Consider the following 56,574-nt stretch of genomic DNA (forward strand, 5'->3'; position numbering starts at 1 on the left):
CGCTGACTACGACGACCTCGGAGGCGACTACTTCCTCCGCCGCCACGACAGCCCCGACCGTCGCCGCGACCGCCACCTCAAGGCACTCCAAGACCTCGGATACGAGGTCACACTCGCCAAGGCCTCAATAGGCTGCGGTCGATTCTCCTGACAGCCACTTTCACGCAACCCGATGGCATGAAAGTGGCTTTGCTGCAATCCGGGGCGGTGTTCCCGGCGGTCGGGGTGCCTACGCGGGCTGCTCCTGCCGGGCCGCCGCGGCGATCCGGTCCAGGGTCTGCCGCATCCCACGGCGCAGGTCGCCGCGCCGGTCGTGACACCCGAAGAGCGTGCCGATGATGAACCAGCCCATGCGGGTCAGCGGCTCGATCACCTCGTAGGACTCGGTGAGGCGGGTGCCGTCGCCCTCGGGCTCCATCCGGTAGCGCCACTCGATCGTGCCGGCCCCCTTCTCGGTGCGCCGGAACGTGAACTCGCGGCCGGGGTCGGCCACGGTCACCACCGGGCGGTTCTTCCACGGTGGGCGCCGCGGCACCTTGTTGACCGCTTCGAACCGGGCGCCGACGGCCGGCCCGGTGGCCCCGTCGAGCCAGGTGCAGCGCAGGATCTCCGGGCTGAACTCCGGCGTGCGCGTGACGTCGGAGACGACGGCGTAGACGCGCTCGGGCGGGGCGTCGACGTGCACGGAGACCTCGTCATGGTCGAGCGTCTGCATGATCTCCTCCTGGATGACCTCTCGTGGGGCGGTAGCGGGCGAGGAACATGTCGAGGGCGTCGTCGGTGAGCCGCGTGAAGGCACCGGTGGCGAAGTCGGCACCGGGCTCGTTCGCCATCTGCTGCGAGATCAGGCCGCTGATCACCACGGTGAGCAGGCGCACCGCCTCGGGGCTGTCGGCGGCGGGGTCGAGCTCGCCGCGGCGGACGGCCTCGGCGAACTCGCCGCGCACCTCGGCCATGTCGTCCTGGCTGCTGCGGAACGCGGCGGCCGACGGCGCGAACCCGGGCACCGGCCGCCAGTACAGCAGCTGGGCGAGCGCCGGGTGGGCCACGCACCAGGCGACGGTCGCGACCGTGCCGGCGCGGATCCGGGCGACGCCGTGCGGGAGCCCGTCGACGGCGGCGCGGACGACGTCCTGGTTGGCGGCCGCGCCGCGGGCGAACAGCTCGTCGTACACGGCGTGCAAGGACGGGAAGTACTTGTAGAGCGACGGGGCGCGCACGCCCATCCGCCGGGCCATCTCGGAGACGGTCAGGGCGCCGACGCCCTCGGTGGCCATGATCGCGACGGCGTGCTCGAGCGCCTCGTCGATCGTCTGTTGCCGCCGCCGGGACCGACGATCCACGTGCGTCGAGCTATACCCCGTAACCATGGCTATATGGTGTAGCTCACGGCGCGCGGTGTCAACGGGCGCGGGGCCACGGCGCAGCGGCGACCAACCCCACCACGGCCAGGACGACGAGCAACAGCGCCCCGGGACGCAGGCCCCCGCCGGTCGTCCACACCAGCGCCGCGAGCGCCGGACCGAGGGTGAACCCGAACGTGCGGACCAGCGACTGCAGCCCGCTGCCCGCGCCCATCTGCGCCGCAGGCGTCGCGTCGAGGATGCGGGTGGCGTTCGGGCCGGCGATCAGGCCGTTCCCGATGCCGACGAGCACCAGCGGCCCGGCGAGGGCGAGCGGTTCGGCCGGGACCGCGAGCAGCCACCCGGCTCCGGCCAGCACCGCGATCGTGCCGGCGAGCACGACAGGCGCCGTGCCGTACCGGTCGGCGAGCAGGCCGGCGGGCGGTGAGGTCAGCGCCATCGCCGCGGACAGGACCAGCAGGACCAGGCCGATCGTGGTGGCGTCGACCGCGGCCGCGAGGACGTACGGGACGAGGAAGTTCACCGCGCCCACCCCGGCGACGGTGGCGAGCAGCGCGACCAGCCCGAGCGCGATCCGCGGCAGCCGCAGCAGCGCCAGCACCGGACGCGTGCCCGGGCGCCGCGCCCACGCGCCGATCGCCGCCGCAGCGGCGCAGGCGAGCAGCGCCGCACCGCCCGCGGCCCGCGGACCGGCGCCGAGCAGGTCGAGCGCGAGCACGAGCGCGGTCACGCCCACCCCGAGCAGGACGGCGTCGACCACCGCGGCCCGGTCCGGGCGGGGCAGCCCGGCCCGGCCGGGACGGCGGGCCGGGATCGTCCGCCCGCTGAGGGCGAGCGCGACGGCGACCACCGGCAGGTTGACGAGGAAGATCGTGCGCCATCCCGCGACGTCGGTGAGGACGCCGCCCAGCGCGGGCCCGGCCACCCCGCTCAGCGGGATCAGCGTGAGCACCAGGCTCATCGCCCGCGCCCGGTGCTCGGGCCGGACGGCGTCGGCCACCAGCGGTAGTCCCACCACGCTCACCAGAGCGCCGAACGCGCCCTGCAGCACGCGCGCCGTCACGAGCACCTCGATCGTCGGCGCCACCGTCAGCAGCGCGCTCGCCACGCCGAACCCGCCCACGGCGAGCCGGAACGCCGGCAACGGCCCGGCCCGGTCCAGCCAGCGTCCCGCGGGGAGGCTCAGCGCGACCAGCGGCAGCGAGTACCCGAGCAGCACCCACTGGGCCGTCGACGGCGGAGCGCCGAGGTCGGCGCCGATCGTGGGCAGCGCGACGGCCACGATGGTCATGTCCAGGGCCGTGAGCACGATGCCGAGCGCCACGACCGTCACCGCGCCCCACCGGCTGCGGCCGGCCACCGGTGCGGTCATGCCGCCGCCTCCGCTGCGACGGGGCCGCGCAGGTCCCCCAGCAGCGCGGCCAGCCCGGCACGCAGCGCGGGGTCGAGCAGCCTGCCGTGCTCGTCGAACGCGCGGAACGCCTCCGGCACCGGCAGCGGGCCGGCGACGACCTCGGCGCCGGCGCGGGTGAGCACCCGGCGCAGGTCGGCCTGTGCGTCGGCGGCGCCGTTCGGGCCGGGGCCGGCGCCGATGACCGCGGCGCGCCGCCCACTCAGGGCGGAGGCGCCGTAGGGCCGCGACGCCCAGTCGAGCGCGTTCTTCAGCGCCCCCGGGACCGAGCCGTTGTACTCCGGCGTCGCGACGAGCAGTGCGTCGGCGCCGGCGATCGCGGCCCGGAGCGCCGCGACGGCCGGTGGCACCGGCCCGTCCTCGGCGTCCTCGTCGAACGGCGGGACGCCGGCGAGCCCGTCCCAGGTGACCAGGCGTGCGCCGGAGGGCAGCTCGTGGCCCGCCGCCGTGAGCAGGGTGCGGTTGAAGGAGTTGCGGCGCAGGCTCCCGGCGATGCCGAGCAGGGTCGCGGTCATGGTGGTTCTCCGATCCCGGCGACCCCGGTGGCCGCCACGGGAACGACGATCGCCGTGAGACCCCCACCGGGCATGGGGCGCGCGCCCTATGTCCGCACCGCCGGCCCGTCTGAGCCCGGTGCCCGGGACCGGGGTTCACACGGGGAGGAGTCCGAGCCGGTGCGCGGCCGCCGCCGCCTCGACGCGGTTGGCGACCCCGAGCTTGCCGAGGATGTTGGAGACGTGGACGCTCGCGGTCTTCGGCGAGATGAACAGCCGCTCGCCGATGTCGGCGTTGCCGAGCCCGGCGGCGACCAGCCGCAGCACCTCGGCCTCCCGTGGGGTGAGGCCGATCCGGGTCGCCGGGTCGTCGGCCTGCGCGGCGGCCGCGGCGCGGTCCAGCGGCAGCCGGGCCCGGCGGGCGAGGTCGGCGATCTGCGCGTGCAGCGGCGCTGCGCCGAGCCCGGCGGCGATCTCGGCGGCCCGGCGCAGCGCCTCGGCCGCGGCCGGCCGGTCGCCGGACGCCAGCAGCGCGCCGCCGTGGCCGTGCAGGGCCTCGGCGAGCTCGAGCGGGTGTGCCAGCTCGTCCCAGGCGGCGACGGCGCGCGCCCACGCCTGCGGGGTGTCGTCGAGGTGCGCGGTGACGGTCGCGGCCGCGGCGGCCTGCGGTGGGGTCGGCGTGGGCACGGTTGCGGCCACGGCCCGCAGCGCGGCCGCGGGCGCGAGGTCGGGCGCCGCCGCGGCCACCCGGGCGCCGAGCACCAGCAGCGGCCACGTGAAACGCGAGGTCTCGGCGATCCGGTCACCGGCCAGGGCGCGGGCGGCGACGTCGGCCGCCTCGCGCAGCCTGCCTCGGGCGAGGTGCAGCCGGAGGCGCAGGCGTGGGAAGAGCAGCGGCTCCTGACACAGCGCGGTGTCGCCGCCGAGCAGCTCTGCGGCGTGGTCGAGCAGCTGCGCGGCGAGCCCCAGGCCGCCGCGGTGGATGGCGATCTCCGCGCGCTGGGCCAGCAGGTGGGCGTGGTCGTTGTGCGGCGGGACGAGGTCGAGGGCGTGCTCCACCGATTCGATCGCCTCGTCGAAGCGGCCCGCGCTGATCAACGCGGCGACCAGATTGATCGCGTGCGCCGGCCCGGCCGAACGGGCCAGGCCGGCCTCCGCGGCCGCGGCGATGCCCGCGAGGGCGACGCGTTCGGCGTCGTGGAGCCTGCCGTAGCCGTGCAGCAGGTGCGACTCCCGCTCGAGGGCGCGCAGCCGCAGCTGGTCGGCGCCGATCGACTCGGCGATCGCCCGGGCGCGCGCCAGCCGGGGAAGCTGGCCGTCCAGGTCGCCGACGCGGGCGTCGAGGGTCGCGAGCGTGATCAGCGCCCCGGCCTCGGCGGGGTCGTCGCCGGTGTCGCGCGCGGCGGCGAGGGCCTGCTCCGCGGCGTCGCGCGCGGCGTCCGGGTCGGGGACGTTCATCAGGTGCGCGGCGAGCGCGTTGAGCAGGTACGGGCGGATCGCGTGGCCCGCCGGGACCGCGGCCAGCGCCGCGCGCAGGTCGTCGCCGGTGCCCGGGCGGCCCGTGCGCGCCCGCAGCCTGGCCCGCAGCTCCAACAGCGCGGCCCTGCGGATCTGCTGGGCGCTCACGGCGGGATCCGCGAGCGCCGCGGTGACCAGCCGCTCGCCGCGGTCGTTCTCGCCGGCCCGGGCCGCCGCCTCGCCCGCGCGTTCGAGAACGGCGGCCCGGTCGGCGCCCACGAGACCGGCCGCGCCGGGAACGCGGTCCCACCAGCCGAGCACCCGTTCCAGCAGCTGCAGCTCCTCGGCGTAGGCGAGCGAGCGGCGGGCGAGTATCGCCGACTCCCATGCGGTGGTGACCGCGCCCGGCCGTCGCCGGCCCCGGTGAGGTGCTGCGACAGCTCGTTGCATGCACAGCCCGTGGCGCGCAGGGCGTCGGCGTAGCGGCGGTGCAGGGCCGCGCGCTCGCCGGGCAGGACACGGGCGAGCACCGCATCGCGGATCAGCGCGTGCCGGAACCGGTAGCCGTCACCGTCCACCACGAGCACCCCGGCGTCGACGGCCGCGCGCACCGGCTCGTCGACGGGCTCCGCGCAGACGGCGGCGAGCACCGCGTGCGGTGTCCGCATGCCGCCGACGGCGGCGGCCCGCACGACCGTCGCGGCCGAGCCCAGCCGGTCGACCCGCGTGCCCAGCAGGTCCTCGAGCGACCCCGGCAGGCCGTGCGGGTCGGCGAGCAGCGCCTCGACGAACAGCGGGTTGCCGTCGCTGCGGGAGTGCACCGTGCGGACGAGCTCGGGGTCGGCGGGCCTGCCGAGGATGGCGCCCGCCTGGGCCGCGACCTCGGGGCGCGAGAGCGGCGCGAGCGCCACCCGCTCCACCCACGCCAGCCTGCCCAGCCCGGCGAGCAGGGTGCGCAGCCCGCGCGCGGCCGGTTCGTCGGAGCGGTGCGTCACGACCAGCATCGCGCCCGGCGCGGCCCGGAGGTTGCGCACGAGGAAGTCGAGCAGGTCCAGGCTGGAGCGGTCGGCCCAGTGCGCGTCCTCCAGCACCAGCAGGGTGGGGCGTTCGGCTGCGAGCCGGGCCAGCAGCGCCAGCACACCCTCGAACAACCGCGGCCGGGCGTGCTCGTCGTCGGCGGTGGGTGCGGAGGGCAGGCCCGGCAGGAGCGGGGCCAGCCGCGCGCGCTCGGCGTCGTCGAGGCTCGGTGCGACGCCGCGCAGCGCGGCGACGAACGGGGCGAACGGGAGCACGTCGGCGCCGAGCTCCACGCAGCCACCGGTCAGCACCCGCGTACCGGACCGCGTTGCGAACTCCTCGACCAGCCGGGTCTTGCCGACGCCCGCCTCGCCGCCCACCAGCACGACGGCGACGTCGCCCTCGCCGGCGCGCCGGGCGGCGTCGTCCAGCAGGCGGGACTCGGCCGCCCGTCCGACGAGCAACGGGCTCGGCATGGGTGCGCTCATGACGGGCCGAGCGTAATGCGCCGGGCCCTACCCTGACCGGCGTGGCGACGCGGGATCGGGAGCGCTGGGACGAGCGGCACGCGGCCGCGGGGGAGACCGTCCCCGCGCCACCGGACGCCCTGCGGGGCCGGGAGGACCTGCTGCCCGCCGCCGGGTGCGCGCTCGACGTGGCCTGCGGGCGGGGCGCGGTGAGCGTGTGGCTGGCCGGGCGGGGGTTGCACGTGGACGCGGTGGACGCCTCGGCCGTCGCGATCGCGCACGGCAGCACCCTGGCCGGGCGGAACGGGGCGGCCGAGCGCGTGCGGTGGTGGCGCCACGACCTCGACGCCGGGCTGCCCGCGGCGTGCGCCGGGCCCTACGACGTCGTGGTGTGCCAGCGGTTCCGCGACCCGGCGCTGTACGCGCAGCTCGCCGACCGGCTGCGGCCCGGCGGGCTGCTCGTCGTCACCGTCCTGTCCGAGGTCGGCGCCCGCCCCGGGCCCTGGCGGGCCGCAGCGGGTGAGCTCGCGAGCGCGTTCGCGGCGCTCGAGGTGCTCGTCCAGGCGGAGGGCGACGGGGAGGCGAGCCTGGTGGCCCGCCGACCGGTCAGCGGGCCGGGCTCTGCGCCCGCAGCCCGTCGGTGAAGTCGGCGTCCTTCGTCTCCCGCAGCAGCGCGACGCTGACCAGACAGACCAGGGCGATGCCGATGACGTAGAGCGAGACCGCGGTGGTCGAGCCGGTGCGGGCGAGCAGGTCGGTGGCGACCAGCGGGCTGATCCCACCACCGACGATCCCGCTGGCGCTGTAAGCGAAGGAGGCGCCCGAGTAGCGGAACCGGACCCGGAACAGCTCGGGCAGGAACGCGCCCATCGGCCCGTAGAGCATCGCGAAGCACAGCAGCCCGCCAACCATCCCGAGCGCGATCAGCACCGGCTGGCGCGTGTTGATCAACCAGAACAGCGGGAACGCCCAGAGCGCGGCCAGTACCGCGGAGGCCAGGCAGACCCGCTTGCGGCCGACGCGGTCCGAGCGCACGGCGAAGTACAGCGTGGCCGCGCCCATCACGGCCACGGCCAGCATCGCGGCGAGCAGCATCGTGGTGCGGTCGATCCGCAGCGTCGTGGTGCCGTAGGACAGGGCGAACGTCGTCACCGTGTAGAAGAGGGTGTGCGCCAGCACGAACGACAACGTGGCCAGCAGCAGCACCTTCGGCTGGCTGCGCAGCAGGTCCACGAACGGCACCCGGGAGCGCTCCTGGCGTTCCATCGCGGCCTGGAAGACCGGCGTCTCGGCGATCTTCATGCGGATGTAGTAGCCGACCACGAGCAGCACGGCCGAGGCGAGGAACGGGATGCGCCAGCCGACCGTGCGGAACGTCTCGTCGGACATCGTGGCGTCGAGCAGGAGGAACATCGCGTTGCCGAGCACGAACCCGACGGCCGGGCCAAGCTGCGGGAACGCCGAGTAGAGCCCCCGCTTGCCCGGCGGGGCGTACTCCGTGGCGAGCAGCACCGCGCCGCCCCACTCCCCGCCCAGCCCGATGCCCTGCAGGAACCGCGCCGTGACGAGCAGCACCGGGGCGAGCACGCCGATCGTCTCGTAGGACGGGACGAGCCCGACCGCGACCCGTGGCGCCGCCCATCAGCACCAGCGAGACGATGAGCATCCGCTTGCGCCCGATCCGGTCGCCGAAGTGACCGAACAGGATCGCACCCAGCGGCCGCGCCACGAACCCGACGGCGAACGTCGCCAGTGCCGCCAGTGTGCCCGCGAGCGGCGAGAACGACGGGAAGAACACGCCGTTGAACACCAGCGCGGCCGCAGTGCCGTAGATGTAGAAGTCGTAGAACTCGATGGCGGTGCCGACGAAGCTGGCGAACGCGATGCGACGGCCGGACGGCGCGGCGGCGGGGGGGCGACATGCGCCGATCGTCGCCCGGCACCCGTCGCCCGCTGTCACCGACCCCCTGCTGAAGGCGTCGGCTCCCGGCTCGCCACGAGGGCGGCCAGCGCCGTCGTGATCGGTACCGAGGCGATCAGCCCGATGCTCCCGACCAGCGTGCGCACGACCTCGGTGGCCACGTCCTGCGTCGTCACGACCTCGCCCAGGCCGCGCCCGGACAGCGTGAACAGCAGCAGCAGCGGCAGCGCGGCGCCCGCGTAGGCCAGCACCAGGGTGTTGACCGCCGACGACACGTGGTCGCGCCCGATCCGCATGGCCGCCCCGAACAGTGCCCGGGCACCCAGCTCCGGGTTGGCGCGGCGCAGCTCCCACACGGCGCTGGTCTGCGTCACCGTCACGTCGTCGAGCACGCCCAGTGCGCCGATGACGACGCCGGCGAGCAGCAGGCCGCGGGCGTCGACGCCGGTGCCGAGCGTGGCGATGAGGTTCTTGGACTGCTCGTCGAGACCGGTGAGCCGGGCGGCCGCCGAGAACGCGGCCCCGAGCGCGCCGATCAGCGCCAGGGACAGCAGCGTGCCGAGCACGGCCGTGGACGTGCGCGCCGAGGGCCCGTGCGTCAAGTAGAGGACCGCGAACATGATCAGGCACGAGCCGACGATCGCGACGGCGAGCGGATCGCGCCCGGCGAGGATCGCGGGCAGCACGAACAGCAGCAGCACCGCGAAGCTCAGCCCCAGTGCCGCCAGCGCGGCGAGCCCCCGCCACCGCCCGAGCAGCAGTACCGCCCCCGCGAACAGCACGGCCAGCCAGAGCAGCGGGGTGTCGCGCTGGAAGTCGACGATCTGGTACGAGCCGGGGTCGTTCGGATCGGCCCCCGACCAGCTCAGCACCACCCGGTCGCCCACCGCGAACGCCGGCGTGCCCGGTTCCACGGGCACCACCTGCACGAGGTCCCGGCCGGGCAGCGGGCCGTCGGCCATGTGGACGACGACTGCCACGCACCCGCCGTCGCCCGAGCCCGGGCTGCAGTCGGTCGCGCGGGTTGCGGTCACCTCGGCCCGCACGGGCTCCTGCACCAGCGGCCGCGCCGTCGACGGCGGGCCGCCCGCGGGCCACAGCACCACCACCCCGACGAGCGTGGCCAGCGCGCACGGGACGAGCAGGGCGGCGATGAGCAGCCGCACCGCCCGGGCTGCCGGCCCGGCGGGCCCGTGCCCGTGCCCATGCCCATGCCCATGTCCGTGTCCCTGGCCGCTCGGAGCGGGCTCGGCCCGTCTGCGCCGGCGGCCCCCCGCAGGCCTGCCGGCGCCGGAGGCCGGCTGCTGCGGGCGCGGGGCGTCGCCCGCCGGGACGTCGGGGCGCGCGTGGCGCCCCGGGCCGGCGGACGGGGGCACCGGAAAGGGGCCGGTGGCAGGGGTGGCGGGCGCGGCGGACCCGGGCCGGTGCCGGCCCGCTACCGGACCCGCGCTGCCGGGCCGCTCCGGTCCGGGTCGGTTGCCCGGTTCGTGAGGCGGCACGTCCCCATCCTGTCAACGCCGCGTGACGGCCGCGGCGCGCGTCCACCCGGTGGGGCGCTCGGCCCGGTCTCAGTCCTGCCCCGTCCCGGCCTCGTCCGGCCGGTGGTCGGCCGGGAACTCCTCGCGGAGCAGTCGCAGGGCGCGCTCTGCGACGGTGGCCGGATCACCGCTGGTGTCGACGCCGACGCCGGGCTCGTCCGCACCGAGCGGCTGGAGGGTGTCGAGCTGGCTCTGCAGGAGCGAGGGCGGCATGTAGTGGCCGGTGCGGGCGTTCACCCGCTGCTCGATGAGGTCCGGCGGCGCGAGGAGGTGCACGAACCGCACGGACGGGTGCCCGTCGCGCAGGAGGTCGCGGTACGCGCGCTTGAGCGCCGAGCAGGTGACCACGCCGCTGCGCCCCGCCGCCTCGCGCTCGCCGATCCACTCCGCCACCCGGCGCAGCCACGGCCAGCGGTCGTCGTCGTCGAGGGGCGTGCCGGAGGTCATCTTGGCCCGGTTGCGCTCCGGGTGCAGGTCGTCGCCCTCCACGAACTCCCAGCCGGTCCGCTCGACGAGCTCCTCGGCCACCGAGGTCTTGCCGACCCCGGACACGCCCATGAGCACCAGCGTCACTGTCATACGGAGAGACTTTCACAGGGGCAGGCTCGCACCTTCCCCCGACAATCTCTTGCGCTTCGGCTCGAACGCGTGTTCGAATGTCGCAATGCGGTGGAGTGGGCAGCAGGTCCTCGACGAGGGAGTCGGGGCGGACGTCGCCCTGCCGGGCCTGCAGGGCGTCCTGCGGTCGGTGCGGACGCCGGAGTTCGCGGGCGCGGTGTTCCACGAGGTGGAGGCCAGGTCGGCGCTCAACAGGGTGCCCGGGAGCTCTCCGGTGCCGTTCCGGTGGACGGTCAACCCGTATCGCGGCTGCTCGCACGCGTGCGTGTACTGCCTCGCCGGGCACACCCGGGTGCTGCTGGCCGACGGGCGCAGCCGTCGGATCGCGGAGCTGAGGGTGGGCGACGCGGTGCTCGGCACCGAACGCGTCGGGGGCGTGCGGAGGTACGTGCCCACCACCGTGCTCGCGCACTGGTCCACCGTGAAGCCCGCGCTCCGGGTGCGGCTGGCCGCGGGCACGGAGCTGGTGGCGAGCGGGGAGCACCGGTTCCTCACCGACCGGGGCTGGCGGCACGTGAGCGGCGGCTGGTGCCGCTCCGGACGTCGGCCGCGGCTGCTGCCGGGCAGCGCCCTGCTCGGGCCCGGTGCGCTCCCGGCGCCGCGGCAGCACACCGCGGCCTACCGGCGGGGCTACCTGTGCGGCCTCGTCCGGGGCGACAGCCACCCGGGCGCGGGCCGCGCGTTCCCGTCCGGGCACCTGGAGCTCGAGGCGCTCGGCCGGGCCCACCACTTCCTCGCCGAGACCGCGGCCGTGCCCGCCCTGTCCGCACTAGCTGCTCCCGTCGCGCCTGCTCCCGTCGGGCCTGCCCCACGTGGCATCGCCCCGGTCGGTGCCGCCATCGCATGGCCGCGCGAGCCCGGGGTCGAGTGGTCGGCAGGCTTCCTCGCCGGCCTGGTCGACGCGTGCGGCGACGTGCACGCCGGGGAGCTGCGGATCACCCCGGCCGACGACGAGGTGCTCGCCCGGGCGGCCGACGCCCTGCGCAGGCTGCGGTTCCGGTTCGCCGTCGGGCCCGGTCGCGTGGTGCGGCTGCGCGGCGGGCCGTCGGAGCTCCTGCGGTTCCTGCAGGTGGCCGACCCGGCGGTGAGCGGGCGGCGCGACCTCGGCGGCGCGGCCGTCGCGGGCGGGCCCGACCTGACGGTCGCATCGGTCGAGCCGCTCGGGGCGGCGCTGCCGATGTACGACATCACCACCGGCACCGGCGACTTCGTGACCGAGGGCGTGGTGAGCCACAACTGCTTCGCCCGCAACACCCACACCTACCTGGACCTCGACGCCGGGGCCGACTTCGACGGCCAGATCGTGGTCAAGGTGAACATCGCGCGGGTGCTGGAGCGCGAGCTGCGGTCGCCGAAGTGGGCGCGGGAGCCCGTGGCCATGGGCACCAACACCGACCCCTACCAGCGCGCGGAGGGGCGGTACCGGCTCATGCCGGACGTGATCCGGGTGCTCGCGCATTCGGGCACTCCGTTCTCGCTGCTCACCAAGGGCACCGTGCTCGGCCGCGACCTGCCCGAGCTCACCGCGGCCGCAGCCGACGTCCCGGTGGGGCTCGGCGTGTCCGTGGCGCTGGTCGACCGCCACCTGCAGGCCCGGCTCGAACCGGGCACGCCGTCGCCCGCGGCCCGGCTCGACCTCGTCCGGCGCATCACCGACGCGGGGCTGCCGTGCGGGGTGATGGTGGCCCCGGTCCTCCCGATGCTCACCGACTCCACCGAGGCGCTCGACGCACTGCTCGAACGCGTCGCGGCGGCCGGGGCCACCGGCGCCACGGTGCTGGCGCTGCACCTGCGGCCCGGCACGCGGGAGTGGTTCCTGGCCTGGCTGCAGCGGGAGCACCCGCGGCTGGTCGAGCCCTACGGGCGGCTGTACCGGCGCGGCGCCTACGTCGATCCGGCCTACCGGAACGCGCTGGCGGAGCGGGTGGCACCGCTGCTGCGCCGGCACGGCCTCGGCCGCGCGGTCACCACCGTGCGCGGGCAGAACCCGCCGGGGGAGCAGGCGCCGGTGCCGGAGCCGGCGGGCCCGGCGTGCGGGGAACAGCTCAGCCTGCTCTGAGGCCCGGGCCTGGTGCCGGCGGGGAGGGGAAACCTGCCGGGCGCCGCGTCCGGGCGGCCGGATAGCCTCTCCGACCGTGATGCGCACCCACCCCACCGGCACGCTGCGTGCCGAGCACGCCGGACAGTCCGTGACCCTCGCCGGGTGGGTGGCGCGCCGCCGCGATCACGGCGGAGTGATCTTCATCGACCTGCGCGACGCCTCCGGTTCCGCCCAGGTGGTGTTCCGCGAGGGCGAGATGGCCGAGCGCGCGCACCGGCTGCGGGCCGAGTTCTGCATCCAGGTCGTCGGCGAGGTCGTCCGTCGGCCGGAGGGCAACGAGAACCCCGACCTGGCCACCGGCGAGATCGAGGTCACGGCGACCGAGCTCACCGTCCTGTCGGAGTCGGCGCCGCTGCCGTTCCCGCTCGACGAGCACACCGAGATCGGCGAGGAGATCCGCCTCAAGCACCGCTACCTCGACCTGCGGCGCAGCGGCCCGGCCGCCGCCCTGCGGCTGCGCAGCGAGGCCAACCGGATCGCGCGCACGGTGCTGCACGACCGCGACTTCGTCGAGGTGGAGACGCCCACGCTGACCCGGTCCACGCCCGAGGGCGCCCGCGACTTCCTCGTGCCCGCCCGGCTGCGCCCCGGCTCCTGGTACGCCCTGCCGCAAAGCCCGCAGCTGTTCAAGCAGCTGCTGATGGTGGCCGGGCTGGAGCGGTACTTCCAGATCGCCCGCTGCTACCGCGACGAGGACTTCCGCGCCGACCGGCAGCCGGAGTTCACCCAGCTCGACATCGAGATGAGCTTCGTCTCCCAGGACGACGTCATCGCACTCGGCGAGGAGATCACCGCGGCGCTGTGGTCGGGGCTCGCGGGCCACGAGATCCCGCGCCCGATCCCGCGGCTCACCTACGCCGACGCGATGGCCCGCTATGGCTCGGACAAGCCCGACCTGCGGTTCGAGATCGAGCTCACCGACCTCACCGAGTACTTCGCGGACACGCAGTTCCGGGTGTTCCAGAACCCCTACGTCGGCGCCGTCGTGATGCCGGGCGGGGCGAGTCAGCCGCGCAAGCAGCTCGACGCCTGGCAGGAGTGGGCCAAGCAGCGCGGCGCGCGCGGCCTGGCCTACGTGCTCGTCGGCGACGACGGCGCGGTCGACGAGCGCGGCCCGGTCGTCAAGAACCTCTCGTCGGCCGAGCGCGACGGGCTGGCCAAGGCCGTGGGCGCCGCGCCGGGCGACTGCATCTTCTTCGCCGCGGGGCATCCGTCGGACGCCCGCGCCCTGCTCGGCGCCGCCCGCGGGGAGATCGCCCGCCGGTGCGGCCTGGTCGACGAGAGCGCGTGGTCGTTCGTGTGGGTCGTCGACGCGCCGATGTTCGAGCGCATCCGTGACGACAAGGGCGACGAGCTCGGGTGGACGGCCGTGCACCACCCGTTCACCTCGCCCAACGACGAGTGGATCGACCGCTTCGAGTCCGCCCCGGACCAGGCGCTGGCGTTCGCCTACGACATCGTCTGCAACGGCAACGAGATCGGCGGCGGCTCCATCCGTATCCACCGCTCCGACGTGCAGGAGCGCGTGTTCGGCCTGCTCGGGATGGACGAGGACGAGCAGCGGGAGAAGTTCGGCTTCCTGCTCGACGCGTTCGCCTACGGGCCGCCGCCGCACGGCGGAATCGCGTTCGGCTGGGACCGCATCTGCATGCTGCTCGCCGGTGCCGACTCGCTGCGCGACGTGATCGCCTTCCCGAAGACGGGCGGCGGCTACGACCCGCTCACGGCAGCGCCTGCGCCGATCACGGCGGAGCAGCGCAAGGAGGCGGGCGTCGACGCCCAGCCGCCGAAGGCGCCGGCCGCGGCGTCCCCGGCTGCGGACGAACCGCCCACGAAGCTGTGACGCGGGCGCCCCTCGACGGGGGCGGGCCGGCACGGTGAGGAGCCTCCCGTGCTGCACATGAGGGTGATCACCCCCACCGGCACGACGTCGCAGGTCCGCGACCTGCTGCTCGCCGAGCCGGGCGCCACCCACGTCACGGTGCTGCCCGGCATCGCGCTGCAGCCCGCGGGCGACGTCGTCGAGGCCGACCTGGCCCGCGAGGCCGTCGACGGGCTGCTCAGCTCGCTGTGCGAGCTGGGCGTCGACCGGGCGGGCGGGGTCACGCTGGAGGCGATCGACACCGCGCTGTCCGACGCGGCGGACGCCGCCGAGGAGGCGGCGCCGGGCGACGCGAGCGACGCGGTGATCTGGGACGAGGTCGTGGCACGCACCGGCGAGGACTCCCGGCTGTCGGCGAGCTACCAGGCGTTCCTCACGATCGCCTGCCTGCTCGCGGCGATCGGGGCGATCACCGACTCGCCGGTGACGGTCGTGGGGGCGATGGTGCTGGGACCGGAGTTCGGGCCGCTCGCGGCGATGGCCGTCGGGGCGGCCCTGCGCCGCGGCGACCTCATCCGGCGTGGAGCGTTCGCGATCGCCGTCGGCTTCCTGCTGGCGATGGCCGTGACGGCCCTGGCGTCGCTCGCGTTCGACGCCACCGGGTGGCTGTCCACGGCCGACCTCGACGACCTCGACCAGGTCGACTTCATCTACGAGGTCGGGCCGTTCTCGTTCATCGTGGCGCTGCTCGCGGGTGCCGCCGGGATGCTCGCGCTGACCTCGGCCAAGTCGGCGTCGCTGGTCGGGGTGTTCATCTCCGTGACCACGGTGCCCGCCGCGGCGTTCGCGTCCGTGGCGCTGGTCGAGGGGCGGTACACGCAGGCGCTGCAGTCGGCCACGCAGCTCGCGATCAACCTGGTCGGCATCGTGCTCGCGGCCGTGGTGATGTTGCTCCTGTCGCGGGCCGCGGGCTCGCGCGGTCGGGGCCTGCGCAGGCTGTCGGCGGGGTAGGGTCGAGCGTGATGGATCACGACCTGGGTAGCTTCCCCAGGCCGGTGCTCGCCGCGCTGGCTGCCGCCGAGCGGCTGCTGACCCGCCGGTCGGGAGCAGGCGTGGTGCTGGCCGATCCCGAGGACCTCGGCGGGAGCGACCGGTCCGTGGTGGCGCGCGCCCGTGTGGCCCGCAACCCGTTCTCCCTGCCGCGCACGCTCGTCGTCAAGCACTACCTCGCCGAGCCGGACCCCGACCGGCCCGACCCGTTCCACTACGAGGTGGCCAGCTGCCAGCTGTTCACGGCGCTGCCCGAGGACTCCCGGCCGAGCCCCGTGCTGATCGCGCACGACCCGCAGAGCCGGCTGCTCGTGCTCGAGGACCTCGGGCGCAGCTCCACCCTGGCCGACAAGCTGTTCGGACCCGACCCGGCCGCAGCCCAGCGCTGCCTGCTCAGCTGGGCGCGCGCGCTCGGGCGGATGCAGGCTGCAACGGCGGGCCGGGAGAACGACTTCGGTGCCCTGCTGCGGCGGCTGGGAGAGCGGGCGTGGCGCGACCCGATGGCCGAGGAGGCGCGGGTCGCGCTGGCCAAGGTGCCCGGGCTGCTCGCGCAGGACCTCGGTGTCACGGTGCCCCCCGCGGCCGTCCTGGAGGCCCACGAGACCGCCCGGCTGCTCGGCGGCACCCGGTACCGCGCGTTCAGCCCGTCCGACACCTGCCCCGACAACAACCTCGTCACCAGCCGCGGGGTGCGGTTCGTCGACTTCGAGTGGGGCTGCTTCCGCGACATCGCCCTCGACGCCGCCTACTTCCGGGTGCCCTTCCCGGGGTGCGAGGCCAGCTTCTCGCTGCCGCAGGGGATGGCCGCCGCGATGCTCGAGGCCTGGCGCAACGAGATCGCCGCCGTGTGGCCGGACCTGGACGACCCGGACCGGCTCGAACACCGGCTGCTCCACGCCCAGCTGCTGTGGGTGTGGCTGTGCACCTGGTGGTTGCTGCCCCGGATCCGGGTGCGCGACATGCCGGTCGGCCCGGACGCCACGCGGTCCCCTCGGATCAGCACCGCGCTCGGCCACTACTGGCGGGAGATGGCCACCGCGGCGGCCGACGGCGGGCTGCCCGCCACCGCCGAGCTCGGCGAGGCGGTCGCCGCAGCCCTGGGCGAGCGGTTCCCGGACGCCCCCGGCACCCTGCCGGTCTACCCGGCGTTCCGGTCGGTGGCGTAGCCGCCGGCCACGACCGCAACGCTCGTGATCGTCGTGAAACCTCCGTTCCTGCTGTCGCGAGGACGGCGAGGGGCATCTCGCGGCGATCATCGCGGTGGTGATCGTCGTGAGAGTGCGGTTGTCGTCGTTGGGGTGCAGGGAGGGGTATCTCGCGGTAGCGATGAGACCCGTCGCCGGCGGCGGCCCCGGTGTCGCACTCCACCTCCCACCGCGGGCTCTTGCCGCAGCCGCTGGTCAGGGCACCGATCGTTCCCCGAGCTGCCCACGCCCCGTCACCCGTCGCACACCGCGGAGGAGCCGACGCAGGTGATCGTGGCGGGGTGACAGTGCAGCCCCTGCTCGCACCCACCGTTCCCTCCGCGCCCCGTCCGGTCCGCACCCTCGTCACGCTGGGCGACTCCACGCCCGTCGGGCTCGGCGACCCGCTGCCCGGCGGCGGCTGGCGCGGGTTCCCCGTGCTGCTGCGGGCCGCCCTCGGCGCCGGCACGCTGGTCAACACCGCGGTGAGCGGCGCCAGGACGGCCGACGTGCGCAGGTCCCAGCTGCCGGCGGCGCTCGCGGCCGGCCCGGACGTCGCGGTGCTGTGCGTCGGCATGAACGACACGCTGCGCTCCGACTTCGACCCCGTCGCGCTGGAGATCGACTGCGCGGCGGCCGTGCACGCGCTGTGCACCCGCGGCGTGCACGTGCTGATGCTGCGCTTCCACGACCACACGCGGGTGTTCCGGCTGCCCGGCCCGCTGCGGCGGGCCCTGCAGCGGCGCATCACGGCGCTCAACGCGGCGACCGATGCGGTGGCGGCCACCGACCCGGCCGGGATCTCCGTGCTGGACCTGGACCGGTTGCCGGGCGGGTACGACCCGGCGGCGTGGGCGGTCGACCGGCTGCACCCGTCCGAGCGCGGGCACCGGCTCCTCGCCGCGGCGTTCGCCGACCTGCTCGCCGAGGCGAGGTTCGCGGTGCCGCACCCGGTGAGACTCACGTGCGGGGGCGGGCGCGAGGTGACGGCGGCGCACCGGGCGGCGTGGCTCGTGGCGAAAGGCGTGCCGTGGTTGGTGCGCCGCGGGCGCGACCTCGGCCCGGTGATCGTCCAGGGACTGGTGACGGAGCTCCGCGGCGCGGTCGGCTGACCTCGGCCGCGAGCCGCGCTGCCGGATGTGCGCAACTCGTGCACCACTTCGTGCCGACTCGCCCGCCACTTCGTGCCGACTCGCGGGTGGACGGTCAGGCGGCGGGGCGCAGCGGGGTCGGCGGCGCCGGGGCGTCGGTCGAGGCCACGGCGAGCTGCGCCTCGATCCGCCACAGCTGCGCGGGTGCACGTCGGGCAGATCCACGTCACCGAGCCGTCCACCTCGTGCTGACTGCTCCAGGCGAGGCCGTGCGCGTCGGCGGGAGTGCGGGCGAGGGAACAGAGGGGGCAGGTGCCCATGTCCCCGAGCCTGGCCCACCCGCTTTGCCGCGCTGTGAACCCGGCGCAAACTTCCACGATGCGTGGGCGTCCGACTACCGGACGTCCGCGCGCAGGCCCCGCAGGAACCGGTCGATGCGCACCAGCGCCTCCTCCAACAGCGGCAGCGCAGTGGCGTAGGAGCAGCGCACGTGCCCCTCGCCGGACGGGCCGAACACGTTGCCCGGCACCACGGCGACCCGCTCGGCCTGCAGCAGCCGCTCGGCGAACGTCTCCGAGTCCAGCCCCGACGAGCGGATCGACGGGAACGCGTAGAACGCGCCACCGGGCTCCGGGCAGTCGAGCCCGATCTCGCGCAGCCCCTTCACGAACACCCGTCGGCGCCGGTCGTAGTCGGCGACCATCGCGTCCACGTCGTCGTCCGGCCCGGACAGCGCCTCCACGGCCGCGAGCTGCGACACGTGCGGGGCGCACAGCATCGTGTACTGGTGCACGCGCACCGCGAGCGCGGTGATGGGCTCCGGCGCGCAGATCCAGCCGACCCGCCACCCGGTCATCGCGTGCGCCTTGGAGAACCCGCCGAGCACGACGGTGCGGTCCCGGGCGCCGGGAAGCGAGCCGAGGCTGGTGTGCGAGCCGGTGTAGGTGAGCCGGTCGTAGATCTCGTCGGAGACGAGGTACAGGTCGTGCTGGTCGGCCAGCCGGACGAGGCCCTCGAGCGCGGCGCGCGGCTGCACGGCGCCCGTCGGGTTGGCGGGCGAGCCGATGAGGATCGCCTTGGTGCGGGGGGTGATCGCGGCGGCCACGACGTCGGGGTCGACGGCGAACCCGTCCTCCCACTGCGTGGGCACCCGGACCGGGGTGCCGCCGGCGAACGACACGCACGGCTCGTAGGCGACGTAGCAGGGCTCGGGGACGATCACCTCGTCGCCGGGGTTCAGCAGCACCCGCAGGGCGAGGTCGAGCCCCTCCGACACCCCGGTGGTGATCACGCACTCGGTGCCCGGGTCGTACGTGGCGCCGTAGCGGGCGGCCAGGTCGGCGCAGATCAGCTCCCGCAGCCGCGGCAGCCCGGCGTTGGAGGTGTAGGTGGTGTAGCCGTGCTCCAGCGCGTAGATGCCGGCCTCGCGGATCCGCCACGGCGTGACGAAGTCGGGCTCGCCGACACCGAGGGAGATGACGTCGTCCATCTCCGCGGCGATGTCGAAGAACCGCCGGATGCCCGACGGCGGGCACTCGGCGATGACGGTGTTGAGCTCCTTCACCGTGCCATCCTCATGGGGTCACCGGCAGCCGGTGGTCGGGCTCGGGGTCGATGAACGTGTCGCCGTCACGCTTGTAGGTCTTGAGCACGAAGTGCGTGGCCGTGGCCTGCACGCGGTCGATCGTCGACAGCTTCTGCGAGACGAAGTCCGACACCGCCCGGATGCTGCGCCCGATGACCGTGCAGCGCAGGTCATGGGTGCCGGAGACCAGGTGGACGCTGCGCACCTCGGCGAACCGCGCGATGCGCTCGGCGACGTCGTCGAAGCCGACTCCGCGGGCGGGTGAGAGCGACACGTCGATGAACGCCGTGACCTCCTCGAGGCTCGGGTCGTCGGTGACCCGGTCCCAGTCGACCACCGCCTTGTAGCGGCGGATCACCCCGGCCGCCTCCCAGGTCGCGATCGCCTCGCTGACCTCGGCGACCGGGAGGCCGGTCATCGTCGCGATGGTGTCGTGGGAGAGCTGGGCGTCGCGCTCCAGCAGTTCCAGGATCTGCCGCACGGCCCGACCCTACGACGCAGCGACGGGTGCCTCACACCAGGCCGCGGCGAGTCGGTGCACACCTTCGCGCAGTGCCGCCTCGGGGTTCGTGGCGAAGCTCAGGCGCGCGGCGGTATCCAGCGGCCGTCCGACGGCGAACGCCGCGCCCGGGACGAACCCGACCCCGTGCCGCAGTGCCCGCGGCAGCAGCTCCCCGGTCCGGGTGCCGTCGGTGAATTCCAGCCAGCAGAACATCCCGCCCTCGGGCTCGGAACAGTCGACGGCGTCGCCGAACGCCTCCCGGACGGCCGCGGTGACGGCCGCCGCCCGGTCCCGCAGCGCGGTGCGCAGCCGGTGTAGGTGGGCGTCGAACCACGCGGTGTCGGCGAACAGGTCGGCCGCGACGGTCTGGGTCAGCGTGGACGCGCACAGGTCCGTGCACTGCTTGAGGCGCTCCACACCCGCGCGCAGGTCGCCCGGCCCGACCAGCCAGCCCACCCGCAGGGCGGGTGCGAGGACCTTCGAGGCGCTGCCGAGCCGGACCACCCGGTCGCCGTGCGCCGCGACCGGCGGGGGCGGTGGGCCGGCGAACCCGATCAGCCCGTAGGGGTCGTCCTCGACCACGAGGAAGCCGTACCGGCCGGCGAGCGCGGCCAGCTGCGCGCGCCGGGCCGGGGCGAGCGTCGCGCCCCGCGGGTTCTGGAAGGTGCTGACGGTGTGCACGAGCCGCGGGCGCAGCCCCGCCGCGAGCCGCGCGGCCAGGGCGTCGACGTCCATGCCGTCGGTGTCCATCGGGATGCCGTGCACCGCGGCGCCCGCGGCCTGGAACACCTGCAGCGCCCCGACGTACACCGGGTCCTCGACGACCACGGCGTCACCGGGGTCCAGGACGGCACGGGCGAGGAGGTCCAGTGCCTGCTGGGAACCGCTGGTGACCAGGACGTCGTCGGCGGCGACGGGGCGGCCGACGCGCTCGGCCTCCAGCGCGGCGACGACCTCCCGGAGCCCGCGGAGCCCGGCCGTCTCGCCGTACTGCACGCTGTTCGGGTCGCGCAGTGCGGCGGAGGTGGCGGTGGCGATCCGCTCGTGGGGGAGCAGGTCGGTGGCGGGCAGCCCGCCCGCGAGGGAGATGACGTCCTCGCGCGCGGTGAGCGCGAGCAGGTCGCGGATCGCCGACCCGCGGACCTCGCGCAGCCGGGTGGACAGGGGGACGGTGACGGTCACGGGACACCTCTCGCAGGGTCGTTCCGGGGACGGGCCGGCACGGTGTGGCGCCGGCGCGTCGTCGTCCTGGGTCGACAGGGCGAGCGGGGCGGCGCCGCTCGGTTGCGGCGGCGCCGATGCGAGGAGTCTGCCGTGCGCGTCCTGCGATACGGAACCCGTTTCCCGGATCGTGAGAAGCGAGTCAGCGGGGCCTCAGCGGCGGGTCAGCGCATCGAGGTCCACGGCGACGAGGTGGCCTGCGACCTCGAGGGTCGCCCGCCCGGTGTGCTCACCCGACAGCTCGTACGCCTCGTCGACGAGGACGTGGGCGAGCAGGGTGGCGGGCTCGTCGAGGTCGACGATCCAGTAATGCGGGATGCCGGCCTCGGCGTACTCGGCGAACTTCAGAACCCGATCGATCTTGCGGCTGCCATCGGACAGGATCTCGACCGCGAGCAGGACGTCGGCCGCCGAGCAGCGGGCGGGGTCGTCGTCGAACAGGTCCGCCCGAGTCACGATCACATCGGGCACCCGGATCGTGAGCGGCGCCTCGGCGATGACGACCTCGACCTCGGTCACGGCTGCGAGTTCCGAAGGTAGTTGCTCGTCGAACCGGTACCCGAGTCGCATCCCTGCCCTCTGGTGCCGGAAGACGGGGCGGGGAGACATGACGAGGACCCCTTCTCCGATCTCGAGCCGGATCGCCGAATCCTCCGGTAGCGCCTCCCACTCCTCGAGCGTGAGCAGGTGGTTCGGCCACGACACGGTCATCGCCGTCTCCTTTCCGCAGACGCCGTCATCGTCGCACGGTGCACCGACGGTTCCGCGCCGACAGTTCCGCGCCACGCGGCCGCCGGGTGCTCCGTTAGGGTTCCCGGCCGTGGCGTCACCCGATCTTGCGACGGCCGTCGATCCCCTCGTTCCGACCGGGTTCCGGCAGTGGTTCGGCCGGCTGTTCGGCGTGCTCGCGCGGAGTGGTCCGGCGCTGGTGGTCGTCCAGCTGGTGGCGCTCGTGCCGGTGCTGCTGTTCGGCGCGGTCGTCACGGCGGGGCCGGCGGCCGCGGCGACCCCGGTGGTGGTCGTGCCCGCGATGCTGCTCTGCTCGGCGGCGTGGGTGCTCGCGCAGGCGGCGGCGGTCCACATGGCGATCCGGCAGGCGGCCGGCCGGGGCGTCGCGGTCGATGCCCTGGTGCGCGCCGTCGCCACCCGGGCGCTGTCGATCCTCGGCTCGACCGCCGTCGCGCTCGTCGTGGGGGTCGCCGCCGCGGTCACCGGGATCGGCGGGATCTACGCGAGCCTCGTGTTCGTCGGCGCGTTCGCCGGTGTGGTCGTCGTGGAGCGGGCGGGCATCCGGCGCGCGTTCGCGCTGGTCAACGTGGCCCTGTGGCCCACGGCGGCCCGGCTGCTGCTGCTCAAGGGGGCCGCCTTCGGCTACCTGCTCGTGGTGATCCTTGTGCTGCTGCCCGACGGACCGCAGTCGTTCGCGGGTGCAGTGGCGTACACCGTGCTCACCCTGCCGCCGACGCTCGTGTTCCTCGCGGCCGCCGTCGTCACCTACGCGGAGCTGCGCCACCACGAGAACCCGGCGGTCAGCACCATGAGCCTGGCGGCCGAGTTGGAGCGCTGACGCACGGGTTTGGCAGGCTGGTCGGTCATGGAGCCCGACGGACTGTTCGACGTCGACGAGCCGCCGCCCGCCGCGGAAGGTGAGCGCCCGTCGGCCACTGCCCCGCTGGCCGTGCGGATGCGGCCGCGCACGCTGGACGAGGTGGTCGGGCAGGCCCACCTGCTGCGCCCGGGCGCCCCGCTGCGGCGGCTGGTCGAGGGCGGCGCGGCGGCATCCGTGCTGCTCTACGGGCCGCCCGGCACCGGGAAGACGACGATCGCGCGGCTGCTCGCCGGCGTCGGTCACCGGCACTTCGTGGCGCTGTCGGCGCTGTCGTCGGGCGTGAAGGAGCTGCGCGCGGTCATCGACGACGCCCGTCGGCGCCGGGACCGGATGGACCAGCAGACGGTCCTGTTCATCGACGAGGTGCACCGGTTCTCCAAGACCCAGCAGGACGCCCTGCTCGGGGCCGTGGAGGACCGCCTCGTTCTGCTCGTGGCCGCGACCACGGAGAACCCGTCGTTCTCGGTGGTGTCGCCGCTGCTGTCGCGGTCGCTGGTGCTGCAGCTGAAGTCGCTGACCGACGACGACGTGCGCGAGCTGCTGCGCCGCGCGGTGGCCGACCCGCGCGGCCTCGGCGCCGCCGTGGAGCTCGCGCCCGACGCCGAGGACGCACTCGTGCGGCTCGCGGGCGGGGACGCGCGCCGGGCCCTCACCGCGCTCGAGGCCGCGGCGGACGGGGTGGTCGGCACCGGTGCCACGCGCATCGACGTGGCGGCCGTGGAGCGGGCGGTCACCGAGGCGACGGTGCGCTACGACCGGCAGGGCGACCAGCACTACGACGTCATCAGCGCGTTCATCAAGTCCATCCGCGGCTCCGACCCGGACGCCGCGCTGCACTACCTGGCCCGGATGCTCGTGGCGGGGGAGGACCCGCGGTTCATCGCCCGCCGGCTGATGGTGCACGCGAGCGAGGACATCGGCCTCGCCGACCCCACGGCCCTGCAGGCGGCGGTGGCCGCGGCGCAGGTGGTGCAGCTGGTCGGGCTGCCGGAGTGCCGGATCGCGCTGGCCCAGGCCACGGTGCACCTGGCGACGGCACCCAAGTCCAACGCGGTGATCGCCGGGATCGACGCGGCGATGGCCGACGTGCGTGCGGGTGCCACGGGCGCCGTGCCGCCGCACCTGCGCGACGGGCACTACGCCGGGGCGCAGAAGCTGGGCAACGCGGTCGGCTACCGGTACCCGCACGACAGCCCCGACGGGGTTCTGACCCAGCAGTACCCGCCGGACGCGCTGGTGGGCCGCGACTACTACCGGCCCACTGCGCGCGGGGCCGAGCGGACGCTGTCCGAGCGCCTGCCGAAGCTGCGGCGGGCGGTCCGCGGCCAGGGCTGAACACCGGGCGCCCGTTCGCGGCTCAGGCACCTCGTCGGGGCTCGCGCTCCCCGGGTGGGCTCGGGCGACCCGTCGGCGGGGTGCGTCGGCGGATACGGGGTGTGGGAGCGGGTGGGTCAGGGGCGCCAGGCCGGGTCGCGCCCGAGCAGGGCGAGCGTCCGCTCCCACGACCCGGCCTCCCGCAGCGGGACGGGCGGGGCGAACGGCGCACCCGGCGCCTCCCGGGCCGCGTCCGCGGGCACCTGCTCGGCCACGCGCAGGGCGGCCGCGACGAGATCGTCGTCGAACTCGACCGGCGCGCCGAGTGCCACGCCCACGTCCCAGCCGTGCACAAGCGTGTCGACGAGGTGGAAGCCGGCGACGTCGGCGAGCGGGAACCGGGCACCGAACTCCGCAAGCAGCACGGGGCGATCCGGGTCCGCGGCGGCGAAGGCGGCGACGACGGCGGCCGCGCCGGCGGCGTGCGCCGCGGCCGGGTCGCTGCCGACCGGGCGCGGCGCGAAGGCCTCCCGTCCCACGTCGGTACCGATGGCGGCCGCGAACCCGTGGTCCTGGCCGATCATGTGCTCGAGCAGGGCGCGCACGTCCCAGTCGGCGCAGGGGGTGGGCCTGGCCAGGTCCGGCGGGCGCACGCGACCCACGATCGGTCCGACGGCGGTGACGACGCGGCGGTGGAGCTCCAGAATCATCTGCATGCGCAGATCGTCTACCGCCGTTTACTATTTGTCGAGCGCTATCGTCCGCGCATGACCGGGCAGCAGTACGACCTCGGCGCGTCCTTCGCGCGGCTCGGCCGCGCGATGATCGAGGCGGAGACGCCCGTGCTCCGGGCCCACGGCCTCGAGATGTGGGACTACGCCGTGCTCGGCGCGCTCGAGCACGGCCCGGCCCCGACACAATCCGAGCTCGCCGCGACGGTCGGGCGGGACAAGACGCGGCTCATCCCGATCCTCGACCGACTCGAGGCCCGGGCGCTGCTGGCGCGGACTCCGGACCCCGCCGACCGCCGCAACCGTGTCGTCGCGCTCACCGCCGCCGGCCGTGCCGCCGTCGCGTCCTGCCGGACGGGCATCCGGGCGGTCGAGGCCGACCTGCTGGCCGGGTTCACCCCCGCGGAGCGCCGGACGTTCGTGGCCGTGCTCGAGCGACTCGTCGAGTCGGTGGGCTCCCGGGCGTAATCCGCGTTCCACCGCGAAACCCCCGGCGTGGTCGCGCGCCGCCGAAGCGCCTCGGAAGAGACCATTGACCCGGAATAACTTCTGCCGTAGAACTTAAGCGGCCGAGACCTGAGTCACTGCCGACCCACGGCGGCGACCACGACGACGTGAACCGGAGCCCCCATGTCCTCCTTCTCCGAGAGCCCCCTGCACCTGCGGGCCGCGGGCGTGAGCCTCGTCCTCACGACGGGCGGCCACCGCCTCCCCGCAGTGCTGCACTGGGGTGCCGACCTCGGTGAGCTGACCGACGGCGACCGCGCCGGGCTGGCCGCGGCGGCGGTCCCCGCCACGGCCCCGAACGACCCGGACGAGGTGCCCCGCGTCGGCGTGCTGCCCGAGCACGCCGACGGGTGGAACGGCAGGCCCGGTCTCGCCGGCCAGCGGGCCGGGCAGGCCTGGTCCCCGCGCTTCGTACTCACCGCGCTGGAGGTCGAGCGTTCCGCCGACGGCGGCGGCCTCGTCGACGCCACGGGCCGCGACGCCGACGCGGGGCTGGAGCTGCGCCTGGAGATCGAGCTGCTGCCGTCCGGGCTGCTGCGGCAGCGGGCCACGGTCACGGCGGCGGCCCCCGCCGAGGTCCCGTTCGTGGTCGACGCACTCGCGCTGGCACTGCCGGTGCCCGCCGTGGCCACCGAGGTGTTCGACCTGGCCGGGCGTTGGGGCCGCGAGCGGTCGCCACAGCGCCTGCCGTTCGTCGTGGGCGTGCATTCCCGGGAGAACCGGCGCGGCCGCACCGGCCCCGACGCGCCGCTGATCCTCGCCGCGGGCACCGCGGGCTTCGGCACCCGCTCGGGCGAGGTGTGGGCCGTGCACGTGGCCTGGAGCGGCAACCACGTCACCTACGCAGAGCGGGTGTCGTCCGGCGCGGCCCTGCTCGGCGGCGGCGAGCTGCTGCTGCCGGGTGAGGTCTCCCTCCGAGCGGGGGAGTCCTACGCCGGTCCCTGGGTGTACGCGGCGCACGGCACCGGCCTCGACGGCATCGCGGAGCGCTTCCACACCCACCTGCGGTCGCGGCCCCACCACCCGCGCCTGCCACGCCCGGTCGTGCTGAACACGTGGGAGGCGGTCTACTTCGACCACGACCTCGACCGCCTCGTCGAGCTCGCCCGCCTCGGCGCGGAGATCGGGGTCGAGCGCTACGTCCTCGACGACGGGTGGTTCCGCCAGCGGCGGGGCGACCACGCCGGGCTCGGGGACTGGTACGTCGACCCCGACGTGTGGTCGCGCGGGCTGCACCCGCTGATCGACGAGGTGCGCGCCCTGGGCATGGAGTTCGGGCTGTGGGTGGAGCCGGAGATGGTGAACCCCGACTCCGATCTCGCCCGCGCCCACCCCGAGTGGATCCTCGCCACCGGCAGCCGCATGCCGATCACCTCCCGCAACCAGCAGGTGCTCGACCTCGCCCACCCCGAGGCCTACGCCTACATCCTGGAACGGCTCGACGCGCTGCTCACCGAGTACGCGATCGCCTACCTCAAGTGGGACCACAACCGCGACCTTCTCGACGCGGGGCACGGCCCGCTGGGCACGCCCGGGGTGCACGCCCAGACGCGCGCGGTGTACCGGCTGCTCGACGAGCTGCGCCGCAGGCACCCCGGTGTCGAGATCGAGTCGTGCAGCTCGGGCGGCCTGCGCGTCGACCTCGAGATCCTCGAGCGCACCGACCGCGTGTGGGGCAGCGACGTCATCGACCCGTTGGAGCGCCAGCAGATCCAGCGCTGGACCGCGCAGCTGCTGCCGCCCGAGCTCGTCGGCTCGCACGTCGGCGCCCCGCGCTCGCACACCACGCACCGCACGCACGCGCTCGGGTTCCGGGCCGGCACCGCGCTGTTCGGCTCGTTCGGCATCGAGTGGAACATCGCCGACGCCACCGACGAGGAGCGCAAGGACCTCGCCGACTGGGTGCAGCTCTACAAGGAGGTCCGCGGCCTGCTGCACACCGGCACCATGGTGCGGGCCGAGCAGCACGACCCGTCGTTCGCGCTGCACGGCGCGGTGGCCGCCGACGGCGCCGCCGCGCTGTTCGCACTGGTCCAGCTCGCCACACCGTTGGCGGCGGTGCCCGGGGCGCTGCGGTTGCCCGGCCTCGACCCGGACCGGCGCTACCGCGTGACGGCACAGGCACCGGGCGACGCGCCGGCGACGCGCCACGCGACGCCGCCCGCATGGCTCGCCGACGGGGTCGTCGTGCCCGGCCGGGTGCTCGCCGAGGCCGGGGTGCGCGCGCCCGCCCTGCACCCCGAGCAGCTCCTGCTGCTGCGGGCGACGGCGACGGACGCGCTCAGTGCGGACGCGCTGAGTGACGACATCCGATGACCACCACCACCGTCCGCGCAACGGCCGCCACCGCGAGCAGCGCGCCGACCGCGGTGCCGCGCCGAAGGGTCACCCGCGACACCTGGGTGGCGTTGGGGTTCCTCGCCCCGACGCTGTTCGGGTTCGCCCTGTTCTACTTCTGGCCGTCGCTGCGCGGGCTCTGGCTGAGCCTCACCGACTACAGCTTCTTCGCCGAGAGCTCCTTCGTCGGGTTCGCCAACTACCAGCGGTTGCTGGCGGACGAGACGTTCTGGAACGCCATGCTGGTCACGGTCGAGTACGTCGCGCTGAACATCGGCTTCCAGACCGTCTTCGCGCTGGGCCTCGCGGTGCTGCTGCACCGGCTCACGCGCTCCGTCGTCATCCGCGGCCTGGTGCTGATGCCCTACCTCGTCGCGAACGTCGTCGTCGCGCTGCTGTGGTTCTGGATGCTCGACGCGCAGATCGGGGTCGTGAACCAGGTGCTGGCCGCGATCGGGCTCGACCCGGTGGCGTTCTTCGGCAGCGAGACCTGGGCGATCCCGACGATCGCGTTCGTCAACACCTGGCGCCACCTCGGCTACACCGCGTTGCTGATCTTCGCCGGGCTGGTGATGATCCCGAAGATCCTCTACGAGGCGGCCAAGGTCGACGGGGCCGGCGAGTTCCAGATGTTCCGGCGCATCACCCTGCCGCTGCTGCGCCCGGTGCTCGCCCTCGTGCTCGTGATCACGATCGTCGGCTCGTTCCAGGTGTTCGACACCGTCGCGGTCACCACCCAGGGCAAGCCGGGCGACGCCTCGCGGGTGATCCAGTACTACATCTTCGACCTCGCCTTCCAGCGCCTCGACTACGGCTACGCCTGCGCGGTGTCGGTGGTCCTGCTCGTGATCCTGGCCGTCATCGCCTTCGTGCAGCTGCGGCTGATGCGGGCGAACGAGTCGGACCTTTCCTGATCGGACCCTGAGGAGCGCCCTGCCATGACCACCGTCGACATGACCGCTCCCGCCCGCGAGGCCGGCCGCTTCTCCCCGGGCCCGATGCTCGCATGGGCCTGCCTGCTGGTGATCGTCGGGATCACGCTGTTCCCGTTCTACTGGATGCTGCGCACCGCGCTGTCCAACGGCACGACGCTCGCGACGGCGGGCACCTCGTGGCTGCCGGTGGACTTCACCTGGGGCGCGTTCCGGCGCGTGCTCGGCCTGGCCACGGTCGCCGAGGCGCAGGCCGAGGGCGGCACGGGGGCGTCCGTGGACTTCTGGGTCTACCTGCGCAACTCGGTGCTGGTGGCCGGACTGATCACGCTCGGGCAGGTGTTCTTCGGGGCGATGGCCGCCTACGCGTTCGCCCGGATGCGGTGGCCCGGGCGGGACGTGGTCTTCTTCGTCGTCCTCGTCGCGCTCATGGTGCCGCCGATCTTCACGCAGATGCCGAACTTCCTGCTGATGCGCGACCTCGGGATCCTCAACACCTACGCCGCGATCGTGCTGCCGTTCTTCTTCATGACGCCGTTCGCCGTGTTCTTCCTCCGCCAGTTCTTCCTCAACATCTCCCACGAGATCGAGGAGGCGGCCCGGCTGGACGGCGCGGGCCACATCCGCACCTTCTTCCGGATCATCGTGCCGATGAGCTGGGGCCCGATCACCACGCTTGCGCTGCTGCAGTACGTCCAGGCGTGGAACGAGTACTTCTGGCCGCTCCTGGTGGCCGGCGAGCGCAGCGTCCGCACGCTGACCGTCGCGCTCGGGGTGTTCCGGGCCCAGACCCCACAGGGCAACCCGGACTGGCCGGGGCTGATGGCGGCCACGCTGATCGCCGCGATCCCGGTGCTCCTGCTGTTCATCGCCTTCGGTCGCAAGATCGTCGACTCCATCGGCTTCTCGGGGATCAAGTGATGTCACCAACTCGACGCCGTCCGCTCGTCCGCCGCGTGACCGTCGCCGCCGCCGCCTGTCTCGCCGTCGCGCTCGTCCCGGTATGCGGCGGCGGGGACGTCACTGCCACCGCGGGCGGGTGGGACGAGACCGGTGAGGTCACCTACTGGATGTGGGACTCCGCCCAGCTGCCCGCCTACCAGCAGTGCGCCACCGACTTCGAGGCCACGCACCCCGACATCGACATCAGCACCGAGCAGCTCGGCTGGGACGACTACTGGGGCAGGCTGCTCACCGCGTTCGTCGCCGACGCGGCGCCGGACGTGTTCGTCAACCACACGTCCAAGACCGGCGACTTCATCACGCGCGGGCTGATCGAACCGATCGACCAGCTCGTGGCGCGCGACGGACCGGACCTGGCCCAGTACGTGCCGGGCACCGCGGAGCTGTGGATCGGGCCCGACGGGCAGCGCTACGGGCTGCCCAAGGACTTCGACACGATCGGCGCCTTCTACAACGTCGAGATGGCCGAGGCGGCGGGCATCTCGGCCGAGCAGATGCAGAACCTCACCTGGAACCCCGAGGACGGGGGCACCTACGAGGACGTCATCGCGCGGCTGAGCGTCGACGCCAACGGGGTGCGCGGCGACGAGCCGGGCTTCGACCCCGCCAACGTCGCCACCTACGGACTCGGGTTGAACAAGAACCCGTCCGGTGCGGGCCAGTCCGACTGGGCCAACTACGCCGCGACGCTCGGGTGGCGACACACCGACAAGGCGCCGTGGGGCACCCGATTCAACTACGACGACCCCCGATTCCAGGACACGACCGCCTGGTGGCGCGGCCTGATCGAGAAGGGCTACATGCCGCGCCTGGAGCTGACGGTGGGCGGGCAGACGTCGCAGCTGCTGCAGTCGGGCACGATCGCCATGGCCACCGAAGGGTCCTGGCAGATCAGCAACTTCGCCGGGCTCGGTGGGACCGAGCTGGCCACGGCGCCCATGCCGATCGGGCCCGCCGGCGAGCGCGCCTCGATGACCAACTCCCTCGCCGACTCCATCGCGGCGGGCTCGGACAACAAGGGTGCGGCCTGGCAGTGGGTGCGCTACCTCGCGTCGGAGGAGTGCCAGTCGGTGGTGGCGCAGGGCGGGGTGGTCGTCCCCGCGATCGAGAGCACGGTCGAGACCGCGGAGGCGGCGATCGGCGAGTCCGGGCTCGCCATCACCCCGTTCACCCGCAACTTCCGGGAGGGTACGACCTTCCCCTACCCTGCCACGCTGCACGCCGGCGAGATCGACGCGATCATGGGGACGGCGATGGAGCGGGTGATGGCCTGCCAGGCCGACCCGGCATCGTTCACCGAGGCCAACGCCGAGGTCAACGCCCTGTTCACGCAGGGGTGAACGCGTCCCCGAGTACGTGGGCCCGGATCGCGACCGCCGCGGCGCCCCGGGCCCACTCCGTGAACGGGAACGGCCGGACGTCGATCCGGGTGGGGGCCAGCGCCTCGGAGCGGTGCTCCTCGAGGGCATCGTCGAGCGCGGCGCGGGCGACCGCGACCAGGTCGATGCCGTCCCCGGTGAGGATCACCAGCTCGGGGTCGACGAGGTTGGCGATGTCGGCGACCAGCACCCCGAGCGCCCGGCCCGCGTCGTCGACCACCCGCCGGGCCGCGGGCTGCCCGGCCCCGGCGAGCTCGAGCGCCTCCGCGTAGCCGACCGGCCTGCCGAGCGCCTGCGTGACGGCGCCCGCGATCGCCCCGGACGAGATCATGCCCTGGGCACAACCGCGGTGCCCGTCCGCGCACACCGCTCCGCCGAGCAGCGGACGGTGCCCGATGGACCCGCCGCCGCCGTGTGCGCCCTCGATCAGCCGGTCGTGCACGACGATCCCGCAGCCGACGCCGACGCCGATCGTCACCACGACCAGCGAGTGGACGCCGCGTCCCGCGCCGAACCAGTGCTCGGCCGCGGTGAGCGCCCGCACGTCGTTGTCGACCACGGTGGGCAGCCCGGTCGCGGTGTGCACGAGGTCGGCGAGCGCAACGCGCTCGTGCCACCCGAGGAAGTGCGCCCTCGCGACCTCGCGGTGGTGCACGACCAGCCCGCCGATGCCGATCCCGAGCCCGACGGCGTCCCGGTCGTCCTCCCTCAGGAGCGCGGCGACCTCGGCGATCGTGGCGACGACGGTCTCGGGCTCCGGGCCGGGGAGCGGCACGGTGTGCTCGGCGAGGACGGTGGCCCGCAGGTCGGTGACCACGGCGAACAAGGTGTCACCGGTGATCTTCATGCCGAGGAACCGACGCGAGGCGGGTTGCACGTCGAGCGGGAGCGAGGGCCGCCCGGTCCGCAGGTGCACCTCCGTGGTGCCCTCGACGAGCAGCCCGGAGTCGACCAGCGGGCGGGTGAGCCGCGTGAGCGAACCCGGTGACAGGCCGAGCCTGCGGGCCAGCTCGGCGCGGGGGAGCGGACCGTGCCGCAGCACCTCCACCGCAACCCGCTGATGGCTGCCGTCGAGCGCCGACCAGTCCACCGGAATTAGTTGCATGACGGAACCCACGGCGGAGACAGTACCTGCGCTCCTCGTCGGATGCGCCGTGGTTCGCCCGTCCGGAGCGGAGGCAGCACTTCCGACCGCTACGCCCGGTCGCGCTGCACCGGGCAGCTCATGCACCGCGGGCCGCCGCGGCCGCGGCCGAGCTCGCCGCCCGGGATGTCGAGCACCTCGATCCCGTTGCGGCGCAGGTGGGTGTTCGTGGTGACGTTGCGCTCGTAGGTGACGACCACGCCGGGCGCCACGGCGAGGGTGTTGCAGCCGTCGTCCCACTGTTCGCGCTCGGCGGCGTGCACGTCCTGCTCGGGGGTGAGCACCCGGATGGCGGGCAGCCCGAGCGCGCCGGCGATCGCGGCGTGCATCTCCTCGGGGCGGTGGTCGGTGAGGTGCAGTTCCTTCTCGCTGTCGCCGGGCCGGATCGTGTACGCCGGGAGCATCCCCAGCCCCGCGTACTTGGTGAAGGTCTCCGGGTCGACCTGGGTGAGCACCGTGTCGAGGTGCATCAGCGCGCGGGTCTCGGGCATGCGCAGGGCGACGATCCGGTCCACCTCGCCGCCGGCGAACAACCGGCTGGCCAGCCGTTCCACGCCCTGGGGTGTGGTCCGCTCGCTCATCCCGATGAGCAGGGCGCCGTCGCCGAGCACGAGGACGTCGCCGCCCTCGGCGGTGGCCGGCCCGTTCACGGCGCCGTCGGACCAGATGTCGTAGTCCGCGTCGGCGAACAGCGGGTGCCAGCGGTAGACGGCCTCGTAGTGCACCGTCTCGCGCATCCGCGCCTTCTTCCGCATGCTGTTGATCGCGACGCCGCCGTGGATCCAGGCCGAGGTGTCGCGGGTGTAGAGGTGGTTGGGCAGCGGCTCGAGCACGAAGTCGTCGGCCTCAAGTACGTGGAAGGCGATGGAGCGGGGCTCCGGGATGCGGTCGAGCACCTCGCGCTTGGTGATGCCCCCGGCCAGGTGCTCGGTGAGCGTGCCGACGTCCATCGCGTCGAAGCAGTTGCGCAGCGCGTCGATGGCGAGCGGCCCGTAGATGCGGTCGTCGAAGATCCGGTCGAGGACGTACTTGCGCGCCTCCGGGATCTCGACGGTCGCGCGGAGCAGGTCGCCGAACAGGTGCACGGTGACGCCGCGCTCGCGCAGCAGCGCCGCGAACCGGTCGTGCTCGGCCTGGGCGCGGCTCACCCAGAGCACGTCGTCGAACAGCAGGCGGTCCTTGCTGCCCGGGGTGAGCCGCTTCAGCTCGAGGCCCGGGCGGTGGAGGATCACCTGACGGAGCTCGCCGACCTCGGAATCCACGCGGTACATGAAGGTCATCCTGCCCGCCGAGCGGAGCTTGCGTAGCGAGCAACGGCGGGAGCGGAGCTTGCGTAGCGAGCAACGGCGGGAGCGGAGCTTGCGTAGCGAGCACACGGCGCGAGCGGAGCGGGGCAGGATGGTCACGTGGAACTCGACCGGGTCGACCAGGAGATCATCGCGATGCTCGTGGACGACGCGCGCCGCAGCTACGCCGAGGTCGGCGCGAGCGTGGGGTTGTCGGCGTCGGCGGTGAAGCGGCGGGTCGACCGGCTGCGCGCCGGCGGCGCGATCACGGGGTTCACGGTGCGCCTGGACCCGGCGGCGCTGGGCTGGGCGGTGGAGGGCTACGTGGAGCTGTACTGCCGCAACAGCACCCCGCCGCGGACGATCCACGCGGCCGTCGACCGGTTTCCCGAGGTGGTCGACGCGAGCACGGTGTCGGGGGAGGCCGACGCGGTGCTGCGGATCGTCGCCGCCGACATGCGCCATTTCGAGCAGGTGCTCGAGCAGATCGGGGCGCAGCCGTTCGTGGCGCGGACGAAGTCGGTGCTGGTGCTCTCCCCGCTGCTGCGCCGCCCGGCGACGCCGCTGCCGCACTGACCCACGCAACATTGCACCGCCAATTGGGCGATCATCGCAACGATCGTGCGTGAACGGGCAAGGGATCGCGATTGTCCGCCGCCCCGGCTGTTCCTAGCGTGATGAGCACCCGGCCCCGACGCCGCGGCCCACCCCGCCACCTGTGGAGCGAGCCCGTGACCAGCGTCCTGTCCAGCCCCAGCCCCAGCCGCACGCCCGAGCGCACCGCCACCCGCAGGCACTACCTGATGTGCCCGCCCGAGCACTTCGCCGTCACCTACGCCATCAACCCCTGGATGCGCCCCGAGGTTCCGGTCGACCGCGACCTCGCGCTCGCCCAGTGGGACGCGCTGCGGCGCACCTACCTCGACCTCGGCCATCGCGTCGACCTGCTCGACCCCGTGCCCGGCCTGCCGGACATGGTCTACGCCGCCAACGGCGCCACGGTCGTCGACGGGATCGTGCTCGGCGCCCGGTTCCGGCACCCGGAACGGGCCGACGAGGCCCCGGCCCATCTCGAGTGGTTCCGGACGGCGGGGTTCCGCCGGCTGGTGGAGCCGGAGTTCGTCAACGAGGGGGAGGGCGACCTGCTGGTCGCCGGCCCCCCGGGCGACACCGTGATCCTCGCCGGCACCGGCTTCCGCACCGACCCGCGGGCACACTCCGAGGCCGCGACCGCGCTGGGCAGGCCGGTCGTCGCGCTGGAGCTGGTCGACCCCCGCTACTACCACCTCGACACCGCGGTCGCCGTGCTCGACGACACCACGATCGCCTGGCTGCCCGAGGCGTTCTCCCCCGCGTCGCAGGAGGTGCTGCGCGCGCGGTATCCCGACGCGCTCGTCGCCGACCCCGCCGACGCCGCCGTCCTCGGCCTCAACGCCGTGAGCGACGGCGAGCACGTCGTGCTGCCCGCGCAGGCCACCGGCCTGGCCGCCGCGCTGGCCGAGCGCGGGTTCACCCCGGTTCCGGTCGACCTGTCCGAGCTGCTGAAGGGCGGCGGCGGACCCAAGTGCTGCACGTTGGAGGTCCGCTCATGACGATCACCCACATCCCCGGCACCCCTGTCCCCGGCACCCACATCGTCGGCACCGAGACCGCAACCGCGCACCACGAGCGGTTGATGCATGAGCACTCGGCGCACAACTACCACCCGCTGCCGGTGGTGGTGGCGCACGCACTGGGCGCCTGGGTCACCGACGTGGAGGGCCGCCGCTACCTCGACTGCCTCGCCGGGTACTCCGCCCTCAACTTCGGCCACCGCCACCCCGCGCTCGTCGCCGCGGCGCATCGCCAGCTCGAGCGCGTCACGCTGACCAGCCGCGCGTTCGGCAGCGACCAGATCGGGCCGTTCTGTTCCGAGCTGGCCGCGCTGGTGGGCAAGCAGATGGTGCTGCCGATGAACACCGGGGCCGAAGCGGTCGAGAGCGGGCTGAAGGTCGCCCGCAAGTGGGGCTACGAGGTGAAGGGCGTGCCGGCGGACCGGGCGCGGATCGTCGTGGCCGCGGGCGGGTTCCACGGCCGGACGATCAGCGTCGTCGGCTTCTCCACCGACCCCGACGCCCGCGGCGGCTTCGGGCCGTTCACCCCGGGCTTCGAGGTCGTGCCCTACGGCGACGCCGACGCGCTGCGGGCCGCGATCACGCCCGACACCGTTGCGGTGCTCCTCGAGCCGGTGCAGGGCGAGGCCGGGGTGATCGTCCCGCCGGTGGGGTACCTGGCGGCCGTCCGGGAGATCTGCGACGCCGCGCGGGTGCTGTTCGTCGCCGACGAGGTGCAGTCCGGCCTCGGCCGCACGGGGCACGTGCTCGCCACCCGCGGTGCCGGCGTCGACGCCGACGTGTACCTGCTGGGCAAGGCGCTCGGCGGCGGGATCACCCCGCTGTCGGCGGTCGTGGCCGACGCCGAGGTCCTCGGCGTGCTGCGCCCCGGCCAGCACGGCAGCACGTTCGGGGGCAACCCGCTGGCGTGCGCGGTGGGGCGGGCGGTGCTGGAGCTGCTCGCCGACCCCGGGCCCGACGGGATGCTCGCCAGGGCCCGCCGGCTCGGCGACGTCCTGCACGGGCGGCTCGCCGGGCTCGTCGGTCGCGGCGTGGTGGCCGTGCGGGGCGTGGGGCTGTGGGCCGGGATCGACGTGGACCCGCGGCTGGGCACCGGCCGGGACGTCAGCGAGGCGCTCGCCCGCCGCGGGGTGCTCGTCAAGGACACCCACGGTGCGACGATCCGGCTCTCCCCGCCCCTGGTGATCACCGGCGAGGAGCTCGAGTTCGCGGTGCATGCACTGGCCGAGGTGCTGGGCGAGCGGCGCTGACGCGCGTGGTTAGGGTCCTGCGCGTGGTCGGACGATCGGGTGTGGTGCCGCAGCTCCTGCGGGTGAAGCCGGTGGACGCGGTCGTCGCCGCGGCCGGTTCCGGCGACGGCGGCGCGCTGCGGCGCACGATGGGCCTGGTGCCGCTCACCGCGCTGAGCATCGGCGCCACGCTCGGCACGGGGATCTTCGTGATCCTCGGCGAGGCGGTGCCCCTCGCCGGGCCGGGTGTGGTGCTGAGCTTTGTGCTCGCCGCGGTCACGGCGCTGTTCTCGGCGCTGTCGTATGCCGAGCTGGCCGGCACCATGCCGGTCGCCGGATCGTCGTACTCCTACGCCTACGCGACCATGGGCGAGCTCGTCGCGTGGGTGTGCGGCTGGTGCCTGATGCTCGAGTACGGCGTGTCGGTCTCCGCGGTGGCCGTCGGATGGGGCGCCTACCTCAACGAGTTCCTCGCGGCCACGGCAGGCGTGGAGATCCCCGCGGCGCTGGCGAACCCGCCGGGCGATGGCGGGCTGGTGAACGTGCCGGCCATCGCGGTCGTGCTGATCGCCACGCTGCTGCTGCTGCGCGGGGTGCGCGAGAGCGCCACGGCCAACACCGTCATGGTGCTCGTCAAGATCGTCGTGCTGGTGTTCTTCTGCGTGCTGGCGTTCAGCGCGTTCGACGCCGGCAACCTCGCCCCGTTCGTCCCGTTCGGGGCCGCGGGCGTCACGGCGGCGGCGTCGCTGGTCTTCTTCTCCTACATCGGCTTCGACGCCGCCTCGACCGCGGGCGACGAGGCGCGCAACCCGACGCGCGACCTGCCGCTGGCCATCCTGATCTCGTTGGTGGTGGTCACGGCCCTGTACTGCGCGGTGGCCCTCGCCGCCGTCGGGGCGCTGCCGTTCCCGGCGCTCGAGGGCTCCGACGCGGCGCTGGCGACCGTGCTCAGCGAGGCCGTCGGGCGGACGTGGCCCGCCGTGGTGCTGTCGATCGGCGCCGTCATCGCGATCGCGAGCGTGGTGCTCACCGTGCTCTACGGGCAGACGCGCATCCTCTTCGCGATGGCGCGCGACGGGCTGGTCCCCGCGGTCTTCGCCCGGGTCGAGCCGCGCAGGCGGGTGCCGGCCGCCAACACCGCCATCGCCGGGGTCTTCATCGCCCTGCTGGCCGGGCTCGTGCCGCTGGGCGAGCTCGCCAACGCCACGAGCATCGGCACGCTCTTCGCGTTCGGGCTGGTGAACATCGGCGTGCTCGTGCTGCGCCGGACCCGGCCGGACCTGCCCCGCAGCTTCCGCGCGCCGCTGTTCCCCGTCACCCCGGTGCTCGGCGTGCTGTTCTGCCTGCTGCTGATGGTCAACCTCGGCGCCGCGACGTGGCTGGTGTTCCTCGGCTGGATGGCGCTGGGGCTGGTGATCTACGCGGCGTACGGCTACCGGCGGTCCGCGCTGCGCGCCTGAGCGCGACTCGCGGGGCGAAAGCGGCCGACTCGCGCGGCGGGAACGGGCGACTCGCGGGTCGTCTCCCGCGAGTCGCCCGTTTTCCGCGGCCGAGTCGCCCCGGTCCGCGTCCGGAGGGCGTCAGCCGAGGGTGATCACCAGGTGCGGCACGTGCGGACTCTCCGCCGACGCGAAGCGCTTCCAGCCCAGCGGGTCGGTCTCGTCGGCCGCCCGCAGCTGCACGGTGCCGCTCGTGGCGCCCGCCGCGGCCCAGCTGCGCACGAGCTCGGTGAGGTCGACCTCCGCCCACCCCGGCGCGCACGCGGCGCCGTGGCCGAGGGTCTGCGTGCTCGTCGCCCAGCGCCGGTCGGCGGCGGGCTGCGTCGCCCAGCGCGTGGCGGGTCCGGCGGGCGGCGAGGTCCACACCTCCCACGCCCGGGCGGCGCACGACGACGACCAGTCCTGGTGCACCCGCAGCGCCGCGGCGGCGACCGGCCGCCCGGCGAGCTGGCCGAGGTCCCAGGTCAAGACGCTGCGGGCCACGGCCGTCCCGTCGTAGGTGCCCACCCGCAGGTCCGGCTCCCCGGACAGGTCGGTGTGCCGCACGGTGGTCTGCACGGTGGTGTCGAACGGGACGGGGAAGGCCTCGGTGGGCGGCGCGGCGGCGACCACCCTGCTGAAGGCGGACTCGGTCTCGGTCAGGGCACGGCGGTCGGCGGGGTCGGGCGCGGCCTCGGCGCTGCGGCGCAGCACGAGCTGGGGCACGGGCGCCGCGGCCGGGTCGACCCGGCGCAGCGAGGCGACGAACCCGGCGCGGGTCGCCTCGACGACGAGGTCGTAGCCGGGGTGGACCTGCGGGTAGGTCGCGCGGTTGCCCTCGAGGCGGGGTGCGGGCAGGCCGGCGGGCCGGTCCAGGGCGGCGGAGCCGCCGTGGGCGAAGTGCACGACCGGCCCGGTCGGGGTGAGCGCGAGGTCGTGCGCGATCGCGACCGGACGCACGACGCCGTCGGCCCCCGCGACGAGGGTGAGGTCCACGGGCTGCCACTCGGCGCCGCGCTGCAGCTGCACCGGGCCGGCGTACAGGGTGAGCGTGCGCGCCCCGTCCGGCGCGACGCTGGTCGTGCTGCTGTCGGTGCGGGCCTCGATCCGTTCCTCGCCGGCGATCGGATCGGCCCCCGCCCCCGGTGTCGCCGCCCCGGGTGCCGTCGCGATCAGGAGCGCCGCGCCGAGCGCGGCCGCCACCGTGGGTCTCCACATGATCTGTAGGAATAGGGGCGTTCCGGAGTGCTGACAAGATCAGTTGCAGACGACCCCCACTTGGTGGTGGCGAACCACCCGGACGAGGGGGTCGGCTACGCGCCGCCGGTGCCGATGGTGCTACCGGACCCGAGCGGGTGGTCTCCGTGGAGGTGCCGGAACGGACGTCCGTCGACTCCGGAGCCGACCAGCAGCTCGGGACGGAGCATGCCGAACAGCATGGTCAGCAACACCTCGGCGGTGGCGTCGGGCGGCTCGTCCGGCCGGTTGAGGCTGCGCAGCAGCAGCAGGCTCGCCGTCATGCCGCTCGCCTCCTCCGGCGACGGGAACGGTCGTAGCCGGCCGTCGCGCTGCCCGTGCTCCACGAGCAGGCGGATCGGCTCCGGCACCGGCGCGAGGATGCGCGGGTCGAACTCGTCCGCCGGGTCGGGCAGCCGGGCCACCCGGATCGTGTACTCCTGCACCGCGGCGTAGAAGGACGCGGTGAGCTTGCGGTAGCGGGAGCTGATCCGGGCGAGCGCCTCGACCTGGTCGCACAGCGCGGCGACGACCGGACGCTCCGCCGCGATGTCGCGCTCGGCCTGGGCGAGCAACGGCCGCACGAGCGGGCGGTAGATCTGGCCGACCAGCAGGTGCTTCGACGGGAAGTGGTTGTAGGCCGTGGCGGCGCTGACGCCGGCGGCCGCCGCGATGTCCTCCATGCGGGTCTCCGCCCACCCGCGGGAGCTGAAGCTCGCCTCGGCGGCATCGAGGAGCGCCCGGCGTGTGCGCTCACGCTTCGTGCGTGCCGCGCGCACCCGGGAGTCCTCCTGTCGAGCCTCATCCGAGGGGGGCATTGAGCACAGAGTAATGAATTTGCGGCCCAATTTCTCTTGACTCCAACTTGGGTGTCACCCAGACTGCCTACTTGAACGTAGAACAAGTTCGATCATCGCGGGGCACGGCGATGGACGGATGAACGAAAGGGGGCCCGGTCGGCGGCCTGACGTCGGGGGACCAACAGGCGGTCATCGAAGACCGGACCTCCCTGGGCACGACCGCAGTGCATGCTGCTGCGCCCTCGGGCGAGGCGGCATGCGTCCGCATCACACCGGCCGAGCCGGTGCAGGGGAGGGGAACCCGATGATGTTCAGGCACCTTGCCGTCCGCATGTCCGCCGCGAGCCGGGCGCCGCGGCGATGACCCCCCTGGCCGTGGCCCAGGAGTCGCTCGTCACCGCATCCCGCACCGACCCGCTCGCGGTCGAGGAGTCCGAACCGCCCGGGGCATCGCTCGACCGCCTGGTCGCGGCCGCGGCCACGGGCGACGACGGCGCCGGCAACCGGCTGCTCGCCGAGATCCAGCCGCTGGTCCTGCGCTACTGCCGCGCCCGCCTGGGGCGGCAGGAGACGGTCATCGGTTCGGCCGACGACGTCGCCCAGGAGGTGTGCCTGGCCGTCGTCAACGCGCTACCGGGCTACACGATCAAGGGGTTGTCGTTCCGCGCGTTCGTCTACGGCATCGCCGCGCACAAGGTCACCGACGCGTTCCGCGCCATCGGCCGCAACCGGTCCGACCCGGTCGCCGACATCCCGGACACCGCCGTGGTGCTCGACGGTCCCGAGCAGCGCCTGCTCGGCCGCGAGCTCGCCGAGCGCCTCGACGACCTGCTCCACCAGCTCACGCCGCGGCAGCGGGAGGTGCTGGTGCTGCGCATCGCGGTCGGGATGAGCGCCGAGGAGACGGCCCAGAGCGTCGGCTCCACCCCCGGCGCCGTGCGCGTCACCCAGCACCGCGCGCTCAACCGGCTGCGCGCGCTGCTCGTCGACCCGGCCATGGCAGGCGCGTCCGAACCGGAGCAGGGACGAAACGGGTGACGGGGCGGTGACCCGCAGACGCCGCTGACGCGCCGGGGAGTAGCCTGTCGGCGATCAACTTCCGGTCGAGCGTCAATCGAGGAGGCGTCGTGTCGGCTGGCCAGATCGCGGCACTGGTCGCGGCGGGGGCCTTCGTGGTCCTCGTGCTGTTGCTGGCCGTTCCGCTGCTGAAGCTCGGGCGCACGCTCGACGAGGCCACGGTCGCCATCCGCAAGGCGCACGAGGGCAGCGCTCCGCTGCTGGACAACGCGCAGACCACCCTGCACCAGGTGAACACCCAGCTGGAGCGGGTCGACGGCATCACCTCCAGCGCGCGCACCGTCACCAGCAACGTCTCGGTGCTCACGTCGCTGTTCACCGCTACGCTCGGCGGCCCGCTCGTCCGGGCCGCCGCGTTCACCTACGGGCTGAACAAGGCCGTCAAGGCCCGCCGCGCCGGCCGGGACGCCGGCGCCCACTCGCTGCGCACCCGGCCGGGGCGCGGTCGCAGGCGGGGCGGGCGGCGATGAGCGAGGTTGCGAGCGAATCATTGGCACAGCGCCTTGGACGCGAAGCGCTGCCCGAGCGTAGCGAGGGCATGCGATGAGGCGGCTGTTCTGGCTCGGTGTCGGAGTCGCGGTCGGGGTGTACGCCACCCGGCGGGCCACCGAGGCCGCCCACAGCCTGACCCCCGCGGGGGTGGGCGCCAACATCGCTGACGGGCTGCGTGAGCTGGGCGCGGGCCTCGGGGCGTTCGGCGCCGAGGTGCGCGCGGGGATGACCGAGCGTGAGCGGGAGCTCTCCCAGCTCGTGGAGCGCCGCACCGGCGAGCGCGTCCCGAGCCTGTCCGACGCCCTCACCGAGCCGGTGCCGGTCGTGCGGTCGGGGAACCGAGCGCGCCGGGCAGGGGCCTAGCACGGCCGTCGCGCCGTCCCCCTGCCGTTCCGCGTCCCCGCCCCTGAGGGAGACTGCTCGACGAGCCCGTCTCCCCGCACCACGCCGTCCAGGAAGCACACCGTGCAGACCCACGAGATCACCCGCCGCTTCACCGACCACTTCACCAACGCCGGGCACACGCGCGTGCCCAGCGCGTCGCTGATCCTCGACGACCCGAACCTGCTGTTCGTCAACGCGGGGATGGTGCAGTTCAAGCCGTACTTCCTCGGCGACGTGCCGCCGCCGTACCCGCGCGCCACATCGATCCAGAAGTGCGTGCGCACCGGCGACATCGACGAGGTCGGGCGCACCACCCGGCACAACACGTTCTTCCAGATGGCCGGCAACTTCTCCTTCGGCGACTACTTCAAGGCCGGGGCGATCGAGCACGCCTGGAACCTCGTCACGGGCGCCCAGGACGCCGGCGGCTACGGCTTCGACCCGGAGCGGATCTGGGTCACCGTCTACAACGACGACGACGAGGCGATCGGGCTGTGGCGGCGGATCGCCGGGCTGCCCGAGGAGCGCATCCAGCGCCGCGGCGGCGAGGACAACTACTGGGACATGGGCGTGCCCGGCCCGGGCGGGCCGTGCTCGGAGATCTACTACGACCGCGGCCCGGAGCACGGCCGCGACGGCGGCCCGGTCGTCGACGAGGACCGGTACCTGGAGATCTGGAACCTCGTCTTCATGCAGGACGAGCGCGGTGAGCTGTCCCCGAAGAAGGGCCACCCGCCGATCGGCACGCTGCCGCACAAGAACATCGACACCGGCATGGGCGTGGAGCGGGTGGCCTACCTGCTCCAGGGCGTGGACAACGTCTACGAGACCGACCTCGTCCGGCCGGTCATCGCCCGCGCGGAGGAGTTCTCCGGCCGCCGCTACGGCGCCGACGCGGGCGACGACGTCCGCTTCCGGGTGATCGCCGACCACGCGCGGTCCGGCGTCATGATCATCGGTGACGGTGTGACTCCGTCCAACGAGGGCCGCGGGTACGTGCTGCGCAGGCTGCTGCGGCGGATCGTGCGCTCGGCCCGGCTGCTCGGCGTGCACGAGCCCGTGCTGGGGTCGTTCGCCGAGGTCGTCCGCGACACGATGGCGCCCGCCTACCCGGAGCTGGAGACCGACTTCGAGCGCATCTCCGCGGTGGTGCGGGCCGAGGAGGAGGCCTTCCTCGCCACGCTGACCGCGGGCTCGCGGATCTTCGACACGGCCGTTGCGGCCACGAAGCAGTCCGGTGGCACGCAGCTGGCGGGCGACCAGGCGTTCCAGCTGCACGACACCTACGGCTTCCCGATCGACCTCACCCTGGAGATGGCGTCCGAGGCCGGCCTGTCGGTCGACGAGCAGGGCTTCCGCACGCTGATGGCCGAGCAGCGCGCCCGCGCGAAGGCCGACGCGGCCGCCCGCAGGACCGGCCACGGCGACGCCTCGGTCTACCGGGCGGTGCTCGACACGGCCGGTGGGAGCGCGTTCCTCGGCTACACCGACCTCACCGCGGAGGCCCGGGTCGTCGGGCTCGTCGTCGACGGCGCGGGCGTGCCGGCGGCGGGCGAGGGCAGCGCCGTCGAGGTGGTGCTCGACCGCACGCCGTTCTACGCCGAGGGCGGCGGCCAGCAGGCCGACACCGGCTGGATCCGCGGCGACGGGTTCACCGTCACCGTCTTGGACGTGCAGTCGCCGGTGGCCGGGCTGGTCGTGCACCGCGGCACGGTCAGCGACGGCGAGGTGCGCGTCGACACCACGGCGCACGCCGCGGTGGACACCAGCCGCCGTGCCGCGGTCTCCCGCTCGCACTCGGCCACGCACCTCGTGCACGCCGGGATGCGCAAGGCGCTCGGCGACGCCGCCGCCCAGGCCGGGTCGCTCAACGCCCCCGGGCGGCTGCGCTTCGACTTCACCTCGCCCGCGGGTGCCGTGCCGGCGTCGGTGCTCGCCGACGTCGAGGACGAGGTCAACGACGTCCTGCTGAACGACCACGAGGTGCGCGCGTTCGTCACCTCGCAGGAGGAGGCCCGCAAGCTCGGGGCACTCGCCCTGTTCGGCGAGAAGTACGGCGACGCGGTGCGCGTGGTCGAGATCGGCGACTATTCCCGCGAGCTGTGCGGCGGCACCCACGTGCACCGCTCCGGGCAGCTCGGCCTGGTGAAGCTGCTGTCGGAGGCCTCGATCGGCTCCGGCGTGCGCCGGGTCGAGGCCCTCGTCGGCCTCGACGCGTTCCGGTTCCTGGCCAAGGAGCACGTGCTGGTCTCCCAGCTCGCCGAGCAGTTCAAGGCACGCCCCGAAGAGCTGCCCGAGCGCATCGGCGGCGTCGTGGAGCGGCTGCGGCAGGCCGAGCGGGAGCTGGAGAAGGTGCGCGCCGACGCGGTGCTCTCCTCGGCGGGCGCGCTCGCCGACGCCGCGGAGGACGTCGACGGCGTCGCGCTGGTGGCGGTCGCCGCGCCCGACGGGGTCGGCGCCAACGACCTGCGGGCGCTGGCCTCGGACGTTCGCAGCCGGCTGGGGGCTCGGCCCGGTGTGGTGGCGCTGTTCTCCGCGGACGGGGAGAAGGTGTCCTTCGTGGTCGCCACCACCACCGCCGCCCGCGATCGCGGCCTGGCCGCCGGGAAGCTCATCCCGGCGTTCGCCCCGGCCGTCGGCGGGCGCGGTGGGGGCAAGCCCGACCTCGCCCAGGGCGGCGGCACGCAGCCCGCCGGCATCCCGGAGGCGGTGAACGCACTCCGCGCGGCGCTGCATGGCTGAGCTGGGCCGGGCGCGGGGACGGCGCCTGGGCGTCGACGTCGGGGCCGTCCGGGTCGGCGTGGCCGTGTCGGACCCGGACGGCGTGCTCGCCACGCCGCTGCGCACCGTGCCCCGCGACGTCGCGGGCGGCGCCGACCTGCGAACGATCGCCGAGCTCGTCTCCGAGCACGAGGCGGTCGGGGTCGTGGTCGGCCTGCCGCGCACGCTCGCGGGGCGCGAGGGCCCGGCGGCGGAGACGGCGCGCGCGTTCGCCGAGGCGCTGGAGCGCGTGGTCGACGTTCCCGTGGAGCTGTCCGACGAGCGGCTCACCACCGTCGTCGCCACCCAGCAGCTGCGGCAGCGCGGGGTGAAGGGGCGCAAGCAGCGGGCCGTGGTCGACCAGGCCGCGGCCGTCGCGATCCTGCAGGGCTGGCTGGACGCGGGCAGGCCGCGCTAGCCGGCGCGAAACGGTCGCACCGTCCGGTGATCCCGTCGCCGGATGAGTGGCCCTGCGGGCGGCCGGATCGGGCGGCCGCTAGTCTGCCCGACTGTGAAACCGGACGGAAGCGACGAGGCCCCCCGGCACGGGTCGGCAGTGCGATGACTTGGCCGGGGCCCGTGGACGTGCAGCCCAGCAGGCGTGAGCAGCTCGCCGCCCGGCGGGCCGCCCAGCGGGCGCAGGCCCGGCGTCGGCGCAGGCGCGTCGCGGTGGTGGTGCTGGCGGTGGTCCTCCTGCTCGGGGCGCTCATCGGCGGCGGGTTCTACCTGTTCTCGTCGTTCTTCGCGACGCCCGACTACGACGGCACCGGTACCGGGAGCGTCATCGTCCAGGTGCAGGAGGGCGACTCCACCACGCAGATCGGGAGTGAGCTCGCCGAGCGAGGTGTCGTGGCCGGCGCCGCCGCGTTCGTCGAGGCCGCCGCGGAGGAGGAGCAGATCCGCTCCGTGCAGCCCGGGTACTACCAGCTGCGCGAGCGGATGTCCGGCGAGTCCGCCGTCGCGTTGCTGCTCGACCCGGCGGCCCGGGTGGGCCAGCTGGAGATCCGCGGCGGGGTCCAGCTCGACGACACCCGTGCGCCCGACGGCAGCGTCGCCCCCGGGGTGCTCACCCTGATCTCGCAGGCCACCTGCGCGACGCTCGACGGGACGCAGCAGTGCGTCGCGGTCGAGGAGCTGCGCACCGCGATGACGGAGACCGATCCGGCCGCGCTCGGGGTGCCGGCGTGGGCGCTGGAGGACGTGGCCGAGGCCGAGCCCCGCCGTCGCCTGGAAGGCCTGCTGGCCCCGGGGCGTTACGACGTCCGGCCGGGGGTGCCCGCCGAGGAGGTGCTGCGCAGCCTGCTCGCCACGTCGGCCGCCCGGCTGGAGGCGTCCGGGCTGGTGTCCGGCGCGCAGGCGATCGGGTCCGACCCCTACCAGGTGCTGATCATCGCGTCGCTGGTGGAGAAGGAAGCGATCACCCCGGACATGCCGAAGGTCGCCAGGGTGATCTACAACCGGCTCGGCGCCGGGCAGCGGCTCGAGCTCGACTCCACGGTGAACTACCCGCTCGACCTGCAGGCGCTGCGCACCACGGCCGAGGACCGGGCGCAGCCGGGGCCGTACAACACCTACGCCACGGCGGGGCTCCCGCCCACCCCGATCGCGGCCGCGGGCCGCGAGGCGATCGCCGCGGCGCTCGATCCTGCGCAGGGGCCCTGGTACTTCTTCGTCCGCTGCCGGACCGACGGTACGTCGTGCTTCGCCGAGACCTTCGCGGAGCACACGGCGAACGTGCAGCAGGCGAGGGCCAACGGCGCGTTCTGACAGCGCATCTCCGGCTGGCAGCGATCAGCGGGGCCGGCCGAAGAACCCGGGCGGCGGCTGCGGCGACGGCGTGGCCGCGCGGTCGGCGGGACCTTTGGCGTCGCCCGCGAAGGCACGCACGTCGTCGTCGGCGAGCACCCGTGCCGGGAACGGGTCGGCGGCCGCGCGCCGGGTGAGCCCGGCGACCGGGAGCTCGGTCCCGGCGACGAGCACGAGGTTGCCGAAGCGGCGCCCGCGCAGGATGTCCGGGGCCGCCACCAGCGCGACCTCGGGGAACCGGGCCAGCGCCGCCGCCACCTGGGTGCGGGCGAAGGGCAGCGCGCCGCCGTCGGCGACGTTGGCCGCGTAGACGCCCGCCGGGGCGAGCACCCGGGCCGCGGCCGCCAGGAACTCAGCCGAGGTGAGGTGCGCCGGGGTGCGGGCACCGGCGAACACGTCGAGCACCAGCAGGTCGACCGAGCCCGGGGCGACCCGGGTGAGCGCCGCGCGGGCGTCCCCCACGAGCACGTCGATCCCCATGCCGTCGGCGGGCAGCCGGGACCGGACGAGGTCCACCAGGCCGCCGTCGACCTCCACCACCTGCTGCACCGAGCCGGGCCGCGTGGTGGCCACGTAGCGGGCGAGGGTCCACGCGCCGCCGCCGAGGTGCAGCACCCGCAGCGGGTGCGCCTCGGGGGCCACCAGGTCGGCGACGTGCGCGAGCCTGCGGACGTACTCGAACTCCAGGTGGGTCGGGTCGTCCAGGTCGACGTGGGACTGGGCGGTGCCGGACACGAGCAGGGTCCAGCCCTGCGGCCGGTCCGGGTCGCCGACCAGCTCGGCCGGGCCGTGGTCGACCTCGGCCCGGACGACCGCACGGGCCATCCGGTCGGTCCGCGCGGGTGCGCCGGCGGCGTCCGGGGTCACGCCGCGCCGGCCCAGCCGTAGACGTGGTCGAGGCGCAGCGTGAGCACCAGCCGTCCGTCGGCGACCATCGCGGCGCGGTACTCGTCCCAGTCGGGGTGCTCGCCCTGCACCTCCCGGTAGAGGTCCACCAGCGCCTCGACGGTGGCGTCGTGCGGGTCCGCCGCCACCGGGGACAGCCGGGCGGTGCCCTCGCCCACGGCGTAGCCGCTCAGACCCGGCCGCACCACCTGGAAGCTCGCCCGCGGGTCGCGGCGCAGGTTGCGGGTCTTCGCGCGGTCGTCGGTGATGGAGACGCGGACGGTGCGCTCGGCGGGGTCGAAGGCGTAGCTCACCACCGACGACTGCGGCCGCCCGTCGCGCTTGAGCGTGATGAGGATGCCGTTGCCCTGCCGGGCGAACAGGTCGAGCAGGGTGGACTCGGCGGGCGAGCTGGCCGGCATGGGAGCACTCCTCGGATCGCGGATCGGGCTATCACATCCCACCAACAGTCCCGCGCCGCGCGGCATGCCCCCCGCCCCGGTTGTGCACATCGGGGCTCGGTCGTCCACAGTTCTGCGGCCGGCCCGGTCCGGCCCTCCCCGGGGCCCGAGGATCGAGTCATGAACCCGCATCTCGCCATCGTCGTGACGGCCGCACTGTTCGCGTCGGCCGGGGTCGGCGCCGGGGCGGCGGCCCGTGTGCTGCTGGGCCGCCTGGGCAGGGGTGCCCGGGTGCGGGCGCCGTGCTGTGAGGTGGCGGTCGGGGTCCTGTGGTGCGCCACCGGCGCCGGCCACGCCCTGGGCGCGCTTCCCGGGGCGTGGGTGCCGGTGCTGCTCGGGCTCGGGTGGCTCGGTGTCGCCGCCGGCGCGGTCGACGTGGTGCACCGGCGGTTGCCCGACGCGCTCACGCTGCCCGCGCTGCCGGTGGCCCTGGTGCTGGTGGTGCCGCTCGGGCACGGCGCCGTGCTCCGCGCGGCCGTGGGCGCGGCGGTGGCGGCCGCCGTCCACGCCGCCGTGCACCTGCTCGCCCCGGCGGCGATGGGGGCGGGCGACGTCAAGCTCGCCGCCCCGCTCGGTGCCGTGCTCGCGGCGGCCGCGTGGCCCGCGGTCGCCCTGGCGGCGGTGCTGGCGGTCGCCCTGTCGGCCGCAGTCGGGGCCGTCGGTCTCCTCACCCGGCGGGCGGCGCGCGCCTCGCCGCTGCCGCACGGCCCGTCGATGCTGGTGGCGGCCTGGTTGGTGCTGGCGGGTGCGGCCGCCGCCGGCGGAGGGGGGTGAGAGAATCCCACCGTGCTGCGTTGGATCACCGCCGGGGAGTCCCACGGTCCCGCGCTGGTCGCCGTGCTCGAGGGCATGGTCGCCGGCGTGGAGATCACCACCAAGGAGCTGGCCGCCGAGCTGGCCCGCCGCCGCCTGGGTCACGGCCGGGGCGCGCGCATGAAGTTCGAGGCCGACCAGCTCGAGGTGATCGGGGGCGTCCGCCACGGCGTCACCCAGGGCGGACCGGTCGCGGTGCGCATCGGCAACACCGAGTGGCCGAAGTGGGAGACGGTCATGGCCGCCGACCCCGTCGACCCGGAGCAGCTCGCCGGACGCGCGCGCAACGCACCGCTCACCCGGCCGCGGCCCGGGCACGCCGACCTGGCGGGCATGACGAAGTACGGCTTCGACGACGCCCGCCCGGTGCTCGAGCGCGCGAGCGCACGCGAGACGGCGGCGCGGGTGGTCCTCGGCACGGTCGCGCGGGCGTTCCTCGCCCAGGCGCTGGACGTCACGATCGTCTCGCACGTCGTCGCGATCGGCGCCGCGGAGGCGGCCGACGGCGAGGCCCCTGGCTCCGGCGACCTGGACCGGGTCGACGCCAGCCCGGTGCGCGCCTTCTCCGAAGCGGCCACGGCCGCGATGGTGGCCGAGGTCGACGCGGCGCAGAAGGCGGGCGACACCCTCGGCGGCGTGGTCGAGGTCCTCGCCTACGGGCTGCCGATCGGGCTCGGCTCGTACGTGCAGTCCGACCGCAGGCTCGACGCGCGCCTCGCCGCCGTCCTCATGGGCATCCAGGCGATGAAGGGCGTGGAGATCGGCGACGGCTTCCGCACGGCGCGCCGGCGCGGCAGCGAGGCCCACGACGAGATGGTGCCCGGCGAGCCGGTCACCCGGCTGTCCAACCGGGCGGGCGGCATCGAGGGCGGCATGACCAACGGCGAGCCCGTCCGCGTGCGTGCGGCGATGAAGCCGATCTCGACGGTGCCGCGCGCGCTGCAGACGGTGGACGTCGCCACCGGTGAGCCCGCCGTCGCGATCAACCAGCGGTCGGACGTGTGCGCCGTGCCCGCGGCCGGCGTGGTGGCCGAGGCGATGGTCGCGCTCGTGCTGGCCGAGGCCGCCCTGGAGAAGTTCGGGGGCGACTCCCTGGCCGAGGCCCGGCGCAACGCCCGCGCCTACGTCGAGTCGACGCAGGGCCGCATCCCGCAGGCCTGACACCGGCTCCCGGCCTCCCGCGCTGGGGGACGCCGGCCGTCTCGGTCGGCGGTCAGGCGTCGAGTGGCGCGATCACGGGCAGAGGGCGGTCGCCGGCGATCCTCGGGGCGCCTTCCGCCGTGATGGTGCCGGCGGTCCGGTCCCGGGGCGACGTCCCCGGCGAACTCCGGCGCGGCGGCCCGGGCCGGCGTCAGCGGGGCGGTCGTTCGGGTCCGCGCGCCGCCTGTCCCCGCCGGGTCGCGGCGCGGAACGCCGCCGCCCGCTCGGTGGCGGCGGACCGCGGCTGCGGAGAAGCCGGTTCGTCGGCGGCGAACGCGGCGAACGGCGTGCCGCTGCCGGCCCCGCCCGGCGTGCGCAGTTGCGGCTCCAGGTGCGCCTGTTGCCGGCGGCGGGGGAGCGGAAGCTGTTCGCGGGCCGGCGGGGGTGGGTCGAGCGGGGCGCCGGGAGCGGGCCGCTGCGGGCGGTCGGATGCCGTCACGACGCACTCCGCTGCACGGGCACGGCCGGCGCGAGCCGTTCGCCGTCCCGCGGGAGTGCGTGCCGCTCCACCGCCTCCCGCGCCGACGGCACCGCACGACCGGGCGCCGCGGGGGAGCGGCGGTCACCGCGTGGTGCGGGAGTGCTGTACGTCCCGCTCTCGCCGTCGTCCATCGAGAACTCCGATCGTGCGACCCTGCGTCGTTCCATCGTCACTGTGCGGCGCAACGGCCGTGATCGAAGCGTAACCGATCACCGGTTCGGGGGAGTGCCGACGCGCTCCGGGCGCGGCGAGTGGCGGTCGCCACGGCGGTGTGCGGACGCGGTCCGGGACGGCGGCCGCCAGTCACTAGGCTCGGTGCGGTGAGCCCCGAACGACGTCCCGCGCTGGTCCTGGTCGGCCCGCCCGGAGCCGGTAAGAGCACCGTCGGACAGGTGCTGGCGCGCCGGCTCGGCGTCGAGTTCGTCGACGTCGACGACCTGATCGTCGCCCGCGCCGGCAAGGCGATCGCCGACATGTTCCTCGAGGACGGGGAGCCGGCGTTCCGGGCACTGGAGTGCGAGGTCGTCGCCGACGCGCTGGCCGGCACGGACGGCGTGCTGGCGCTCGGCGGCGGCTCGGTCCTGGCGGCGCAGACGCGGGAGCGGCTGCGCGGGCACCGCGTCGTCCACCTGGTCGTCGGGCTCGCCGACGGGATCCGCCGCACCGGGATGTCCACGGCGCGGCCGCTGCTGGCCGGGGTCAATCCGCGGGCCACCTTCAAGGCGCTGCTCGACGCGCGGGCGCCGCTGTACCGGGAGGTCGCGACCGTCGAGGTCGACACCGCGCGGCGCAGCGCCAACCAGGTCGCGCGCGCCGTCCTGGAGGCGATCGGGGAGGTGGCGGCGTCCGCACCGGACCACCCGGTCGACCCGGACGACCCGCTGGACCGCCCCACTCCGCGCGAGGACGCCCCGCTGCCGGACCCCTCGGTCCGTCCGTGACGGGCTCTCCTAGGGCGCGTCTGGCGGACCGTGGATCGCGCTCTCGGCGCCCAGATCGCCCCTGGCGGCGTTGTCGGCCGGACCGGGTACGCCAGGTACGACGGCTCGGGCCTCCGCCTTGCCAGGAACGATCTGGATCACCGAGCCCATCGACCCAGATCCACCAGACACGCCCTAGCCTGATCCGCATGAACGACGCCGTGCGCCCCGGGAAAGTCCGCATCGAGGTGGCCGCCGAGCGGCCCTATCCCGTGCTCGTCGGCCGGGGGGTGCGCGAGGAGCTGGTGGACACGGTCACCGGGCTCGGCGCCGCCACCGCGGTCCTGGTGCACCAGCCCGCGCTGGCCGATGTCGCCGAGCGGGTCCGCGGCGAGCTCGCCGCCGCGGGTGTCGACGCGCACCGCGTCGAGGTGCCCGACGCGGAGGAGGGCAAGTCCCTCGCCGTCGCCGGGTTCTGCTGGGAGGTCTGCGGGCAGGTCGGGCTGACCCGCGGCGACGTGGTGATCTCCCTCGGCGGCGGGGCGGCCACCGACCTCGCCGGGTTCGTCGCGGCCACGTGGATGCGCGGGGTGCCGGTGGTGCACGTCCCCACCACGCTGCTCGCCATGGTCGACGCCGCGGTCGGCGGCAAGACCGGGATCAACACCGCCGCGGGCAAGAACCTCGTCGGCGCGTTCCACGAGCCGGCGGCCGTGCTGGTCGACCTCGCCGTGCTCGACACGCTGCCGCCCGCCGAGCTGGTCGCGGGCAGCGCGGAGATCGTCAAGGCCGGGTTCATCGCCGACCCGCGCATCCTCGAGCTCGTCGAGGCCGACCCCGCGCGGGCGCTCGACCCGTCCGGTGACGTGCTGCCCGAGCTCGTCCGCCGCTCGATCCAGGTGAAGGCCGACGTCGTCGGCGCCGACCTGCGCGAGTCGCACCTGCGGGAGATCCTCAACTACGGCCACACGCTGGGCCACGCGATCGAACGCCGCGAGGACTACCGATGGCGGCACGGATCGGCCGTCAGCGTGGGCCTGGTGTTCGCCGCGGAGCTCGCGCGGGCGGCCGGCCGCCTCGACGACGCCACGGCCGACCGGCACCGCACGGTGCTGGAGTCGGTCGGGCTGCCGGTCTCCTACGCCGCGGGCGTGTTGCCCGAGCTGGTGGAGACGATGCGGGGCGACAAGAAGGCGCGCGCGGGCACGCTGCGCTTCGTCGTGCTCGACGGCCTGGCGAAGCCCGGCAGGCTGGAGGGCCCGGAGCCGGAGCTGCTGGAGCGGGCGTACGCGGCGGTGTCGGCGTGAGTGCGAGCGGGGAGGCACGGCGTGCGCTCGTGCTGAACGGGCCGAACCTCGGCAGGCTCGGCGCCCGCGAGCCGGAGAAGTACGGCAGCACCACCTACGCCGGGCTCGTGGAGCTGTGCGAGCGCACGGGGGCCGAGCTGGGCCTGGCCGTCGAGGTGCGCCAGACCGACCACGAGGGCGAGCTGATCGGCTGGCTGCACGAGGCCGCCGACGCCGGCACCCCGGTGGTGCTCAACGCCGCGGCGTGGACGCACACGTCGGTCGCGGTCCGCGACGCGTGCGCCCAGCTCACCACGCCGCTGATCGAGGTGCACATCACCAACGTGCACGCCCGCGAGGAGTTCCGGCACCACTCCTACATCTCCGACGTGGCTACCGGCGTGATCGTGGGGCTGGGCGTGGACGGCTACGCCCTCGCGCTGCGCTGGATCGCAGGCCGGCCTCAGTAGTCGCGCGGGTGCGTGTGCGGCGGGGTGTAGGGCTCCTCGCGGGCGACCACCGGCCGGGGCCGCCGCGCGAGCGCGAGGCTGACCAGCAGCCCGACGACACCGACGGCGGCGAGGATCCAGCCGACCAGCTGGAGGTCGACACCCGAGATGTCGAGGTTCACCGCCAGCGCCAGGATCAGGCCGATGGCGATCAGAACGATGCTCGAGCCGATTCGCATGCCGGTCCGTACCCCGCCGCCGCACCGGGCACACGCGGTGCCGCGCGCACGTAGGGTGAGCGGGTGTCCCACGCCTCCCGCCGCGCGGCGCTGCGCGCGCTGCTGCCCACCGTGGACGTCGACGCGCTGCTCGTCACGGACCTGGTGAACATCCGCTACCTCACCGGGTTCACCGGCTCGAACGCCGCGCTGCTGGTGCACGCCGACGGGGACGCCGCGAGCCGCTTCTGCACCGACGGGCGGTACCGCACGCAGGCCGCCGAGCAGGTGCCCGACCTCGAGCCGGTGATCGACCGGGCGAGCGCGCTCGCCCTCGCGCGCGGCGCCGCGGGGTGGGGGGTGCGGCGACTCGGCTTCGAGTGCGACGTCGTCACCGTCGACGCCCACGCGGCACTGGACGAGGCGGCGGACGGCGTCACCCTGCTCCGCGGGCCCGGGCTGGTGCAGCGGCTGCGCGTCGTCAAGGACGAGGCGGAGGTCGCGGCGCTGCGGGCCGCGTGCGCCGCGGCCGACGCCGCACTCGCCGACCTGCTCGCCGCGGGCGGGCTGCGGCCGGGCCGCACCGAGCGCGCCGTCGCACTCGACCTCGAGAACCGCATGCGCGAGCACGGTGCCGCCGGGCCGTCGTTCGAGACGATCGTGGCGGCGGGAGCCCACTCCGCGGTGCCGCACCACCGGCCCACGGAGACGGTGCTCGAGGCGGGCGGGTTCGTGAAGCTGGACTTCGGGGCGCTGGTCGAGGGCTACCACTCGGACATGACGCGCACCGTGGTGCTCGGCCGCGCTGCCGGCTGGCAGCGCGAGCTGTACGGGCTCGTCGCGGCCGCGCAGGCCGGCGGGCGGGCCGCCCTCGTCCCGGGCGCGGAGGTGTCCGACGTCGACGCCGCCGCGCGCGGGGTCGTGGAGGCGGCGGGCCGCGGCGAGGAGTTCGTGCACGGCCTGGGCCACGGCGTCGGGCTGGAGATCCACGAGGCGCCCGCGCTGGCGAAGACGGGCACCGGCGCGCTCGCGGCGGGGATGGCGGTCACCGTCGAGCCCGGCGTCTACCTGCCCGGCCGCGGCGGGGTGCGGATCGAGGACACCTTGATCGTCCGCGACGGCGGGCCGGAGCTGTTGACGTGCACCACCAAGGAGTTGCTCGAGGTCTAGCGGTAGGCTGGAGGGCGGACAGGGGCGCCGGTTCCGGCGTCGCCCTCTCGAGGACACCCCAGGGCGCGTGACGGCGGTGTCGGCTTGCCGGCAGTTCCGCGGCCGACCACACGCGGCCCCGCGACAGATGCAGGAGAGATCCCCACGTGGCCACCACGAACGACCTGAAGAACGGCCTGGTGCTCAACCTCGACGGCCAGCTGTGGTCGGTGACGGCGTTCCAGCACGTCAAGCCCGGTAAGGGCGGCGCGTTCGTGCGCACGACCCTCAAGAACGTGCTCACCGGCAAGGTCGTCGACAAGACCTTCAACGCCGGCACCAAGGTCGACACCGCCACCGTCGACCGGCGCGACATGACCTACCTCTACCGCGACGGCGCCGACTTCGTCTTCATGGACGGCGACACGTTCGACCAGATCTCCATCCCGGAGGGCACCGTCGGCGACGCCGCCAACTACATGCTCGAGAACCAGACGGCGATGGTGGCCCTGCACGAGGGCGTGCCGCTGTACGTCGAGCTGCCCACCTCGGTGGAGCTGGTCATCCAGCACACCGACCCGGGCCTGCAGGGCGACCGCTCCACCGGCGGCACCAAGCCCGCCACCCTGGAGACGGGCGCCGAGATCCAGGTGCCGCTGTTCGTCACCACCGGCGAGAAGGTCAAGGTGGACACCCGCGACGGGCGTTACCTGGGCCGCATCTCCAGCTGATGATCAGGGCGCGCACGAGGGCGCGGAAACGCGCGCTCGACATCCTCTTCGAGTCCGAGGCCCGCGGCGACGACCCGGTCGAGGTGCTCACCCAGCGCCGGGAGACCGACGACGCGCCGCCGGTCTCGGACTACGCCGCGATGCTCGTGCAGGGCGTCGTCGAGCACCGGGAGCGCATCGACCAGCTGCTCGCCGAGCACGCCGAGGGCTGGAGCGTCGCGCGGATGCCCGCGGTCGACCGCACCCTGCTGCGGATCGCGGTGTTCGAGCTGCTCTGGGTGGACGAGATCGACGACCCGGTGGCGATCACCGAGGCGGTGGAGCTGGCCAGGAGCCTGTCCACCGACGACAGCCCCCGGTTCCTCAACGGTGTGCTCGGCCGGATCGCCGACATCGCCGAGCACCTGCGCGCCACGCGCTGACCGGCGCAGGTTGCGCGACGGCACATTCGAACGACAGGTTCGCCCGAGAGTGCCGCTCGCGCGAGTTCGCGCGCCTCAGCCGAGCACCCGCAGAGCGGCGCCCACCGCCAGGCCGACGACCAGCAGTGCGCCCGCCTGGCGGACGTGCACCCAGGCGAGCGCGGCGTACCAGAGCGGCCACACCGGGAAGCCCGCCGGCGGCTCCGCGGGCGGTGGCCGCCGGAAGCGGGGCCACACCTTCACCAGCCGCGGCAGCGCCAGCACGACCAGGAGCGCGGGCCACGGCATCGCCCCGACCAGCACGCAGGCCGCGACCAGCACGTAGAACGCGACCATCAGGCCGAGGGTCACGGCGCGGGCCCGCGCGTCGCCCAGCAGGACCGGCAGCGTCCGGATCCCGAGCGGCGCGTCATAGGGGATCTTGTCGATGTGCTTGCCCATGAGCACCGTGGTGCACAGCAGGCCGTAGGGCAGGGACGCGAGCAGCACCGGCCAGCCGATCGTGCCCGTCGCGGCGTAGTAGGTGCCGCCGACCATCAGCGGGCCCCAGACGACGAGCACGTCCGGCTCGCCGAGGCCGCGCTTCTTGAGGCGCAGCGGCGGCGCGGTGTAGGCCACGCTCAGCACGAACCCGGCGAGCGCGAACGCGACCACCGGCCAGCCCCTGGCGGCCGCGAGCACGACCAGTATCAGCAGGTCGGCGGCGTTGACCAGCACGATCGCCGCGACGAGGGTGCGGGTGCCCACGAGGCCGGACAGCACCGGGTGCGGGGCGTAGAGCGCCCGCGGGTAGGCCGCGCTGTCGCTGCCCGCCCGGGTGTCGTACAGGTCGTTCATCAGGTTGTTGGCGACGTGGGCCAGCGTGATGCCGACCACCGCCAGCACGAGCCAGCGCACGTCGAGCCCTGGCGTGCCGACCGCGAGCAGCGCTGCGACGAGGCCGGACACCAGCGTCATCGGCAGCACCGCGGCGCGGGTGACCACGATCCACCGCGTGACGGCGTCGACGGGCCCACCGGGCGGCGGGTTGGTCGTGCGCAGCGCGTACGCCCACGCGCGGACCCGCCCACCCGGTTGCGGCATGGTGGCCATGCTCCACCGTTCCTGCGGCACAGTCACCATGCCGCAGCGACGACGGGCGACGGCGGCCCCGCCGGTGCCTTCCCCGAGCACCCCGGGCCGCCGGACCGGTGTTACGCGGTCGGCCGGGCCTCGGGCGGCAGCACGCCCCAGTCGATGAGCTGGTCGGTGAGCTCGCCGGGCGTCATGTCGTAGATGATCGACAGCGACCGGAGGTCCTCGGCGCGGATCGAGAGCACCTTGCCGTTGTAGTCGCCGCGCTGGCTCTGGATCGCGGCGGCGTAGCGGGCCAGCGGGCCCACCTTGTCCGCCGGCAGTTGCTGGAGCCGCTCCAGGTTGATGACGATCTTCGTGGCGGGCTCGGAGCCGGACGGGATGCGGCCCTCGGGCAGCAGCTCGGCGACGGGCACCCCGTAGAAGTCGGCCAGCTCGGCCAGCTTCTGCACGGTGACCGCGCGGTCGCCCCGCTCGTAGGAGCCCACAACGACCGCCTTCCAGCGACCACCGGACTTCTGCTCGACGCCGTGCAGCGACAACCCCTGCTGCTGCCGGATGGCG

General features: G+C 74.6%; 55 protein-coding genes (1 of these 55 only partly in view). 31 read left to right on the forward strand and 24 right to left on the reverse strand.

Annotated features, from left to right (window positions below; translation table 11 throughout):
* Window positions 1–229: 229 nt before the first annotated feature.
* The 6 genes from KME75_RS06200 to KME75_RS06225 all read right to left on the reverse strand — a co-directional run bounded on the left by KME75_RS06200 (window position 230) and on the right by KME75_RS06225 (window position 6,232).
* Entirely contained in the window at window positions 230–715 is a 486-nt protein-coding gene (locus KME75_RS06200) for an SRPBCC family protein (protein ID WP_219413564.1), read from the reverse strand.
* The gene (locus tag KME75_RS06205) at window positions 696–1,370 is read right to left on the reverse strand and encodes a TetR/AcrR family transcriptional regulator (protein ID WP_219413565.1); all 675 of its coding nucleotides are present in this window, start codon (window positions 1,368–1,370) and stop codon (window positions 696–698) included. Before KME75_RS06205 ends, KME75_RS06200 begins: the two co-directional genes overlap by 20 nt.
* A gap of 31 nt (window positions 1,371–1,401) precedes the next feature.
* Window positions 1,402–2,736: an MFS transporter gene (locus tag KME75_RS06210; RefSeq protein WP_219413566.1), complete on the reverse strand. Its 1,335-nt coding sequence runs from the start codon at window positions 2,734–2,736 to the stop codon at window positions 1,402–1,404.
* On the reverse strand, window positions 2,733–3,290 hold the full coding sequence (locus KME75_RS06215; RefSeq protein WP_219413567.1) for an NADPH-dependent FMN reductase: 558 nt from the start codon (window positions 3,288–3,290) through the stop codon (window positions 2,733–2,735). The genes KME75_RS06210 and KME75_RS06215 overlap by 4 nt, the downstream gene beginning before the upstream one ends.
* A gap of 135 nt (window positions 3,291–3,425) precedes the next feature.
* The gene (locus KME75_RS44805) at window positions 3,426–4,727 is read right to left on the reverse strand and encodes a helix-turn-helix transcriptional regulator (protein WP_219413619.1); all 1,302 of its coding nucleotides are present in this window, start codon (window positions 4,725–4,727) and stop codon (window positions 3,426–3,428) included.
* A 164-nt stretch (window positions 4,728–4,891) separates the two neighbouring features.
* On the reverse strand, window positions 4,892–6,232 hold the full coding sequence (locus KME75_RS06225) for an ATP-binding protein (protein ID WP_219413568.1): 1,341 nt from the start codon (window positions 6,230–6,232) through the stop codon (window positions 4,892–4,894).
* A gap of 41 nt (window positions 6,233–6,273) precedes the next feature.
* Between KME75_RS06225 and KME75_RS06230 the strand changes: the two genes are divergently transcribed.
* Window positions 6,274–6,855: a class I SAM-dependent methyltransferase gene (locus tag KME75_RS06230; RefSeq protein ID WP_219413569.1), complete on the forward strand. Its 582-nt coding sequence runs from the start codon at window positions 6,274–6,276 to the stop codon at window positions 6,853–6,855.
* On the opposite strand, the gene KME75_RS06235 is transcribed toward KME75_RS06230, so the two are convergent.
* From KME75_RS06235 to KME75_RS06245, 3 genes are all read right to left on the reverse strand, one after another.
* Complete coding sequence (locus KME75_RS06235; protein ID WP_372452567.1) at window positions 6,818–7,798, reverse strand: MFS transporter; 981 nt, start codon at window positions 7,796–7,798, stop codon at window positions 6,818–6,820. The two genes, KME75_RS06230 and KME75_RS06235, sit on opposite strands and share 38 nt — an antisense overlap.
* A gap of 369 nt (window positions 7,799–8,167) precedes the next feature.
* Window positions 8,168–9,298 carry a YibE/F family protein gene (locus tag KME75_RS06240; protein WP_308282597.1) on the reverse strand — a complete coding sequence of 377 codons (1,131 nt, stop codon included), beginning with the start codon at window positions 9,296–9,298 and terminating at the stop codon, window positions 8,168–8,170.
* A 402-nt stretch (window positions 9,299–9,700) separates the two neighbouring features.
* Window positions 9,701–10,249 carry a gluconokinase gene (locus KME75_RS06245; RefSeq protein ID WP_219413571.1) on the reverse strand — a complete coding sequence of 183 codons (549 nt, stop codon included), beginning with the start codon at window positions 10,247–10,249 and terminating at the stop codon, window positions 9,701–9,703.
* 85 nt (window positions 10,250–10,334) lie between these two features.
* On the opposite strand from KME75_RS06245, the gene KME75_RS06250 reads away from it, so the two are divergent.
* The 5 genes from KME75_RS06250 (at window position 10,335) to KME75_RS06270 (ending at window position 17,557) form a co-directional block, all read left to right on the forward strand.
* Window positions 10,335–12,347 (forward strand): intein-containing Rv2578c family radical SAM protein, encoded by a 2,013-nt coding sequence (locus KME75_RS06250; RefSeq protein ID WP_219413572.1) that lies wholly within the window; start codon window positions 10,335–10,337, stop codon window positions 12,345–12,347.
* Window positions 12,348–12,423: 76 nt separating this feature from the next.
* A complete protein-coding gene (aspS, locus tag KME75_RS06255) occupies window positions 12,424–14,232 on the forward strand; it encodes an aspartate--tRNA ligase (protein WP_219413573.1) in 1,809 nt (602 codons plus the stop codon).
* A 48-nt stretch (window positions 14,233–14,280) separates the two neighbouring features.
* Window positions 14,281–15,222: a DUF389 domain-containing protein gene (locus KME75_RS06260; protein WP_219413574.1), complete on the forward strand. Its 942-nt coding sequence runs from the start codon at window positions 14,281–14,283 to the stop codon at window positions 15,220–15,222.
* 11 nt (window positions 15,223–15,233) lie between these two features.
* A complete protein-coding gene (locus KME75_RS06265) occupies window positions 15,234–16,427 on the forward strand; it encodes a hypothetical protein (protein ID WP_219413575.1) in 1,194 nt (397 codons plus the stop codon).
* Window positions 16,428–16,747: 320 nt separating this feature from the next.
* Window positions 16,748–17,557, forward strand: coding sequence for a GDSL-type esterase/lipase family protein (locus tag KME75_RS06270; RefSeq protein ID WP_219413576.1), 810 nt, complete (start codon window positions 16,748–16,750; stop codon window positions 17,555–17,557).
* A gap of 373 nt (window positions 17,558–17,930) precedes the next feature.
* Here KME75_RS06270 and KME75_RS06275 read toward each other — a convergent pair whose 3' ends face one another.
* The 4 genes from KME75_RS06275 to KME75_RS06290 form a co-directional block, all read right to left on the reverse strand.
* Window positions 17,931–19,100 (reverse strand): aminotransferase class I/II-fold pyridoxal phosphate-dependent enzyme, encoded by a 1,170-nt coding sequence (locus KME75_RS06275; protein ID WP_219413577.1) that lies wholly within the window; start codon window positions 19,098–19,100, stop codon window positions 17,931–17,933.
* 10 nt (window positions 19,101–19,110) lie between these two features.
* Window positions 19,111–19,602 carry an Lrp/AsnC family transcriptional regulator gene (locus tag KME75_RS06280; RefSeq protein ID WP_219413578.1) on the reverse strand — a complete coding sequence of 164 codons (492 nt, stop codon included), beginning with the start codon at window positions 19,600–19,602 and terminating at the stop codon, window positions 19,111–19,113.
* A gap of 9 nt (window positions 19,603–19,611) precedes the next feature.
* Window positions 19,612–20,805 (reverse strand): aminotransferase-like domain-containing protein, encoded by a 1,194-nt coding sequence (locus KME75_RS06285; RefSeq protein ID WP_219413579.1) that lies wholly within the window; start codon window positions 20,803–20,805, stop codon window positions 19,612–19,614.
* Between the two features lie 192 nt (window positions 20,806–20,997).
* On the reverse strand, window positions 20,998–21,555 hold the full coding sequence (locus tag KME75_RS06290) for a Uma2 family endonuclease (protein WP_219413580.1): 558 nt from the start codon (window positions 21,553–21,555) through the stop codon (window positions 20,998–21,000).
* Window positions 21,556–21,664: 109 nt separating this feature from the next.
* Here KME75_RS06290 and KME75_RS06295 point away from each other — a divergent pair, with 109 nt between their 5' ends.
* Complete coding sequence (locus KME75_RS06295) at window positions 21,665–22,411, forward strand: hypothetical protein (protein WP_219413581.1); 747 nt, start codon at window positions 21,665–21,667, stop codon at window positions 22,409–22,411.
* A 27-nt stretch (window positions 22,412–22,438) separates the two neighbouring features.
* On the forward strand, window positions 22,439–23,788 hold the full coding sequence (locus KME75_RS06300) for a replication-associated recombination protein A (protein ID WP_219413582.1): 1,350 nt from the start codon (window positions 22,439–22,441) through the stop codon (window positions 23,786–23,788).
* A 116-nt stretch (window positions 23,789–23,904) separates the two neighbouring features.
* Here the strand turns inward: KME75_RS06300 and KME75_RS06305 are convergent, their stop codons facing one another.
* The gene (locus tag KME75_RS06305) at window positions 23,905–24,483 is read right to left on the reverse strand and encodes a TIGR03086 family metal-binding protein (RefSeq protein WP_219413583.1); all 579 of its coding nucleotides are present in this window, start codon (window positions 24,481–24,483) and stop codon (window positions 23,905–23,907) included.
* A gap of 51 nt (window positions 24,484–24,534) precedes the next feature.
* On the opposite strand from KME75_RS06305, the gene KME75_RS06310 reads away from it, so the two are divergent.
* The 5 genes from KME75_RS06310 to KME75_RS06330 all read left to right on the forward strand — a co-directional run bounded on the left by KME75_RS06310 (window position 24,535) and on the right by KME75_RS06330 (window position 30,577).
* Window positions 24,535–24,966: a MarR family winged helix-turn-helix transcriptional regulator gene (locus KME75_RS06310; protein ID WP_219413584.1), complete on the forward strand. Its 432-nt coding sequence runs from the start codon at window positions 24,535–24,537 to the stop codon at window positions 24,964–24,966.
* 162 nt (window positions 24,967–25,128) lie between these two features.
* Window positions 25,129–27,321: an alpha-galactosidase gene (locus KME75_RS06315; RefSeq protein WP_219413585.1), complete on the forward strand. Its 2,193-nt coding sequence runs from the start codon at window positions 25,129–25,131 to the stop codon at window positions 27,319–27,321.
* Window positions 27,318–28,256 (forward strand): carbohydrate ABC transporter permease, encoded by a 939-nt coding sequence (locus tag KME75_RS06320; RefSeq protein WP_219413586.1) that lies wholly within the window; start codon window positions 27,318–27,320, stop codon window positions 28,254–28,256. Before KME75_RS06315 ends, KME75_RS06320 begins: the two co-directional genes overlap by 4 nt.
* A gap of 24 nt (window positions 28,257–28,280) precedes the next feature.
* Window positions 28,281–29,195, forward strand: coding sequence for a carbohydrate ABC transporter permease (locus KME75_RS06325; protein WP_219413587.1), 915 nt, complete (start codon window positions 28,281–28,283; stop codon window positions 29,193–29,195).
* 35 nt (window positions 29,196–29,230) lie between these two features.
* Window positions 29,231–30,577 carry an ABC transporter substrate-binding protein gene (locus tag KME75_RS06330; protein WP_219413588.1) on the forward strand — a complete coding sequence of 449 codons (1,347 nt, stop codon included), beginning with the start codon at window positions 29,231–29,233 and terminating at the stop codon, window positions 30,575–30,577.
* Here the strand turns inward: KME75_RS06330 and KME75_RS06335 are convergent.
* Window positions 30,564–31,733, reverse strand: a complete 1,170-nt coding sequence (locus tag KME75_RS06335; RefSeq protein ID WP_308282598.1) for an ROK family protein — start codon at window positions 31,731–31,733, stop codon at window positions 30,564–30,566. The two genes, KME75_RS06330 and KME75_RS06335, sit on opposite strands and share 14 nt — an antisense overlap.
* Window positions 31,734–31,810: 77 nt before the next feature.
* On the reverse strand, window positions 31,811–33,031 hold the full coding sequence (locus tag KME75_RS06340; protein ID WP_246631574.1) for an arginine deiminase: 1,221 nt from the start codon (window positions 33,029–33,031) through the stop codon (window positions 31,811–31,813).
* A gap of 135 nt (window positions 33,032–33,166) precedes the next feature.
* On the opposite strand from KME75_RS06340, the gene KME75_RS06345 reads away from it, so the two are divergent.
* The 4 genes from KME75_RS06345 (at window position 33,167) to KME75_RS06360 (ending at window position 37,348) form a co-directional block, all read left to right on the forward strand.
* A complete protein-coding gene (locus KME75_RS06345; RefSeq protein WP_219413590.1) occupies window positions 33,167–33,622 on the forward strand; it encodes an Lrp/AsnC family transcriptional regulator in 456 nt (151 codons plus the stop codon).
* Window positions 33,623–33,777: 155 nt separating this feature from the next.
* Window positions 33,778–34,638, forward strand: coding sequence for a dimethylargininase (gene ddaH, locus KME75_RS06350; protein WP_372452568.1), 861 nt, complete (start codon window positions 33,778–33,780; stop codon window positions 34,636–34,638).
* Entirely contained in the window at window positions 34,635–35,909 is a 1,275-nt protein-coding gene (gene rocD / locus KME75_RS06355) for an ornithine--oxo-acid transaminase (RefSeq protein ID WP_219413591.1), read from the forward strand. The genes ddaH and rocD overlap by 4 nt, the downstream gene beginning before the upstream one ends.
* 23 nt (window positions 35,910–35,932) lie before the next feature.
* The gene (locus KME75_RS06360; RefSeq protein ID WP_372452569.1) at window positions 35,933–37,348 is read left to right on the forward strand and encodes an amino acid permease; all 1,416 of its coding nucleotides are present in this window, start codon (window positions 35,933–35,935) and stop codon (window positions 37,346–37,348) included.
* A 120-nt stretch (window positions 37,349–37,468) separates the two neighbouring features.
* Here the strand turns inward: KME75_RS06360 and KME75_RS06365 are convergent, their stop codons facing one another.
* Both KME75_RS06365 and KME75_RS06370 read right to left on the reverse strand, forming a co-directional pair.
* Window positions 37,469–38,584, reverse strand: coding sequence for a DNRLRE domain-containing protein (locus KME75_RS06365; RefSeq protein WP_219413592.1), 1,116 nt, complete (start codon window positions 38,582–38,584; stop codon window positions 37,469–37,471).
* Between the two features lie 95 nt (window positions 38,585–38,679).
* The gene (locus tag KME75_RS06370) at window positions 38,680–39,420 is read right to left on the reverse strand and encodes a TetR/AcrR family transcriptional regulator (protein ID WP_219413593.1); all 741 of its coding nucleotides are present in this window, start codon (window positions 39,418–39,420) and stop codon (window positions 38,680–38,682) included.
* 342 nt (window positions 39,421–39,762) lie between these two features.
* On the opposite strand from KME75_RS06370, the gene shbA reads away from it, so the two are divergent.
* The 6 genes from shbA (at window position 39,763) to mltG (ending at window position 45,882) form a co-directional block, all read left to right on the forward strand.
* Window positions 39,763–40,440, forward strand: a complete 678-nt coding sequence (gene shbA, locus KME75_RS06375) for an RNA polymerase sigma factor ShbA (protein ID WP_219413594.1) — start codon at window positions 39,763–39,765, stop codon at window positions 40,438–40,440.
* 89 nt (window positions 40,441–40,529) lie between these two features.
* Entirely contained in the window at window positions 40,530–40,949 is a 420-nt protein-coding gene (locus KME75_RS06380) for a DUF948 domain-containing protein (protein ID WP_219413595.1), read from the forward strand.
* Between the two features lie 73 nt (window positions 40,950–41,022).
* Window positions 41,023–41,334: a hypothetical protein gene (locus tag KME75_RS06385; RefSeq protein ID WP_219413596.1), complete on the forward strand. Its 312-nt coding sequence runs from the start codon at window positions 41,023–41,025 to the stop codon at window positions 41,332–41,334.
* A 102-nt stretch (window positions 41,335–41,436) separates the two neighbouring features.
* On the forward strand, window positions 41,437–44,097 hold the full coding sequence (gene alaS / locus KME75_RS06390) for an alanine--tRNA ligase (RefSeq protein WP_219413597.1): 2,661 nt from the start codon (window positions 41,437–41,439) through the stop codon (window positions 44,095–44,097).
* A complete protein-coding gene (gene ruvX, locus KME75_RS06395) occupies window positions 44,090–44,533 on the forward strand; it encodes a Holliday junction resolvase RuvX (protein ID WP_219413598.1) in 444 nt (147 codons plus the stop codon). The genes alaS and ruvX overlap by 8 nt, the downstream gene beginning before the upstream one ends.
* 161 nt (window positions 44,534–44,694) lie before the next feature.
* Complete coding sequence (gene mltG, locus KME75_RS06400) at window positions 44,695–45,882, forward strand: endolytic transglycosylase MltG (protein ID WP_308282599.1); 1,188 nt, start codon at window positions 44,695–44,697, stop codon at window positions 45,880–45,882.
* Between the two features lie 24 nt (window positions 45,883–45,906).
* On the opposite strand, the gene KME75_RS06405 is transcribed toward mltG, so the two are convergent.
* Both KME75_RS06405 and KME75_RS06410 read right to left on the reverse strand, forming a co-directional pair.
* A complete protein-coding gene (locus tag KME75_RS06405; RefSeq protein ID WP_219413600.1) occupies window positions 45,907–46,746 on the reverse strand; it encodes a spermidine synthase in 840 nt (279 codons plus the stop codon).
* Window positions 46,747–46,784: 38 nt separating this feature from the next.
* The gene (locus KME75_RS06410; protein WP_219413601.1) at window positions 46,785–47,228 is read right to left on the reverse strand and encodes a PPOX class F420-dependent oxidoreductase; all 444 of its coding nucleotides are present in this window, start codon (window positions 47,226–47,228) and stop codon (window positions 46,785–46,787) included.
* A gap of 159 nt (window positions 47,229–47,387) precedes the next feature.
* Between KME75_RS06410 and KME75_RS06415 the strand changes: the two genes are divergently transcribed.
* Together KME75_RS06415 and aroC are read left to right on the forward strand one after the other, a co-directional pair.
* A complete protein-coding gene (locus KME75_RS06415; protein ID WP_219413602.1) occupies window positions 47,388–48,041 on the forward strand; it encodes a prepilin peptidase in 654 nt (217 codons plus the stop codon).
* Between the two features lie 12 nt (window positions 48,042–48,053).
* Window positions 48,054–49,241, forward strand: coding sequence for a chorismate synthase (gene aroC, locus KME75_RS06420; protein WP_308282600.1), 1,188 nt, complete (start codon window positions 48,054–48,056; stop codon window positions 49,239–49,241).
* A 190-nt stretch (window positions 49,242–49,431) separates the two neighbouring features.
* Here aroC and KME75_RS06425 read toward each other — a convergent pair whose 3' ends face one another.
* Complete coding sequence (locus KME75_RS06425; protein ID WP_219413603.1) at window positions 49,432–49,719, reverse strand: hypothetical protein; 288 nt, start codon at window positions 49,717–49,719, stop codon at window positions 49,432–49,434.
* Between the two features lie 362 nt (window positions 49,720–50,081).
* Between KME75_RS06425 and KME75_RS06430 the strand changes: the two genes are divergently transcribed.
* The 3 genes from KME75_RS06430 (at window position 50,082) to aroQ (ending at window position 52,437) form a co-directional block, all read left to right on the forward strand.
* Complete coding sequence (locus tag KME75_RS06430) at window positions 50,082–50,702, forward strand: shikimate kinase (protein ID WP_219413604.1); 621 nt, start codon at window positions 50,082–50,084, stop codon at window positions 50,700–50,702.
* Window positions 50,703–50,890: 188 nt separating this feature from the next.
* The gene (gene aroB, locus KME75_RS06435; protein WP_219413605.1) at window positions 50,891–51,988 is read left to right on the forward strand and encodes a 3-dehydroquinate synthase; all 1,098 of its coding nucleotides are present in this window, start codon (window positions 50,891–50,893) and stop codon (window positions 51,986–51,988) included.
* A complete protein-coding gene (gene aroQ / locus KME75_RS06440) occupies window positions 51,985–52,437 on the forward strand; it encodes a type II 3-dehydroquinate dehydratase (protein ID WP_219413606.1) in 453 nt (150 codons plus the stop codon). Before aroB ends, aroQ begins: the two co-directional genes overlap by 4 nt.
* Here the strand turns inward: aroQ and KME75_RS06445 are convergent.
* Window positions 52,431–52,655, reverse strand: a complete 225-nt coding sequence (locus tag KME75_RS06445; RefSeq protein ID WP_219413607.1) for a DUF6458 family protein — start codon at window positions 52,653–52,655, stop codon at window positions 52,431–52,433. The two genes, aroQ and KME75_RS06445, sit on opposite strands and share 7 nt — an antisense overlap.
* A gap of 63 nt (window positions 52,656–52,718) precedes the next feature.
* Between KME75_RS06445 and KME75_RS06450 the strand changes: the two genes are divergently transcribed.
* From KME75_RS06450 to nusB, 3 genes are all read left to right on the forward strand, one after another.
* Window positions 52,719–53,804 carry an aminopeptidase P family protein gene (locus KME75_RS06450; RefSeq protein WP_219413608.1) on the forward strand — a complete coding sequence of 362 codons (1,086 nt, stop codon included), beginning with the start codon at window positions 52,719–52,721 and terminating at the stop codon, window positions 53,802–53,804.
* Between the two features lie 146 nt (window positions 53,805–53,950).
* Window positions 53,951–54,514 (forward strand): elongation factor P, encoded by a 564-nt coding sequence (gene efp / locus KME75_RS06455; RefSeq protein WP_219413609.1) that lies wholly within the window; start codon window positions 53,951–53,953, stop codon window positions 54,512–54,514.
* Window positions 54,515–54,516: 2 nt separating this feature from the next.
* Window positions 54,517–54,936 carry a transcription antitermination factor NusB gene (nusB, locus tag KME75_RS06460; protein ID WP_219413624.1) on the forward strand — a complete coding sequence of 140 codons (420 nt, stop codon included), beginning with the start codon at window positions 54,517–54,519 and terminating at the stop codon, window positions 54,934–54,936.
* 75 nt (window positions 54,937–55,011) lie between these two features.
* On the opposite strand, the gene KME75_RS06465 is transcribed toward nusB, so the two are convergent.
* Window positions 55,012–56,028, reverse strand: coding sequence for a prenyltransferase (locus KME75_RS06465; RefSeq protein ID WP_219413610.1), 1,017 nt, complete (start codon window positions 56,026–56,028; stop codon window positions 55,012–55,014).
* Between the two features lie 101 nt (window positions 56,029–56,129).
* A protein-coding gene (bldD, locus tag KME75_RS06470) for a transcriptional regulator BldD (protein WP_219413611.1) crosses the window boundary here: on the reverse strand, window positions 56,130–56,574 show its 3' portion. It continues 38 nt past the right edge of the window; only the last 445 of its 483 coding nucleotides appear in the window; its start codon lies off the right edge, out of view; it ends in the stop codon at window positions 56,130–56,132.

The organism is Pseudonocardia nigra (assembly GCF_019396355.1).
Lineage (GTDB): Bacteria > Actinomycetota > Actinomycetes > Mycobacteriales > Pseudonocardiaceae > Pseudonocardia > Pseudonocardia nigra.

Bases quoted from the DNA above. Each gene is read 5' to 3' on its own strand.
- KME75_RS06310 (WP_219413584.1), top strand. From the start codon at position 24,535: ATGACCGGGCAGCAGTACGACCTCGGCGCGTCCTTCGCGCGGCTCGGC.
- KME75_RS06465 (WP_219413610.1), bottom strand. From the start codon at position 56,028: ATGGCCACCATGCCGCAACCGGGTGGGCGGGTCCGCGCGTGGGCGTAC.
- KME75_RS06415 (WP_219413602.1), top strand. From the start codon at position 47,388: ATGAACCCGCATCTCGCCATCGTCGTGACGGCCGCACTGTTCGCGTCG.
- KME75_RS06320 (WP_219413586.1), top strand. From the start codon at position 27,318: ATGACCACCACCACCGTCCGCGCAACGGCCGCCACCGCGAGCAGCGCG.
- KME75_RS06215 (WP_219413567.1), bottom strand. From the start codon at position 3,290: ATGACCGCGACCCTGCTCGGCATCGCCGGGAGCCTGCGCCGCAACTCC.
- aroB (WP_219413605.1), top strand. From the start codon at position 50,891: ATGAACGACGCCGTGCGCCCCGGGAAAGTCCGCATCGAGGTGGCCGCC.
- KME75_RS06410 (WP_219413601.1), bottom strand. From the start codon at position 47,228: ATGCCGGCCAGCTCGCCCGCCGAGTCCACCCTGCTCGACCTGTTCGCC.
- shbA (WP_219413594.1), top strand. From the start codon at position 39,763: ATGACCCCCCTGGCCGTGGCCCAGGAGTCGCTCGTCACCGCATCCCGC.
- KME75_RS06245 (WP_219413571.1), bottom strand. From the start codon at position 10,249: ATGACAGTGACGCTGGTGCTCATGGGCGTGTCCGGGGTCGGCAAGACC.
- ruvX (WP_219413598.1), top strand. From the start codon at position 44,090: ATGGCTGAGCTGGGCCGGGCGCGGGGACGGCGCCTGGGCGTCGACGTC.
- KME75_RS06265 (WP_219413575.1), top strand. From the start codon at position 15,234: ATGGATCACGACCTGGGTAGCTTCCCCAGGCCGGTGCTCGCCGCGCTG.
- KME75_RS06200 (WP_219413564.1), bottom strand. From the start codon at position 715: ATGCAGACGCTCGACCATGACGAGGTCTCCGTGCACGTCGACGCCCCG.
- KME75_RS06325 (WP_219413587.1), top strand. From the start codon at position 28,281: ATGACCACCGTCGACATGACCGCTCCCGCCCGCGAGGCCGGCCGCTTC.
- KME75_RS06370 (WP_219413593.1), bottom strand. From the start codon at position 39,420: ATGCCCCCCTCGGATGAGGCTCGACAGGAGGACTCCCGGGTGCGCGCG.
- KME75_RS06405 (WP_219413600.1), bottom strand. From the start codon at position 46,746: ATGGCCCGTGCGGTCGTCCGGGCCGAGGTCGACCACGGCCCGGCCGAG.
- KME75_RS06225 (WP_219413568.1), bottom strand. From the start codon at position 6,232: ATGAGCGCACCCATGCCGAGCCCGTTGCTCGTCGGACGGGCGGCCGAG.
- KME75_RS06210 (WP_219413566.1), bottom strand. From the start codon at position 2,736: ATGACCGCACCGGTGGCCGGCCGCAGCCGGTGGGGCGCGGTGACGGTC.
- KME75_RS44805 (WP_219413619.1), bottom strand. From the start codon at position 4,727: ATGAACGTCCCCGACCCGGACGCCGCGCGCGACGCCGCGGAGCAGGCC.
- KME75_RS06290 (WP_219413580.1), bottom strand. From the start codon at position 21,555: ATGACCGTGTCGTGGCCGAACCACCTGCTCACGCTCGAGGAGTGGGAG.
- KME75_RS06305 (WP_219413583.1), bottom strand. From the start codon at position 24,483: ATGCAGATGATTCTGGAGCTCCACCGCCGCGTCGTCACCGCCGTCGGA.
- KME75_RS06205 (WP_219413565.1), bottom strand. From the start codon at position 1,370: ATGGTTACGGGGTATAGCTCGACGCACGTGGATCGTCGGTCCCGGCGG.
- KME75_RS06300 (WP_219413582.1), top strand. From the start codon at position 22,439: ATGGAGCCCGACGGACTGTTCGACGTCGACGAGCCGCCGCCCGCCGCG.
- KME75_RS06365 (WP_219413592.1), bottom strand. From the start codon at position 38,584: ATGTGGAGACCCACGGTGGCGGCCGCGCTCGGCGCGGCGCTCCTGATC.
- KME75_RS06445 (WP_219413607.1), bottom strand. From the start codon at position 52,655: ATGCGAATCGGCTCGAGCATCGTTCTGATCGCCATCGGCCTGATCCTG.
- KME75_RS06340 (WP_246631574.1), bottom strand. From the start codon at position 33,031: ATGTACCGCGTGGATTCCGAGGTCGGCGAGCTCCGTCAGGTGATCCTC.
- KME75_RS06250 (WP_219413572.1), top strand. From the start codon at position 10,335: ATGCGGTGGAGTGGGCAGCAGGTCCTCGACGAGGGAGTCGGGGCGGAC.
- rocD (WP_219413591.1), top strand. From the start codon at position 34,635: ATGACGATCACCCACATCCCCGGCACCCCTGTCCCCGGCACCCACATC.
- KME75_RS06385 (WP_219413596.1), top strand. From the start codon at position 41,023: ATGAGGCGGCTGTTCTGGCTCGGTGTCGGAGTCGCGGTCGGGGTGTAC.
- KME75_RS06315 (WP_219413585.1), top strand. From the start codon at position 25,129: ATGTCCTCCTTCTCCGAGAGCCCCCTGCACCTGCGGGCCGCGGGCGTG.